This window comes from Pantoea dispersa, from assembly GCF_019890955.1.
Lineage (GTDB): Bacteria > Pseudomonadota > Gammaproteobacteria > Enterobacterales > Enterobacteriaceae > Pantoea > Pantoea dispersa.
Map to the genome: position 1 here is coordinate 627,560 of NZ_CP082347.1, position 53,886 is coordinate 681,445.

The 53,886-nt window shown below is 57.6% G+C and carries 65 protein-coding genes (1 of these 65 running past the window's edge); 20 read left to right on the forward strand and 45 right to left on the reverse strand.

Going from position 1 to position 53,886, the window contains the following annotated elements; translation table 11 throughout:
• On the forward strand, positions 1-305 hold the end of the coding sequence (locus K7H94_RS21655) for a molybdate ABC transporter permease subunit (RefSeq protein WP_222952212.1). The gene continues 478 nt to the left of window position 1, outside the view; only the last 305 of its 783 coding nucleotides appear in the window; the start codon falls outside the window, past its left edge; the stop codon is at positions 303-305.
• Here the strand turns inward: K7H94_RS21655 and K7H94_RS21660 are convergent.
• From K7H94_RS21660 to K7H94_RS21690, 7 genes are all read right to left on the reverse strand, one after another.
• Entirely contained in the window at positions 302-691 is a 390-nt protein-coding gene (locus K7H94_RS21660) for a response regulator transcription factor (protein ID WP_215801028.1), read from the reverse strand. The two genes, K7H94_RS21655 and K7H94_RS21660, sit on opposite strands and share 4 nt — an antisense overlap.
• Before the next feature lie 210 nt (positions 692-901).
• On the reverse strand, positions 902-1,678 hold the full coding sequence (locus K7H94_RS21665) for an ABC transporter ATP-binding protein (RefSeq protein ID WP_058758981.1): 777 nt from the start codon (positions 1,676-1,678) through the stop codon (positions 902-904).
• On the reverse strand, positions 1,678-2,361 hold the full coding sequence (locus K7H94_RS21670; protein ID WP_058758980.1) for an ABC transporter permease: 684 nt from the start codon (positions 2,359-2,361) through the stop codon (positions 1,678-1,680). Before K7H94_RS21670 ends, K7H94_RS21665 begins: the two co-directional genes overlap by 1 nt.
• Before the next feature lie 9 nt (positions 2,362-2,370).
• The gene (locus tag K7H94_RS21675) at positions 2,371-3,090 is read right to left on the reverse strand and encodes an ABC transporter permease (protein ID WP_058758979.1); all 720 of its coding nucleotides are present in this window, start codon (positions 3,088-3,090) and stop codon (positions 2,371-2,373) included.
• Positions 3,091-3,102: 12 nt separating this feature from the next.
• The gene (locus K7H94_RS21680) at positions 3,103-3,948 is read right to left on the reverse strand and encodes a transporter substrate-binding domain-containing protein (protein WP_238562173.1); all 846 of its coding nucleotides are present in this window, start codon (positions 3,946-3,948) and stop codon (positions 3,103-3,105) included.
• A gap of 15 nt (positions 3,949-3,963) precedes the next feature.
• The gene (locus tag K7H94_RS21685; protein WP_104093438.1) at positions 3,964-5,151 is read right to left on the reverse strand and encodes a M20 metallopeptidase family protein; all 1,188 of its coding nucleotides are present in this window, start codon (positions 5,149-5,151) and stop codon (positions 3,964-3,966) included.
• Positions 5,152-5,422: 271 nt separating this feature from the next.
• Entirely contained in the window at positions 5,423-6,322 is a 900-nt protein-coding gene (locus tag K7H94_RS21690; RefSeq protein WP_058781031.1) for a LysR substrate-binding domain-containing protein, read from the reverse strand.
• A gap of 104 nt (positions 6,323-6,426) precedes the next feature.
• On the opposite strand from K7H94_RS21690, the gene K7H94_RS21695 reads away from it, so the two are divergent.
• The 3 genes from K7H94_RS21695 (at position 6,427) to K7H94_RS23195 (ending at position 7,632) form a co-directional block, all read left to right on the forward strand.
• Positions 6,427-7,131 carry an SDR family oxidoreductase gene (locus K7H94_RS21695; protein ID WP_222952213.1) on the forward strand — a complete coding sequence of 235 codons (705 nt, stop codon included), beginning with the start codon at positions 6,427-6,429 and terminating at the stop codon, positions 7,129-7,131.
• A gap of 208 nt (positions 7,132-7,339) precedes the next feature.
• Entirely contained in the window at positions 7,340-7,471 is a 132-nt protein-coding gene (locus K7H94_RS23190) for a hypothetical protein (protein WP_254919537.1), read from the forward strand.
• 29 nt (positions 7,472-7,500) lie between these two features.
• Positions 7,501-7,632 carry a hypothetical protein gene (locus K7H94_RS23195; RefSeq protein ID WP_254919538.1) on the forward strand — a complete coding sequence of 44 codons (132 nt, stop codon included), beginning with the start codon at positions 7,501-7,503 and terminating at the stop codon, positions 7,630-7,632.
• Position 7,633: 1 nt separating this feature from the next.
• On the opposite strand, the gene K7H94_RS21700 is transcribed toward K7H94_RS23195, so the two are convergent.
• Positions 7,634-8,566 (reverse strand): AraC family transcriptional regulator, encoded by a 933-nt coding sequence (locus tag K7H94_RS21700; RefSeq protein WP_021508860.1) that lies wholly within the window; start codon positions 8,564-8,566, stop codon positions 7,634-7,636.
• Positions 8,567-8,726: 160 nt separating this feature from the next.
• On the opposite strand from K7H94_RS21700, the gene K7H94_RS21705 reads away from it, so the two are divergent.
• Complete coding sequence (locus K7H94_RS21705; protein ID WP_058758975.1) at positions 8,727-9,461, forward strand: SDR family oxidoreductase; 735 nt, start codon at positions 8,727-8,729, stop codon at positions 9,459-9,461.
• 79 nt (positions 9,462-9,540) lie between these two features.
• On the opposite strand, the gene corA is transcribed toward K7H94_RS21705, so the two are convergent.
• From corA to K7H94_RS21725, 4 genes are all read right to left on the reverse strand, one after another.
• Positions 9,541-10,509, reverse strand: coding sequence for a magnesium/cobalt transporter CorA (corA, locus tag K7H94_RS21710; protein ID WP_222952404.1), 969 nt, complete (start codon positions 10,507-10,509; stop codon positions 9,541-9,543).
• A gap of 31 nt (positions 10,510-10,540) precedes the next feature.
• Complete coding sequence (locus K7H94_RS21715; RefSeq protein WP_215801025.1) at positions 10,541-11,023, reverse strand: GNAT family N-acetyltransferase; 483 nt, start codon at positions 11,021-11,023, stop codon at positions 10,541-10,543.
• 73 nt (positions 11,024-11,096) lie between these two features.
• Positions 11,097-11,417, reverse strand: coding sequence for an AzlD domain-containing protein (locus K7H94_RS21720; protein ID WP_021508856.1), 321 nt, complete (start codon positions 11,415-11,417; stop codon positions 11,097-11,099).
• Positions 11,407-12,081, reverse strand: coding sequence for an AzlC family ABC transporter permease (locus tag K7H94_RS21725; RefSeq protein WP_058758973.1), 675 nt, complete (start codon positions 12,079-12,081; stop codon positions 11,407-11,409). Before K7H94_RS21725 ends, K7H94_RS21720 begins: the two co-directional genes overlap by 11 nt.
• Before the next feature lie 102 nt (positions 12,082-12,183).
• Here K7H94_RS21725 and K7H94_RS21730 point away from each other — a divergent pair, with 102 nt between their 5' ends.
• Positions 12,184-12,732, forward strand: a complete 549-nt coding sequence (locus tag K7H94_RS21730) for a helix-turn-helix domain-containing protein (RefSeq protein WP_058758972.1) — start codon at positions 12,184-12,186, stop codon at positions 12,730-12,732.
• 108 nt (positions 12,733-12,840) lie between these two features.
• A complete protein-coding gene (locus tag K7H94_RS21735; RefSeq protein ID WP_058776198.1) occupies positions 12,841-13,362 on the forward strand; it encodes a GNAT family N-acetyltransferase in 522 nt (173 codons plus the stop codon).
• Here the strand turns inward: K7H94_RS21735 and K7H94_RS21740 are convergent.
• Genes K7H94_RS21740 through K7H94_RS21755 form a run of 4 tightly spaced genes read right to left on the reverse strand, consistent with a single transcriptional unit; the run spans position 13,359 to position 17,998 of the window.
• Positions 13,359-14,759 (reverse strand): ABC transporter ATP-binding protein, encoded by a 1,401-nt coding sequence (locus tag K7H94_RS21740; RefSeq protein WP_222952405.1) that lies wholly within the window; start codon positions 14,757-14,759, stop codon positions 13,359-13,361. The genes K7H94_RS21735 and K7H94_RS21740 overlap by 4 nt on opposite strands.
• Entirely contained in the window at positions 14,759-15,535 is a 777-nt protein-coding gene (locus tag K7H94_RS21745; RefSeq protein ID WP_222952406.1) for an ABC transporter permease, read from the reverse strand. Before K7H94_RS21745 ends, K7H94_RS21740 begins: the two co-directional genes overlap by 1 nt.
• A 2-nt stretch (positions 15,536-15,537) precedes the next feature.
• Positions 15,538-16,473: an ABC transporter permease gene (locus K7H94_RS21750; RefSeq protein WP_058758969.1), complete on the reverse strand. Its 936-nt coding sequence runs from the start codon at positions 16,471-16,473 to the stop codon at positions 15,538-15,540.
• Complete coding sequence (locus K7H94_RS21755) at positions 16,466-17,998, reverse strand: ABC transporter substrate-binding protein (RefSeq protein ID WP_222952214.1); 1,533 nt, start codon at positions 17,996-17,998, stop codon at positions 16,466-16,468. The genes K7H94_RS21750 and K7H94_RS21755 overlap by 8 nt, the downstream gene beginning before the upstream one ends.
• A gap of 200 nt (positions 17,999-18,198) precedes the next feature.
• Here K7H94_RS21755 and K7H94_RS21760 point away from each other — a divergent pair, with 200 nt between their 5' ends.
• Complete coding sequence (locus K7H94_RS21760) at positions 18,199-18,384, forward strand: tautomerase family protein (protein WP_021508848.1); 186 nt, start codon at positions 18,199-18,201, stop codon at positions 18,382-18,384.
• Between the two features lie 12 nt (positions 18,385-18,396).
• Here K7H94_RS21760 and K7H94_RS21765 read toward each other — a convergent pair whose 3' ends face one another.
• The 4 genes from K7H94_RS21765 to K7H94_RS21780 all read right to left on the reverse strand — a co-directional run bounded on the left by K7H94_RS21765 (position 18,397) and on the right by K7H94_RS21780 (position 22,248).
• Complete coding sequence (locus K7H94_RS21765) at positions 18,397-19,155, reverse strand: ABC transporter ATP-binding protein (protein ID WP_150360109.1); 759 nt, start codon at positions 19,153-19,155, stop codon at positions 18,397-18,399.
• Positions 19,152-20,183, reverse strand: coding sequence for a FecCD family ABC transporter permease (locus tag K7H94_RS21770; protein ID WP_222952215.1), 1,032 nt, complete (start codon positions 20,181-20,183; stop codon positions 19,152-19,154). The genes K7H94_RS21765 and K7H94_RS21770 overlap by 4 nt, the downstream gene beginning before the upstream one ends.
• On the reverse strand, positions 20,180-21,199 hold the full coding sequence (locus K7H94_RS21775; protein WP_245001428.1) for an ABC transporter substrate-binding protein: 1,020 nt from the start codon (positions 21,197-21,199) through the stop codon (positions 20,180-20,182). Before K7H94_RS21775 ends, K7H94_RS21770 begins: the two co-directional genes overlap by 4 nt.
• Positions 21,200-21,438: 239 nt before the next feature.
• Positions 21,439-22,248, reverse strand: a complete 810-nt coding sequence (locus K7H94_RS21780; protein ID WP_058758964.1) for an SDR family NAD(P)-dependent oxidoreductase — start codon at positions 22,246-22,248, stop codon at positions 21,439-21,441.
• A gap of 45 nt (positions 22,249-22,293) precedes the next feature.
• Here K7H94_RS21780 and K7H94_RS21785 point away from each other — a divergent pair, with 45 nt between their 5' ends.
• Entirely contained in the window at positions 22,294-22,683 is a 390-nt protein-coding gene (locus K7H94_RS21785; RefSeq protein WP_222952408.1) for a winged helix-turn-helix transcriptional regulator, read from the forward strand.
• An 83-nt stretch (positions 22,684-22,766) separates the two neighbouring features.
• Here the strand turns inward: K7H94_RS21785 and K7H94_RS21790 are convergent, their stop codons facing one another.
• Positions 22,767-23,174, reverse strand: a complete 408-nt coding sequence (locus tag K7H94_RS21790; RefSeq protein WP_127835029.1) for a winged helix-turn-helix transcriptional regulator — start codon at positions 23,172-23,174, stop codon at positions 22,767-22,769.
• Positions 23,175-23,258: 84 nt separating this feature from the next.
• Here K7H94_RS21790 and K7H94_RS21795 point away from each other — a divergent pair, with 84 nt between their 5' ends.
• Together K7H94_RS21795 and K7H94_RS21800 are read left to right on the forward strand one after the other, a co-directional pair.
• Complete coding sequence (locus K7H94_RS21795) at positions 23,259-24,197, forward strand: aromatic alcohol reductase (RefSeq protein WP_222952216.1); 939 nt, start codon at positions 23,259-23,261, stop codon at positions 24,195-24,197.
• A gap of 338 nt (positions 24,198-24,535) precedes the next feature.
• On the forward strand, positions 24,536-26,359 hold the full coding sequence (locus tag K7H94_RS21800) for a methyl-accepting chemotaxis protein (RefSeq protein ID WP_141495814.1): 1,824 nt from the start codon (positions 24,536-24,538) through the stop codon (positions 26,357-26,359).
• 75 nt (positions 26,360-26,434) lie between these two features.
• On the opposite strand, the gene K7H94_RS21805 is transcribed toward K7H94_RS21800, so the two are convergent.
• Positions 26,435-27,325 carry an EamA family transporter gene (locus tag K7H94_RS21805; protein WP_222952217.1) on the reverse strand — a complete coding sequence of 297 codons (891 nt, stop codon included), beginning with the start codon at positions 27,323-27,325 and terminating at the stop codon, positions 26,435-26,437.
• Positions 27,322-28,533: an MFS transporter gene (locus K7H94_RS21810; protein WP_222952218.1), complete on the reverse strand. Its 1,212-nt coding sequence runs from the start codon at positions 28,531-28,533 to the stop codon at positions 27,322-27,324. Before K7H94_RS21810 ends, K7H94_RS21805 begins: the two co-directional genes overlap by 4 nt.
• Positions 28,534-28,659: 126 nt before the next feature.
• On the opposite strand from K7H94_RS21810, the gene K7H94_RS21815 reads away from it, so the two are divergent.
• Positions 28,660-29,145 carry a winged helix-turn-helix transcriptional regulator gene (locus tag K7H94_RS21815; RefSeq protein ID WP_222952219.1) on the forward strand — a complete coding sequence of 162 codons (486 nt, stop codon included), beginning with the start codon at positions 28,660-28,662 and terminating at the stop codon, positions 29,143-29,145.
• Positions 29,146-29,164: 19 nt separating this feature from the next.
• Here the strand turns inward: K7H94_RS21815 and K7H94_RS21820 are convergent, their stop codons facing one another.
• The 3 genes from K7H94_RS21820 to K7H94_RS21830 all read right to left on the reverse strand — a co-directional run bounded on the left by K7H94_RS21820 (position 29,165) and on the right by K7H94_RS21830 (position 30,752).
• Positions 29,165-29,476: a cupin domain-containing protein gene (locus K7H94_RS21820; protein WP_058781017.1), complete on the reverse strand. Its 312-nt coding sequence runs from the start codon at positions 29,474-29,476 to the stop codon at positions 29,165-29,167.
• A 214-nt stretch (positions 29,477-29,690) separates the two neighbouring features.
• Entirely contained in the window at positions 29,691-29,993 is a 303-nt protein-coding gene (locus tag K7H94_RS21825; RefSeq protein ID WP_222952220.1) for an EthD family reductase, read from the reverse strand.
• A gap of 12 nt (positions 29,994-30,005) precedes the next feature.
• On the reverse strand, positions 30,006-30,752 hold the full coding sequence (locus K7H94_RS21830; RefSeq protein WP_058770397.1) for an SDR family NAD(P)-dependent oxidoreductase: 747 nt from the start codon (positions 30,750-30,752) through the stop codon (positions 30,006-30,008).
• A gap of 119 nt (positions 30,753-30,871) precedes the next feature.
• Between K7H94_RS21830 and K7H94_RS21835 the strand changes: the two genes are divergently transcribed.
• A complete protein-coding gene (locus tag K7H94_RS21835) occupies positions 30,872-31,726 on the forward strand; it encodes a LysR family transcriptional regulator (protein WP_222952221.1) in 855 nt (284 codons plus the stop codon).
• Between the two features lie 25 nt (positions 31,727-31,751).
• On the opposite strand, the gene K7H94_RS21840 is transcribed toward K7H94_RS21835, so the two are convergent.
• On the reverse strand, positions 31,752-32,672 hold the full coding sequence (locus K7H94_RS21840) for a LysR substrate-binding domain-containing protein (protein WP_369974304.1): 921 nt from the start codon (positions 32,670-32,672) through the stop codon (positions 31,752-31,754).
• An 87-nt stretch (positions 32,673-32,759) separates the two neighbouring features.
• On the opposite strand from K7H94_RS21840, the gene K7H94_RS21845 reads away from it, so the two are divergent.
• Positions 32,760-33,062 (forward strand): carboxymuconolactone decarboxylase family protein, encoded by a 303-nt coding sequence (locus K7H94_RS21845; protein ID WP_021508832.1) that lies wholly within the window; start codon positions 32,760-32,762, stop codon positions 33,060-33,062.
• Positions 33,063-33,067: 5 nt separating this feature from the next.
• A complete protein-coding gene (locus K7H94_RS21850; protein WP_132463383.1) occupies positions 33,068-33,466 on the forward strand; it encodes a tautomerase family protein in 399 nt (132 codons plus the stop codon).
• A gap of 92 nt (positions 33,467-33,558) precedes the next feature.
• On the opposite strand, the gene K7H94_RS21855 is transcribed toward K7H94_RS21850, so the two are convergent.
• The 9 genes from K7H94_RS21855 to gcvA form a co-directional block, all read right to left on the reverse strand.
• On the reverse strand, positions 33,559-34,581 hold the full coding sequence (locus tag K7H94_RS21855) for a C45 family autoproteolytic acyltransferase/hydrolase (protein ID WP_222952222.1): 1,023 nt from the start codon (positions 34,579-34,581) through the stop codon (positions 33,559-33,561).
• Between the two features lie 19 nt (positions 34,582-34,600).
• Complete coding sequence (gene glnQ / locus K7H94_RS21860; protein ID WP_058759243.1) at positions 34,601-35,323, reverse strand: glutamine ABC transporter ATP-binding protein GlnQ; 723 nt, start codon at positions 35,321-35,323, stop codon at positions 34,601-34,603.
• A gap of 2 nt (positions 35,324-35,325) precedes the next feature.
• Positions 35,326-35,982, reverse strand: a complete 657-nt coding sequence (gene glnP / locus K7H94_RS21865; RefSeq protein ID WP_222952223.1) for a glutamine ABC transporter permease GlnP — start codon at positions 35,980-35,982, stop codon at positions 35,326-35,328.
• A gap of 51 nt (positions 35,983-36,033) precedes the next feature.
• Entirely contained in the window at positions 36,034-36,786 is a 753-nt protein-coding gene (gene glnH / locus K7H94_RS21870; protein ID WP_222952224.1) for a glutamine ABC transporter substrate-binding protein GlnH, read from the reverse strand.
• A 127-nt stretch (positions 36,787-36,913) separates the two neighbouring features.
• A complete protein-coding gene (locus tag K7H94_RS21875; protein ID WP_222952225.1) occupies positions 36,914-37,468 on the reverse strand; it encodes a carboxymuconolactone decarboxylase family protein in 555 nt (184 codons plus the stop codon).
• On the reverse strand, positions 37,465-38,793 hold the full coding sequence (locus K7H94_RS21880) for an aspartate aminotransferase family protein (protein ID WP_222952226.1): 1,329 nt from the start codon (positions 38,791-38,793) through the stop codon (positions 37,465-37,467). Before K7H94_RS21880 ends, K7H94_RS21875 begins: the two co-directional genes overlap by 4 nt.
• Positions 38,794-38,920: 127 nt before the next feature.
• On the reverse strand, positions 38,921-39,778 hold the full coding sequence (locus K7H94_RS21885; RefSeq protein ID WP_222952227.1) for a MurR/RpiR family transcriptional regulator: 858 nt from the start codon (positions 39,776-39,778) through the stop codon (positions 38,921-38,923).
• Between the two features lie 198 nt (positions 39,779-39,976).
• Positions 39,977-40,606: a LysE family translocator gene (locus tag K7H94_RS21890; protein WP_058776142.1), complete on the reverse strand. Its 630-nt coding sequence runs from the start codon at positions 40,604-40,606 to the stop codon at positions 39,977-39,979.
• Positions 40,607-40,702: 96 nt separating this feature from the next.
• The gene (gene gcvA, locus K7H94_RS21895; RefSeq protein ID WP_222952228.1) at positions 40,703-41,587 is read right to left on the reverse strand and encodes a transcriptional regulator GcvA; all 885 of its coding nucleotides are present in this window, start codon (positions 41,585-41,587) and stop codon (positions 40,703-40,705) included.
• A 269-nt stretch (positions 41,588-41,856) separates the two neighbouring features.
• On the opposite strand from gcvA, the gene K7H94_RS21900 reads away from it, so the two are divergent.
• From K7H94_RS21900 to K7H94_RS21915, 4 genes are read left to right on the forward strand one after another with little or no spacing between them, the layout of a single operon-like run.
• Positions 41,857-42,297 carry a VOC family protein gene (locus K7H94_RS21900; protein ID WP_031279954.1) on the forward strand — a complete coding sequence of 147 codons (441 nt, stop codon included), beginning with the start codon at positions 41,857-41,859 and terminating at the stop codon, positions 42,295-42,297.
• A 34-nt stretch (positions 42,298-42,331) separates the two neighbouring features.
• Positions 42,332-42,862, forward strand: coding sequence for a GNAT family N-acetyltransferase (locus K7H94_RS21905; protein ID WP_245001439.1), 531 nt, complete (start codon positions 42,332-42,334; stop codon positions 42,860-42,862).
• A 47-nt stretch (positions 42,863-42,909) separates the two neighbouring features.
• The gene (locus K7H94_RS21910) at positions 42,910-43,347 is read left to right on the forward strand and encodes an acetyltransferase (RefSeq protein WP_215481117.1); all 438 of its coding nucleotides are present in this window, start codon (positions 42,910-42,912) and stop codon (positions 43,345-43,347) included.
• Positions 43,348-43,372: 25 nt separating this feature from the next.
• A complete protein-coding gene (locus K7H94_RS21915; protein WP_215481116.1) occupies positions 43,373-43,768 on the forward strand; it encodes a GFA family protein in 396 nt (131 codons plus the stop codon).
• Here the strand turns inward: K7H94_RS21915 and K7H94_RS21920 are convergent.
• Positions 43,744-44,490 (reverse strand): metallophosphoesterase, encoded by a 747-nt coding sequence (locus K7H94_RS21920; protein WP_222952409.1) that lies wholly within the window; start codon positions 44,488-44,490, stop codon positions 43,744-43,746. The two genes, K7H94_RS21915 and K7H94_RS21920, sit on opposite strands and share 25 nt — an antisense overlap.
• A 145-nt stretch (positions 44,491-44,635) precedes the next feature.
• Between K7H94_RS21920 and K7H94_RS21925 the strand changes: the two genes are divergently transcribed.
• Positions 44,636-45,376 (forward strand): GntR family transcriptional regulator, encoded by a 741-nt coding sequence (locus tag K7H94_RS21925; protein ID WP_222952230.1) that lies wholly within the window; start codon positions 44,636-44,638, stop codon positions 45,374-45,376.
• Here K7H94_RS21925 and K7H94_RS21930 read toward each other — a convergent pair.
• From K7H94_RS21930 to K7H94_RS21965, 8 genes are all read right to left on the reverse strand, one after another.
• On the reverse strand, positions 45,363-46,343 hold the full coding sequence (locus tag K7H94_RS21930; RefSeq protein WP_222952231.1) for a PfkB family carbohydrate kinase: 981 nt from the start codon (positions 46,341-46,343) through the stop codon (positions 45,363-45,365). The genes K7H94_RS21925 and K7H94_RS21930 overlap by 14 nt on opposite strands.
• Positions 46,330-47,352: an ADP-ribosylglycohydrolase family protein gene (locus K7H94_RS21935; RefSeq protein WP_193752263.1), complete on the reverse strand. Its 1,023-nt coding sequence runs from the start codon at positions 47,350-47,352 to the stop codon at positions 46,330-46,332. The genes K7H94_RS21930 and K7H94_RS21935 overlap by 14 nt, the downstream gene beginning before the upstream one ends.
• Before the next feature lie 17 nt (positions 47,353-47,369).
• The gene (locus tag K7H94_RS21940; RefSeq protein ID WP_104093466.1) at positions 47,370-48,644 is read right to left on the reverse strand and encodes a nucleoside permease; all 1,275 of its coding nucleotides are present in this window, start codon (positions 48,642-48,644) and stop codon (positions 47,370-47,372) included.
• A gap of 389 nt (positions 48,645-49,033) precedes the next feature.
• The gene (locus K7H94_RS21945; RefSeq protein ID WP_021508813.1) at positions 49,034-50,344 is read right to left on the reverse strand and encodes an MFS transporter; all 1,311 of its coding nucleotides are present in this window, start codon (positions 50,342-50,344) and stop codon (positions 49,034-49,036) included.
• 108 nt (positions 50,345-50,452) lie between these two features.
• Positions 50,453-51,091, reverse strand: a complete 639-nt coding sequence (locus tag K7H94_RS21950; RefSeq protein ID WP_021508812.1) for an isochorismatase family protein — start codon at positions 51,089-51,091, stop codon at positions 50,453-50,455.
• A gap of 9 nt (positions 51,092-51,100) precedes the next feature.
• Entirely contained in the window at positions 51,101-51,853 is a 753-nt protein-coding gene (locus K7H94_RS21955) for a maleate cis-trans isomerase family protein (protein ID WP_058776149.1), read from the reverse strand.
• A complete protein-coding gene (locus K7H94_RS21960) occupies positions 51,850-52,671 on the reverse strand; it encodes an alpha/beta fold hydrolase (protein WP_021508810.1) in 822 nt (273 codons plus the stop codon). The genes K7H94_RS21955 and K7H94_RS21960 overlap by 4 nt, the downstream gene beginning before the upstream one ends.
• A complete protein-coding gene (locus tag K7H94_RS21965; protein WP_222952232.1) occupies positions 52,668-53,816 on the reverse strand; it encodes an FAD-dependent monooxygenase in 1,149 nt (382 codons plus the stop codon). The genes K7H94_RS21960 and K7H94_RS21965 overlap by 4 nt, the downstream gene beginning before the upstream one ends.
• Between the last annotated feature and the right edge of the window lie 70 nt (positions 53,817-53,886).

The window sequence follows — 53,886 nt, forward strand, 5'->3', positions numbered from 1 at the left end:
GGACGCTGGGTGCCGCGCCGTGGCCACGCTTCTGGCGGCTGGCGCTGCCCCTGGCCGCACCGGGCCTGGCGTCGGCTACGGCACTGGCGTGGGTGCGGGCGATGGGCGAATTCGGCATTGTGATGATTTTCGCCTGGTTTCCCCACGGAATGCCGGCGCAGTTGTACAACAATCTGCAAAACGACGGCGTGGATGCGGTGTATGTGCTGTTGTGGCTGTTACTGCTGTTTACCCTGCCGGTGCCGCTGCTGTGCGCGCTGGCTTTCCGGCGCGCGCTTTCCGGCAACACGGCGCGGCATCATTAGAGGCTGGCGCGCTGCTCGCTCTCACGCATCGCCAGCCGGACCGTCTCCAGCAGCGGTTCAATCTCCAGCGGTCGGGTGAAAAAGGCAAAGGCGCCCTGAGCAAACAAGCGCCGGCAGACTTCCAGCGTGTCGTGCCCGGTCATGATGATCACCGGCAGCAGCGGATGGCGTGCGCCCTGCCGGGCCAGCCAGCTCAGGCCGCTACTCTCTGGCTGTCGCACATCAAGCAGCAGACAGCCGCATACGGCTTGCTGACCGGCGGCGGCGGTTTCGAACGATGCCAGGTCGGCAAAGTCGGCGACTTCGTAGTCCACGGTTCGCAGCAGAAATCCCAGCGACTCGCGCACGGATACATCATCATCCACTAACCACACCTTCGCGCCCATTACGTACTCCGCCTGTAGAAAAATGAGGAAAATTTCGGCCCTCTCTGTCGCGCGGTAACGCAACAGCAGCCAGACCTGACGGTAGCTGGTTATCGATGGACGTGAAGTGCGCGACGACGTGCACCTTCCCTGCGCCGATAAAAAAGCCCTCCGTTGAGGGAGGGCGATTTTTCCATAATTTGGCTTAGAACACCATTGGCACAAATCTGGTTAGCTGTTGCGCTGCAGGTGGCTGCTGACAAAAGCGCGACAGCGCGCCGAGATCGGTTCGCTAAACACCTGCTGCGGCGATCCGGACTCTTCGATTTTGCCCTGATGCAGAAACACCGCTTTGTTTGATACATCGCGCGCGAACCCCATTTCATGGGTGACGATAATCATGGTGCGCCCCTCTTCCGCCAGGCTGCGGATGACGCGCAGCACTTCGCCCACCAGCTCCGGGTCGAGTGCGGAAGTGGGTTCATCAAACAGTATCGCTTTCGGCTGCTGCGCCAGCGCCCGGGCAATCGCCACGCGCTGCTGCTGGCCACCGGAAAGCTGCGACGGCCACGCGTTGCGCTTTTCGTATAACCCGACTTTTTGCAGCAGCGCTTCGGCCTCAGCAACGGCCTCCTGATGACTGCGCTTCTGCACATGGATCGGCGCCTCAATGATGTTCTGCAGCACGGTTTTGTGCGGCCACAGATTGAAGCCCTGAAACACAAAGCCGAGCTGCATGCGCATCAGCTTAATGCGGCGGCGCTGTTCACGGCTCAGCTTTTCGTCCGCGTTATCGAGGGTGACCACTTCATCGCCCACGGCAATCTCACCGGCCTGTGGCACTTCAAGAAACGGGATGCAGCGCAGCAGCGTACTTTTACCGGAGCCACTGGCACCGATCAGCGAAATGACGTCGCCATCCTGCGCCGTCAGGCTGATGTCATGCAGCACTTCATGCCCGCTATAACTTTTTCTGAGATGGCTCAGGGCAATAGTGGGTTTGTTCATTAACGTGCTCCAGCATGATAAGGGGACAAACGGCGCTCCAGCAGCGCCACCGCTTTGCTCACCAGCACGGTCAGCAGCAGATAGATAATCGCCGCGCTGATAAACACCTCCAGCGCGCGGAAGGTTTCTGACACGATGGAGTCGGCGATGCCGGTCATCTCCATCAGGCTGATAGTGCTCACCAGCGATGTGGATTTGATCATCGAGATGATCTCATTGCTGTAGGCCGGCAACGCCTGACGCACCGCCAGCGGCAGCGTGATGCGCCGCAGCGTGGTGAAGCGCGACATGCCGCACACTTTCGCCGCTTCCAGTGACTGCACGCTAACCGCATTCAGTCCGCCGCGCAGGATCTCGGCGGTGTAAGCCGCGTCGTTGAGAATCAGCGCAATTAACCCGCACCAGTAGGGCTCACGCAGCAGCGGCCACAGCACGCTTTCGCGCACCGCCGGCAGGCTGCCGAGGCCATAGTAAATCATGAAGATTTGAATCAGCAGCGGCGTACCGCGGAACAGCCAGACATAAAAACGCGTAACGTAGCTGCCAAGGCGATGCTGCCGCAGCAAATTCAGCAGCAGCGCCAGTATCCCGCCGCCCAGCAGGGACAATACCGCCAGGTTGAGCGTCAGCGGCAGTCCGCGCAGCAGCGCCGCCAGCGTGTGCTGTAAAAAGGTGAAATCCATCGTGGCTCCTTACAACCGCGCGCGTTGTTGCCCGCGCATGGCCACTTTTTCCACATAGCGGAAGAAGAAATCTGAACAGGTGGTGATAATCAGGTAAATCACCGCGCCTACGCTGTAGAAGAAAAACGGCATCTGGGTGGAATTCGACGCGGTGGAAATCTGGTTCATGGTTTCTACCAGCCCGGTCACCGATACCAGCGCCGACTCCTTAATCACCGATTGCCACTGATTACCCATACCCGGCAGCGCGGTGCGCAGCGCCTGCGGCACAATCATGCGGCGGAACAGCATAAAACGGCCCATACCGGTAACCGTAGCGGCTTCCAGCGTGCCGGCGGGGATCGCGTAAAACGCGCCGCGAAATACGCTGCTCTGATAAGCGCCGGAAATCAGCCCGATGGCGATCGCGCCCGCAACGAAGCCGTTAACGTCAAACGGTCCCTGCAGGCCGATAGCTTCACCGATAAACCCGACCACCTGTCGGCCGCCAAAGTAGAACAGGTAGATCACCAGCAGCTCCGGCACGCCGCGAAATAGCGTGATGTAGCCGCTGGCAACACGCTGCTGCCAGCGGCCGCCACCAATCTGCATCCAGCACAGCAGGCTGCCGAGCATCGCGCCCAGCAGCCACGCACACAGCGAGACCGTTACCGTGACGGTGGCGGCGTCCAGCAGCACGCCGCCCCAGCCCTCGTCACCAAAACCTAACAGTTGCCAGTCAATAGTCATAAGCGCTCAGCATTATTCCGCAGGCGCGACGTTCTCGCCGAACCATTTCTCTGACAGTTGCTTCAGCGTGCCGTCTTTGATCATCGACACCAGCGCCTGATCCAGCGCGGCTTTCAGCTCCGGATTGTTTTTACGAATGGCAATCGCCGAGCCCTGGCCCAGCACACCGCCAACAAAGCCGTAACCGGTGCTGTTTACCGTATCCGCGTGTTTTTTCACATAAGCATTGAGGTTGGTGCGCGATGCCATGACCGCATCAACCCGGCCATTGAGCAGATCGGCGAAGGTTTCCGGGCCGGCCTGATAGGTACGGATAGTCGCGACGTCACCGAGGTATTTGTTGAGGAAATCGGCCTGAATGGTAGCGACCTGCACCGCAATGGTTTTGCCTTTGAACTTCGCCTTCAGCGCGTCGATGGCTTTGTTCATACCGGCTTCATCGGTCGCCTGTACCACTTCACCGTTGCCCGGCAGGGTATCCACTGCGCTACCCTTCAGCGTGACGAAGCCCGATACGCTCACGGTGTACTGATGGGTAAAATCCACCACTTCTTGACGTTTTGGCGTCACGGTGACGGCATCGACCACTGCATCATATTTGCCATCAGCGAGGCCGGGGATCAGTCCGGACCACTTTTGCGCGACGATTTCATATTTGAATCCCGCGCGTTTCGCCAGTTCGGCCACCATATCGGGCTCGTAGCCGACAATTTTGCCGCTCGGCGTGGACTGGTTAAACGGCGGATAGGCCGCTTCGGTGGCAAATTTTAATGTGCCAAAATCTTTTGCCTGAACCACGGCAGAAGCCAGCAGCAACAGGCCCGCGGAGGCGGAGAACAGCCCTTTACGCATCATCATAAAACCTCATTATTATCAGGAGAGTAAGTCGATCGCTATACGGGCCAGAGCCTGTGTGCCAGCGTGAATGCTGCGTTCGTCCGGCTGATAGTCGGAGTTGTGCAGATGGTCGTCGCGCCCCGGCGCGCCAGAGCCGATATGGATCTGACAGCCCGGCACACGCTCGGTAAACAGCGAGAAATCTTCCGCGCCAAAACTGCTGCTGGGTTTTGCCACCACCGGCTTGCCGAACTGGTGCGAGAGGATCGGCTCCAGTGCATCAATCAGCGCATCATCATTCATCAGCGGCGGTACGCCTCGTTGATAATTGACCTCAATCCGCGTATTGAGTGACAGCGCCACACCGGCACAGATGCGGCGGAAAGCGTCTTCCATGTGAGCGCGCGCCTGCGGTGATTTAGCGCGGATAGTGCCCTGAATCAGGCAGCTGTCGGAGATGATGTTATGAGTGGTGCCACCGTGGATATGGCCAATCGTCAGCACAGCAGAGTTCGCCGGATCGAGCTCGCGCGACACAATGGTCTGCAACTGCGTTACCAGGCTGGCGGCGGCAATGATCGGATCGGTACCCATGTGCGGACGGGCGGCGTGGGTGGATTTGCCGTGAATCACTACGTCGAATTCATCGCTGGAGGCGGTGCTGGCACCGCGCGTCAGGGCGATTTCTCCTGCGGCCAGCTCTGGCTTATTGTGCAGCGTGATCGCCACATCAATGCCGTCCGCTGCGCCGGCAGCAATCATGGCTTGCGCGCCGCTCTCTGGCGTCTCTTCCGCCGGCTGAAAAATCAGCCGCACCGTGCCGTGCAGCTGGCTGCGCAGGTCCGCGAGGATCGCCGCGACGCCGAGCAGCGTAGCCGTGTGGATATCGTGGCCGCAGGCATGCATTTTACCCGGCCAGATGCTGCTAAACGGCAGCCCGGTCTGCTCATGAATCGGCAGCGCATCCATATCGGCGCGCAGCAGCACGGTTTTGCCCGGCTGCGCGCCGGTAATGTCCACCATCACGCCAGTGCGGCCCACGCCGGTTTGCGGCGTCAGCCCGAGGCGCAACAACTCCTGCTCCACGATGGCTGCGGTGCGGACGGTGTCGAAACCGAGTTCCGGATGTGCGTGAATATCGCGACGGATGGCGATGAGGTGCGCCTGCATGCTTTCACTTCTGGCGCTGATATCCCTGGCTAAAAGAATTTTATGATCGGTCATGGTGGTAATACGGTTATGCAGGCTGTCGCCTGGCCGTTATGGCATTTTTATGAAATTCAGCGTTTTATTTATTCACAGCCCTCAGCAGATTGCAACGCACAATTCCTTCCCTTAATTGCTGAATTTGCGTGATATTTTTCTAAAACCCTGCCTGGGCAGGATAAACCTTATAAAATGCATGCTCAGTCAGTTATAACATTCATAATTCGCAGGCGATCATCAGTTTTACTGATTTTGTTATTGAACATAAAAGCATCGCGTTGCTCAGCCATCAATCTTTGCTCTGCTCCGCCTGACTGAGTAGCCACGCACGAACCGCACTCACCGTTGCCTGCTCACGCGGACGTCGCGGAGCCACCAGATACCAGCCGGCATCAACGGGCATCTCACGATGCCAGGCGGGAACCAGCCGACCGCTGGCCAGATCGTTCTGCACAAAATGCGGGCTGGTCAGTGCGATACCCTGACCACTCAGCGCCGCTTCCAGCGCCAGCGCGGTCTGGTTGAAGCGCAGATGATGCTGATGCTGCAGCGACTGACCGGGGAACATAAACGCCAGGAACGCCGGCCACAGGTGATGGCCATCGTGCAGCAGCGGATAGCGCAGGCAATTTTCTGGCTGCGCCGCATCACCGTGTTGTGCCAGCAGCGCCGGGCTGACCACCGCCAGCACCGTCTGGCTAAACAGCAGCGTGGCCTCCAGCCCGCTACCAAACGGCGGCCGGCCATAGCGCACCGCCAGGTCGACGCCTTCATGGTGAAACTGCACCAGCCGTTCAGAGGCCAGCACGCGCAGGTCGATATCCGGCCAGGCCGCGGTAAATGCCGGTAAACGCGGCAGCATCCAGCGGCTGGCAAAGGTCGGTGTTACGCTCAGCGTCAGGCGATCCGGCTCCGGGCGCAGCGTGCGCGTCGCCTCATCAATCAGCTCAAATGCCTGTCGAATGTGCACCGCATAGCCTGCACCGGCAGCGGTCAGCGCCAGCGAACGCGGCAACCGATCGAACAGTTTCAGGCCCAGGCTGGCCTCGAGACCGCGAATATGCTGCGCAACCGCACCCTGCGTCACGCCGAGCTCTTCAGCGGCGAGGCGAAAATTAAGGTGCCGCGTCACGGCTTCAAATACCCGAAGTGCATTCAGCGACGGTAATGCCTGAAAGCCCTGATTCATCCTGTAGTTTTCCTATCGTCAATTGCCAGCTGAGCTGACTCTCTGCGGCATCTCCCGGCCATTATACTGGCATCACAGGATATTTAATTGATGAGGTTACTCACATGACAGTAGAAAAAGTTGCGGTGATTGTCGCAGGTGGCAGCGGTATGGGCGCAGCGGCAGCGGATAAGCTGGCCAGCGAGGGTTTCAGGGTTGCGATTCTTTCCTCCTCCGGCAAAGGCGAGGCGCTGGCGAATCGTCTGGGCGGGCTCGGTATTACCGGTTCGAATCAGTCAGTGGACGATTTGCAGCACCTGATTGATGCCACTCTGGCGCGCTGGGGACGTATTGACGTGCTGGTTAACAGTGCCGGTCACGGTCCGCGCGCGCCAATCCTCGAATTAAGCGATGATGCGTGGCAGCAGGGAATGGAAACCTACTTCCTCAACGTGGTGCGCGCTGTACGTCTGGTCACGCCGATCATGCAGCAGCAGGGTGGCGGCAGTATCATTAATATCTCGTCGGCATGGACGTTTGAACCCACCGACATGTTCCCGACCTCGGCCGTGTTTCGTGCCGGTCTGGCTTCTTTCAGTAAAATCTTTGCCGACACCTACGCAGCTGAGAATATTCGTATCAACAACGTCCTGCCTGGCTGGATTGATAGCCTGCCGAAAACGGATGAACGGCGCGACAGCGTGCCCATGCAGCGCTACGGCACGGCTGCAGAAGTGGCGGCTACCATTGCGTTTCTTGCTTCGCCCGGCGCGGCTTATATCACCGGGCAGAATCTTCGCGTGGACGGCGGCGTCACGCGCAGCGTGTAACCGGCTTTGCTGTGCCTGCTGGCCACAGCGGCATCTGATGTCCGCTGTGGCTGCCGCCTGCCTCATGATGAATTTCTCAGCCTGTTTTCAAGACTGGTCTTGTCGTTTCGCGGCCTTATAACACGTCAGAATGTTCTTATTCGCTGACAGAATTTTCTGTTCTCAGCTGCCAGATATTCCCGGTAAAACTTTCTGATTTGAGGTTGCTATGCCACTGCTTCTTCGTATGCGTCTGCACACGCTGCTGACTCCCGAACGCCATCTTGTCTGGCGTTTCCTGCTAACAGGTTGTGCATTTTTCTGGATTCTGCTGGTGGTTGCCGTGATGGGGCTGCGCTGATCAGTTGCTGGCTGTTGTGAGGGATAATTATGGTATTAATGTTATCGCCGCGCCTCAGTGCGCTGCTGAGTTTTTCCCGCCGGTTACTGTGCCAGCTGGCACTGGCTGCCAGCCTGCTGTTCTGGATTGGCGTGGTGGCGGCAATCGTCATCGCGTACTGACCTAATGTGCCTGTAGCCGCGCGGATAACTGTTCCGGCGGCAGAAGCGCAAAGGCGCGTTTCATCACCCGCGCCTCGTCAGCCGGGGTGCGACCAAACATCCGCTTAAACTCCCGATTGAACTGTGAATCACTTTCGTAACCAACGCGTGCGGCGGCACCGGCGGCGGTGAGATTATCGCGAATCATCATCAAACGCGCCTGATGCAGCCGCAAGGACTTGAGATACTGAATCGGCGAGGTCTGCGTGACGCTTTTGAAATGCAGATGGAAGCGCGGAACGCTCATGCCCGCTTCGCTGGCCAGATGCGGCACATCCAGCGGCTGCTGCCAGTCAGCATGAATGCGCTGCAGCGCCCGCGCGATACGGCCAAAGTGCCCCTGATAGGTCAGCGCTGCGCGCACCGCACCGCCCTGCTCACCCAGCAACACACGAAAGCAAATCTCTTCTACCCGTGCCGGGCCTAAAACCTGCGCTTCCAGCGGATCGCTCAGCGCCTGCAACAGGCGCAGCGTGCTGTCCGCCAGCGTCTCATTTACCGGCGTCGAAATAATGCTGGCTGGTGTCTCCGCCAGCGGAATGTCTGCCGCTGCGACCTGCGTCACCAGTCGCGCCAGCGTGGCCGCATCCAGACGGATAGCCAGCCCCAGCAACGGTTCAGCCGAGGTCGCTTCAGTCTCAGCGGAAAACGGCAGCGGCACCGACAACACCAGATAGTGCTGTGCATCGTAGCGATACATTTTGTCGGCAAGAAACGCCCGCTTCGAGCCCTGACAGATAATGATGATGCTCGGCTCATAAAGAACCGGCGTGCGCGCCCACTGCCGGTCGGCACGCATAAAGCGCACGCTGTCGAGCAGTGAAGCAGTATAACCTTCCTGCGGTGCCAGCTGGCGCAGCAGCGCGCAGGTCTGCTGTTGTACGGTTTGCGACATAACGGGTTTCCGGTGAGAGGTTCAGGCAAAGCATAGCCAGGTTTCTTCCCTGCTCACAACAGTGACGAGAGAATCAGGCAATGATACGCCACAATCCGGTCTGTTCGCTTTAGCCGGCGTTTTCCACAATAGCCTCGTCAACCAACACGAGGAAACCATCATGGCTCATTCTAATGCGAAAGTGATTATTCTGACCGGCGCCAGCAGCGGCATCGGCGAAGCGATAGCGCGTCTGCTGGCCAGTCAGGGGCATAAACTGGTGCTGGGCGCGCGCCGTACCGATCGACTGGCAATACTGTGTGATGAACTGCGTGCCAGCGGCGCGCAACTGGATTATCTGGCCACCGACGTAACGCAGCGAGCCGATACGCAGCAGCTGGCCGATTTTGCCCGCGATAAATATGGTCGGGTTGATGTAATGATCAACAATGCCGGCGTTATGCCGCTGTCGCCGCTCAGTTCGCTGAAGGTGGATGAATGGGATCGTATGCTCGACGTCAACGTGCGTGGCGTACTGTACGGCATCGCTGCCGTGCTGCCAGTCATGGAATCGCAGCAAAGCGGCCATATCATCAATATCGCCTCGATTGGTGCGCTGGCGGTATCGCCGACGGCAGCGGTGTATTGCGCCACAAAATTCGCCGTTCGCGCCATTTCGGATGGCCTGCGTCAGGAATCGCGCCAGCTGCGGGTGACGGTCATTAATCCCGGCGTGGTGGAATCGGAACTGGCGGACACCATCACTGACGAGACCGCACGCGTGGCCATGCAGAGCTATCGTCAGATTGCGTTAAAACCCGAAGCCATTGCGCAGGCGGTGAGCTGGGCCATTAATCAGCCTGGCGAAGTTGATGTCAATGAGATCACGGTGCGCCCTACTGCCAGCGCGCATTGAGGCTAATGGAGCGTGGCGATTTCAGGCTGAAATCGCCCTGGCCTGCGCGTCTGGTGACAGCGCGCGCAGGCCATCACGCTTACAGCCAGCCCGCTTTTTTCAGCCGCCACCACATAACGAAACAGATCACCAGCGTGACCGCCAGCGCCGCCGGATAGCCAAAGTGGCTGTGCAGCTCTGGCATGTCTGAGAAGTTCATGCCGTACATACTGAAGATGATGGTCGGCACAATCAGGATTGCCCCCCAGCCGGCCAGTTTTTTATTCACCTCACTCTGCTGTACCGAGACCAGTGCCAGATTCACCTGCATGGCGCTGGCCAGCGTTTCGCGCATGTCTTCGGCATCAATCATGACGTGGTGCGCGTGATCCTGCACGTCGCGCAGATAGGCGCGCAGATTTTTCGGGATGATATCTTCATGGAAGCGCACCAGCTGCGGGCAGATCTCTGTCACCGGCATCGCCGCATTGCGCAACGACAGCAGCTGACGCCGCAAATGGTAAACATTCTCCAGCGTTACGCTGTCAAAGCGGGTGGTGAACATGCCGTCTTCCAGGTCAGCAATACGTTCACTCAGCGATTCGGTGATTTTGCTGTAGTTATCGACGATAAAATCGAGGATGCAGTAGAGCGCATAGCCGGGTCCCTGGCACAGCATGGCATGATTTTTTTCGGCTTTAGCGCGGATCGCTTTATAGCCCTCAACCGAACCGTGACGCACGGTAATCAGAAAATTTTTGCCGAGGAAAAAGTGGGTTTCGCCAAAGCTGATGCGCTGGCGATCTTCCATGTGTGCGGTTTTCACCACGATAAATACCGATTCGCCGTACTGCTCAATCTTAGGCCGCTGATGCGCCACCAGCGCATCCTCAATCGCCAGCTCATGCAGGCTAAACTCTTCCTGCAGCGTTTGCATGAACGCCGGATCGGGTTGATACAGGCCAAGCCAGACGAACGATTTTTCCTCTTTCAGCACTTCGCTGATTTGATCGACTTCGATATGCTCTTCGCGTTTGCCGTGGCGATACACCACGCAGTTAATCACCATTTTCGCGTTGTCCTTGTTGTACTCACTATCCCTAATCATAGCTGCAAAGCCTGAGCTGCATTTCGATACACGCTAAATCCGCACCGGCCAGCGCAGAGGGATAAAGCGCCTCGCGCAGCGTGCTGAAACCGTGACGTAAATAAAAACCACTGGCATTCGGTGTCGCAGCCAATGTCAGGTGGCTAAACGCGCGACGGCGTGCTTCAGCAATAATGGCGTGCATAATCGCACTGGCATAGCCTTTACCGTGGCAGGCTGGCAAAGTAAAAATCGCTTCAACGCTGCCGCTTTGCAGATCGAGAAAGCCGGTCGCAGCCACACCGTACTTTGCATCATCAATTACATAAAAAGGATTATTTTTCACGGCATCGTAGTAAGCATGCGGTAATTCGTCCGGCGTCCATGCGGCAATGATCTCAGCGGAGTAAACCTCACGACAGCCATGCCGAATGGCAAGATTACGGATTCGCCATAGGGCCGGTGTTTCATCAATGTGGGCTAGTCGCGGCGTCATCTTTACTCCTGTTGAGCTAACTGCGGACTTGCCACAGTAGCAAAAAAACGTGATGAAAAGATAACGCCGCCGCTTACGGCACGCCAAAATAGCGCAGCAGCGCCGTCATCACCGCCGCACCGATGATTACCAGGATCAATGGCGCGCGACGCCAGGCGAGAAACACCGCGAACAACACGCCGGTCAGTCGCGCAACGCCGGCGAAATCGGTGCCCTCAAACAGCGCGGTGGTGACAGCGACAGCCAGCAGCAGCACCGTTGCCGCGTCGGACAGCATGTTGCGCACCCGTTCCGACATGTGCATCCGGCTGCCCAGCCGGTAACCGGCAAAGCGAATCGCATACGTGCCTGCAGCCAGCAGCGCGATGCCGGCAATCACTAAACTATTTTGCATCTTTGCGCTCCCGCCAGCTCAGCAAACCGAGTAAAGAAAACAGCACCGGCATACCGGCTGGCACAAAAGGCGTTGCCAGCACGGAAAGTAGCGCCCCGAGGGTGGCCGGAATGCGCGTGCGACGCTGGCGCAGCGCCGGGAAAATCAGCGCGATCAGGATGGCCGGAAACACCGCGTCCAGGCCAATCGCCGACACATCAGGAATAAAGCGTCCAATCACCGCACCGGCAATCACCGTGAGCGGCCAGATGGCAAAAATACCCAGTCCGCAAACCCAGTAAGCCGCCCGACGCTGCGCCAGCTTCGGCTGTGAAATACCGAACACCACGCTCTCGTCATTCATGATATGGCAGCCCAGCAGACTGCGTCCGCCCTGCCCGACCAGGTCTTTCACCGCAATGCCAAACGGCAAATGACGCGCGTTGACCAGTAAACCGGCTGCGGCAGCGGTTAGCGGACTGCCGCCGCCCGCCACGATGCCGATAAATAAAAACTCGGACGCCCCCGCCAGCACCAGCGTCGAGAGCGCAATCGGCACCCAGAGCGGAAAACCGTCGGCAGCGGCAAGAGAACCATAGGAGAGGCCAACGATGCCGTCGGCCAGACAAACAAGAAAGATCGCTTTCAATACGCCGCGATCAAGCGGTACGGCACCCAGACGCATCACAATTTGATCTCATAACGAACAAGAAAGACGTTATAATGAACGCACCGTACGTGTTTTACAAGATGAACAAATCGTTCGATATAAAGAACAGGAGTAATTGTGACCCCGCCCATTGCTATCATTGCCGCCGGACTGGTGCGCGAACGCCAGCGCGCCGGACTTTCGCTGACGGAAGTGGCGCGCCGCGCTGGCATCGCCAAGTCAACGCTGTCGCAGCTGGAGGCAGGCAACGGTAACCCCAGCATTGAGACGTTATGGTCACTGTGTGTGGCGCTGAATATTCCCTTTGCACGGCTGATGGAGCCGGAAGTGAAAAAGATGCAGGTGATTCGGCGTGGCGAAGGCATGGTGGTGTCAGCAGAGTTAGCAGACTTTCAGGCCGCGCTACTGGCCAGCTGTCCGCCGGGCGGCCGCCGCGATCTGTACTTGATTACCAGCCAGCCCGGCGCACCACGCGCCTCAAAACCGCATCCACCGGGTTCCGTCGAACACATCATCCTGGCTCGCGGCCGCGCACGGGTTGGCCTGATGGAAGCGCCGGTCGAACTGTTCCCGGGCGATTATATTTGTTATCCCGCCGATGAACCGCACATCTTCGAGGCGCTCGAAGCAGACACCATGGCGGTACAGTTGTCAGAGCAGAATTAAAGAAGTTTCGCTGCGCCTGACTATCACAATTTCCTATGACTAATGCGGATGATTGCGCTGCGGCGCGGTGGCATGCTGTCAGCATCATTGGCAGAACAGCAGGAACATATGGACATTATTCCCGCGCAGCCGCATCACGCGGCGGCGATTCAGAAGATCTACGCCTGGCACGTGCTGCACGGCACCGCAACCTTCGAAACGGAACCGCCGGCGGAGAGTGAAATGCTGCGGCGTATCAATGACGTGCATGAGCGTGGCGGTTACTGGCTGGTGGCCGAAGAGCAGGATCAGGTGCTGGGTTACTGCTATCTCGCGCCGTATCGTCCGCGTTATGCCTACCGCTTCACGCTGGAAGACTCTATCTATCTCGACCCGCAGCAAACCGGACGCGGCATCGGTAAGGCGCTGCTGCAAAAAGCGGTGGCGCTGGCCGAAGCCGCTGGCTTTCGCCAGATCATCGCGATTATCGGTGACAGCGCCAACCAGGGCTCGCTGGGAGTACACCGGGCGCTCGGTTTTGAGCACACCGGCGTGATGAAATCGGTGGGTTACAAACATGGCCGCTGGCTGGACACCGTGGTAATGCAGCGGAGTCTCGGGCCCGGTGACAGCCAGCCGCCCGATCGCTAAGCCGCTTCCATGGCGATCACCCGATGGGTGCCTTTCTCCAGCAGATCGCGGTCATGACTCACCAGCAGCACCGCGCACTGCTGCTCGCGCGCCAGTTCCGCGATCAACTGCCATGTTTGCTGCTGCACCAGCGGATCGAGGCGTGACGTCGGCTCATCGGCAAACAGAAATACCGGCCGCAGCAGCATCACCCGCAGTAGCGCGAAGCGCTGCAGTTCGCCGCCGGAGAGCGCCTCTGGTCGCCGCGTCAGCAACGCGGGATGCAAGGCCAGCCGCGCCATGAGCGCATCGCGCTGTGCCGGCGGGAGAGCGTGACGCCGCAGCACATCGTTGATGCTTTGCCCCAGCGTGCGCTGGGGCGGAAACAGCGCGGAAGGATCCTGATAGATTTTCTGATATTTCAGCGCATCCGCATCAGCGTGGTGCGTTACGCGGCCCTGCTGCGGCGCGAGCAACCCCAACAGCACGTCGCCGAAGCTGCTTTTGCCGCTGCCGCTGGCACCGTGCAGGCCAACGATTTCACCGGCGTGCAGCGTGAAATCGCGTGGCACACCCAGCCTTTTGCCCCCGCGCGCCAGCACAATGTCCTGGGTGCTGATCACCGGCCTGGCACCGATCACCGTTTGCTGTCGGGCGGGCCAGACGGCCGGATCGGCAGCCAGCAGCGCGCGCGTGTAAGGCTGCTGCGGTGACTGCAACACCTGCTGCGCCGGGCCCTGTTCAATCACGCTGCCTTTATGTATCACCAGCACGTCGCCGCCCAGCTGGCGTGCCAGGGCGATGTCGTGGGTGATGGTCAACAGCATGCCGCCATCGGCCACTTCGCGCTGTAACAGCTGGCTGACTTCGTCGCGGCGCGCCACATCCAGCCCTTTGGTCGGCTCATCGGCAATCAGAACCTGCGCGCCACCGGCACGGGCTGCCGCAAACGCGGCGCGCTGTGCCATGCCGCCGGAAAGCTGCCACGGATAACGCCGTGCCGCCGCGGCCAGACCAAGCTGCTGCAGATCCTGCTGCGCCGCTGCAGCGCTGGCGGCGGGCGGCAAACCGCGCACGAAGCGATGCCCTTCCGCCACCTGCTGCTGAATCGCCATGGTCGGATCGAGCGACAACCACGGCTCCTGCGGTAGCGAAGCCAGCGTATTGCCCCACAGCCGACGCAGCTGCGCCGTATCCTGCGGCAGCTGAAAGCGTCTGCCGTTGATCATCACCTCACCGCTGGCCTGCAGCGACGGCGGCAATATCCCCATAATCGCCTGCGCCAGCAGACTTTTCCCCGATCCGGTTTCGCCGAGCAGCGTCAGCGGCCGACCGGGTTGTAGCCGCACATCCACCGGTTCAACCAGTGTTTCAGTCGCTGTGGCAACGCTCAGCCCGGTGATCTGTAATTCCTTCATCATCGCTCCTTTTTCATCAGCAGATTGAGGCTGATCAACAGTAAAAACAGTGCGGCTACCGGCTGCATCAGCAGCCACGGCGCTTCCCACGCAAACGGCAGCAGTTCGGTCATCATCAGGCCCAGCTCCGGCGTGGGCGGACGCACGCCAACGCTGATAAAACCGAGCGCCGACACCGCCATGATGGCGCTGCTGAAAGAGAACAAGGTTAGCGTCAGCAGCACCGGTGCCAGCGCAGGCCACAGATGATGACGAAAACGATACCAGGCAGAGAACCCGAGCAGTTTGCTGGCCTTCATACCGGGCGCCTGCACAATTGGCCGCAGCGTGGCACGCGTGACGCGGAAAAATTCCACCCACAGCACCAGCGAAATACCCAGCCAGAGCATCTGCGGCGCGTCTGGCGCAATGGCGGCCAGCAGCAGTACCAACAGTAATCCCGGCAGCGCGAGGCACATATCGCCAACGATGCTCAGCAATCGCTCAGGCCAGCCACCGTACAGCGCACTGAGCACACCGGTGAACACGCCCGCTATCAGCGCACTGATCACGCACAGAGCTGCCAGCCCGAGTGACAGGCGCAGCGCGGCGCTGAGGCGCGTTAACATATCGCGACCGAGATGGTCGAAACCGAGCAAATGGCTGCGGTTCGGCGTCTGCAACATTTGTAGCAAATCCTGCTGTAGCGGATCGCCGTGCTGAATCAGCGGCAGCACAAACGCGTAAGCCAGCAGCGCCGCCAGCAGTACCAGACCCACCCAGCGTGAAAGCGTCATCTTCATGCGCGCGCCCCCCGGGGATCGAGCAGATGACAACCGGCATCCACCAGCATGTTCAGCAGGACAAACAGCAGACCGAGCGTCATGGCGCTGGCCTGAATTACCGGCACGTCACGCGCAAAAATGGCGTGCACCAGAGCGTGACCGATTCCCGGCCATGCAAACAGGGTTTCCACCACCACCACGCCTTCCACCAGCCAGACAAACTGCATGCCAAACCACGTCAGCACCGGCGCGCTCAGATTACGCAGGCCGTGACGCAGCAGCAGGCGCGCGGGTGCCAGTCCTTTTTGCGCTCCCCAGCGATAGTAGCCGGACGACACCACCTGCCAGGTGGCTTCGCGCACCACGCGCACGCCGACGGCCGTCAGCGACAGTGCCAGCGTCAGTGCTGGCAACAGGAAATGGCGCAGCTCGCCGTGACCGGCGCTCGGCAGCCAGTCGAGTTGCAGCGCGAACAGCAGGATCAGCAGCATGCCGAGTGCAAAATGCGGCACCGATTTCAGCAAGGCGGTCAGCCAGAACAGCGCACGGTCGAGCCGGCCGTTGGCGTGGCAACCGGCCCAGATGCCGAGCGGCAGCGTCAGCAGTAACGCCAGCAGCAGCGAAACGCCCGCCAGCGCCAGCGTCTGGCCCAGCTGCCAGCGCAGCTCATCCATCACCGGCTCACCGGAAACCAGCGAGCGGCCAAAGTTAAACTGCAGCAGATCGAAGAGCCAGTGCAGCAGCGCACTGCCGCCGCTAAGCGCTCCATCCAGCTCCTGCTGGACCCGCGCCACCGCGTCGGCATCGACGCGATCGTAACCATAGCGCCCCGAGGCGATACGCCACGCCATGTCGCCCGGCAGCGCCTGCACCAGCAGCCAGGTCAGTAATCCTACCGCCAGCACCACGAACAGCGCCTGCGCCATGCGCCAGCTGAGTTGTTTAATCATGGCTCCCCCAGTGCATCTGGCGCAGGCCGAAGTGGCGTTCAAACGGATCGAGTTTGACGCCCTGCAGCTGGCTATTAACCGCCGCCGACTGCTGATACCAGGCCAGCGGAATCACCGGCAGATCCTGTTGCAGCGCACGGGTGATGACGCTGCGCGCCCCGGCGCGGGCTGCGCCATCGGTGGATTGCGTCAGCGTGTGGAGCGCCGCGTCGAAGCCTGCCGCATGCCAGTTCATCGCCCCCCAGTCACCGCCGTGGGTGCCATAATCCTGCAGCAGCGTTCCGGTCGGATCGGGCGTCAGGGCAAAATTGCGCGCAAACAGCGCCAGCTGCAGACGGTTGTTGTGGTGCTGCGCCGGGATCTCGCTGGCATTGGTCGCATTGATTCGCACGTCTATGCCGACCTGACGCAGCTGCTGCTGAATCACCATCGCCATCAGCGGCAGCTCAGGGCGATCGGGATAGGTCAGCAGCGTCAGGCTGAAGCGCTGGCCGTTGCGTGTCAGTACGCCATCCGCGCCGCGTTGCCAGCCGGCCGACTGTAATAACTCAGCAGCCTGCTGCGGCTGATAGTGCAGCGGCGTGAGTGCCGGGTTGTGCCACTCTGCCATGTTAGGGGGAAACAGCTGGCTGGCTGCGCCCGGATAACGCAGCACCGCCTGCGCCAGCGCGTTGCGATCGATCGCCATGCTGATCGCCTCACGCACCGGCAGTTCCGCCAGCAGCGGATCGGCCAGATTAAGCTTCAGCATCAACGTGCGCGGCACCGGAATCGCCGGGATGTGCAGCGACGCTTTGCGTGCCAGGCGCTGCCGGCTGGCGGCATCAAGGTTAAACACGTAATCTGCATCACCGCTTTCTGCCAGCAGCGCACGGGTTTCCGCGCGGCCGGTCGCCAGATAGCTGGCGGCGGCAATCGCCGGTTTCTCGCCCCAGTAATCCGCGAAGCGCGCCACCGTCAGCGACTGCGGCGGCTGGAAGGAAGTGAGCGTAAACGGCCCGCTGCCAATAATGCGCGTGATGTTGCCCTGCGCATCCCAGCTGGCCAGTGCGAGGATTTGCGAGCGGCTTTCCGCCAGGACCGACAGCAGCGGCGTGAAGGGTTCACGCAGCGTGATGGTGACAAGCTGCCCTGCCCCGCTGATGTCGGCGATTGGCGTTTTGTCCAGTAAGCCCGCTTTGCCGCGTGCGGTGTTGAGTGATTTCACCACGGCAACCGCATCCAGCAGCGAGCCATCGTGAAAATGCACGCCGTCGCGCAGCTGAAACTGCCAGCGTAGCCCATCGTCAGAGACCTGCCAGCGCTGTGCCAGCGCCGCCACCGGCTCACCGCGTTCGTTCACTTCTACCAGCGTTTCAACCACATCCATGCGCAACAGAATGTCGCCGGAGAGCGCCGGATCGCTGCCTTTAATTTCAAACGGTGCGGCAATCCGCACCGGTTTTTCGGGTGCGCTCGCCGCCACAACGGCGCAGGAAGCCAGGCCGAGCGCCGCAGCGATCAGCAAATTTTGCATTGATTTCATTAAATTTTCCGAATAAACCGTTACACTACCATCGAATCAATTACGTTATAACATAACAATTCACACTTTAACACACGGCGTTTGCAGGGAATTCGTCAGCCGCTTGTTGCCTTTTAACCGTCGCGACCGGTTAACGCTGCGCGCGGCAGCGTGGCTGAGGTATGCTTGAGAAGAACTCTAATCCGTGAGGAAACGCCGTTATGCCAGAGATTGTCGTTTATGCTGCGGAAGGCCGTAGCGTTGAGCAGAAGAAAAAGTTACTCAAAGCCATCACCCAGGCGGTGGTGGATTCGTTTGAGATCGATGCTGATGTGGTCACCGTGTCGATTATCGAAACGCCGAAGCATCATAAATCTAAAGGCGGCGTGCCGTTCGACGAGCGTTAAGATCAGCCCGGTTCAGGCGTACTGAATATTCATGGAGCCGCGCTCGCTGCGGTTGACGATGGCCTCGACCTGCCACGTCCGCTGAATCAGGGCAGGCGTCAGCACGGCGGCGGGCTCACCGCTCGCCACCACTTGCCCGTGCTGCAGCACCACCAGATGCTGGCAAAATTTTGCCGCCAGATTCAGATCGTGCAGGGCCACAATCACCGTGACCGGCAGTGCGGCAATCAGCCGCATCAGCTCAAGCTGAAACTGAATATCCAGATGGTTAATCGGCTCATCCAGCAACAGGATATCCGGCTGCTGCGCGAGCGCACGCGCGATCTGGCAGCGCTGGCGTTCGCCACCGGACAGCCGCTGCCACGACCGCCCGGCCAGCGCATCCAGTTTCATCAGCGACAGCGCGTGCTGCACTGCCGTTTCATCTGCCGTCCGCCACGGGCTGAACGCGTTGCGATGCGGCGCCCGCCCCAGACGCACGATGTCGCTAACGCACATCTCAGCTTCCATTTCGGCATGCTGCGGCACGAAGGCCAGCGTACGGGCACGCTGCCGCCGGCTGAGTTGGTTCAGCCGCGTGCCGCCCATCTCCAGCCCGTTATAAGCACAGGGCTGAACGCCCGCCAGCGCACGGATGAGCGTCGATTTTCCCGAGCCATTAGGGCCGAGCAACCCGACCGTTTGTCCCCGCTGCGCCGCAAAACTGATGTCAGATAACACCCTGCGCGCCTGTAGCGTCACGCTCAGTTTATCCACCGCGACATACTTCATGATTTCTCCCGGTTGCGATACAGAATCAGGGCGAACACCGGGGCGCCCACTAACGCCGTCACCACGCCTATCGGCAGCACCTGATGGGTGATTAACGTGCGTGATACCAGGTCGGCAATCACCATGAAATGGCAGCCGCCCAGGAATGCGAGCGGAATCGTCACCAGATGACGCGGCCCGGCAATCATGCGGGTGATATGCGGGATCACCAGCCCGACAAAACCGACCGCACCAATCGCGCTGACGATCACCGCCGTCACTAACGCAGTGGTCAGCAGTAATACGATGCGCACCGCTGAAACCTGCGTGCCCAGCGTCGCGGAGACCTCGGTGCCAAACGAGAAGGTATCCAGCGCGCGCGCATGGTAGAGCACAGTCAGCAGACCGGCGAGGGTTACGGCAAAACACAGTAATGCATCTGCCCAGCGCACGCCGCTCAGGCTGCCGAGCAGCCAGAACATCACGCCGCGCGACTGCTCAGCATTGGCCGCCGTGCTGACAATGTAAGCGGTCAGCGCATTAAATAATTGCGTCCCGGCAATACCGGCCAGAATGATGCGCGCGGTGTTTTCCCGCATGCCGCCGGAGAGCAGAACAATCAGCATAAATGCAAGACAGGCACCGCCAAACGCGCCGGCACCGGTGGTGATGGCCCCGCCGCCGATGCCAAGCAGCATCACGCACACCGCGCCGGTTGATGCACCGGCGGAAATCCCCAGCAGATAAGGGTCGGCCAGCGAATTGCGCAGCAACGACTGCAACACCATCCCACACAGTGCCAGGCCGCCGCCGCTGCTCGCCGCCATCAGCGCGCGGCTCATGCGGTATTGCCAGACGATGCCGGCTTCCAGCGCCGGCAGGTCGTAATGGGTGATGCCAAGACCATTGGTGATGGCCTGCGCGGTCAGGGTAAAGCTGATCGCGACATCGCCGGTTGCCGCGGCCAGCGTCATCATCACCGGCAGGCTGAGCGCGCCCGCAGCAATCAGCAGGCCGGTGCGCCAGTAACAGACAGCGTGAGCGCTCATCGGGCAGGTGCGAAAGCAGCGATCTGCTGACCGATCAGCTCCACGGCCTCTACGTTGCGCAACGAGGGATTCAGTGACATGGCCGGTACCACCACGATGTGGCCGTTTTTCACCGCTGGCATTTCACGCGTCACCGGATCGCTTTGCAGAAAGTGTTTTTTAACCGCGACGTCATCGGCGGGATAGAGCCGCCGCGCCATGCTGGCAATAACGATGATGTCCGGCTGCGCGGAGACAATGTGCTCCCACGTGACCGCCGGCCACTCTTCGTCTGAATCGATAATGTTGGTCAGACCGAGCGTCTGGCTGATCCAGCCCGGCGCCCCTTTATTGCCGGCGACCCAGGGATCGCCTTTCAGGCGCGGGCTGGAAAACCAGTAAACCACCTTCAGAGGCGCTGACGGCGATTTGTGCAGCTGTTGCTGAACCTGTGCTATACGAGCGGCCAGTTGCTGTTTGAGCGCTTCGCCACGCGCCGGCACATCAAAAATGCGCGCCAGCGCGCTGATTTCCGCAAAGATCACCTTGATCCCATACGGTGTTGTGCGTGCACCGTCGCTATTGGACGTGGTGGTGACGGCTTTGCCGATGCAGTCGGCAGGCGAAATCCAGGTTCGGATGCCGAGCTGATCAAACTGTTCACGCGTGGCGACTTCACCCTGCGGCCCGACGTGCCAGCTGTACTGCGCCAGCACCAGCTCCGGGCGCTGCGCCACCACCGCTTCAAAGCCTGGGGCGTTATCGGCCAGCCGTTTAAGCTGGCTGCCCTGCCCTTGCAAATCGGCGGGCAGCGCGCCAAACCACACCGAGGTTGCGGCAATTTTATCTGCCAGACCGAGCGCCAGCAGCAGTTCCGTTTCATGCTGGCCAACGGTGACGACGCGCGCAGGCGGATGAGCGAAGATTTCCTGGACACCGCAGTTATCAACGGTGAGCGGATAGTTACTGGCATTAGCATTGAATACAGGAAGCGACAGCAGCGCCGCAATAATCAGGGAGAGCGAGTTTTTCATCATGGTACTTTCATTGTTACGTTATAACATAACAATATGCATGACCAGGTGTGGACTGTCAATAAACAGGATTGGGCATACCGACCGGGACTGCGCGCATCATGAAGAGGATGACGTTAGGGTATGAGCAGGGCTGCAACAGCAGCCCGCCCAGTTCTGATAATTAAATCGGCTCTGATGATGTCATCGAATGAAGTAGTAGCTGAAACAGAGATTTTATTCAGGATGTTGTGCGGCTGGCTTTAAAGTCCGGGCCACATACCGCCATCAAGCCTTAAATTTGAACCCGTTATGTAACCCGACAACGGGCTGGCCAGAAAGGTGATGGCGTCCGCTATTTCTTTGAGCGTCCCTACGCGCGCCATGGGCACATTGGCATACAGGGGCAATACGGCCTGTTCAATATCTTCCCATGGCGCGTCAGCTGAAAGCCCTGCATCTTTGGCCGTTTGACGAAATGCTTTTTCGAGGCTTGCACTATGAATAGTACCCGGTGAGAGAGTATTTACGGTTACGCCATCGTGTGCGACCGCTTTTGCCAGCGATGAGGTCATGGCAATAATCCCTGCTTTAGCAGCAGCATAATCCGGACGCCTGGCGGGAGGCATCAACGCTGCCAGGCTCGAAATATTAATGATTCTGCCCCATTTTTGTTCACGCATCCCAGGAAGAAAAAGATTAATGACACGTAAGGCTGAAAGGACGTTTTTATCATACCCAGCCGCCCAGGTTTCTGGCAAAGAAGACGTCCAGTCCTCTGTGGGGCCGGAGCCACCCGCATTATTAACAACAATATCAACGGATTGTACAAGCGAACAGACTTGCTGATAAAGCAGTTGAATATCTGCCTCACGGGTTAAATCTCCCGTTACTGCGTATGCTTGTCCACCTTGCTTTATGATATCGCTGGCGATATTTTCAGCTTTAGCTGGATCCCGGCCATGTATAATAACGCGGGTGCCTTCAGCGGCAAGCCCTCTGGCTACCGCTTCTCCAATACCTTTGGTGCTACCCGTTATCAGAGCAATTTTGCCGTCGAGTTTCAGATCCATTACTGTTCTCCAGAATACGTGAAAAATCTATTGGAAAATAAACTGATGAATGAATCAATTACGCACCTGAAAGTGCCTGTAGGCGATGAGGAGAAAACACGTTGTCTCGGACCAGAAGGTTCGGTCGCTTATGTCACACAATGTTTAACTATTATTTCCGGCAGATGGACACTGCAGATTTTATTCAGATTATTTGCGGAGCCTGTGATGCGTCACTCGCAATTCATGAAGAGTATGCCGGAGATATCGCATAAAGTCCTGACTCAACATCTGCGCAAGCTTGAACGTGATGGGCTGATAATCCGCACTGATTTTGGTGAACAGCCCCCACGTGTTGAATACGCACTCACGCATGCAGGCCATAATCTGATGCCCGTGCTGCTCTCAATGCGTGAATTCTCACGAGACAACCTGTCAAAACCGGGACAGGATTAATAGTGCAAAAAAATTTGCACTATTGGCAGCAGGGAAATAATCACGCATCCTCAGCAAGGTCGTCATCGCGCAATTTAATGCCATTACTGATCAGGAGTATCAAACGTAATCCTGCTTTGCTTAAAATAGTCGGCCGACGAAATAATCCACGCCCAGAGCGGCATCATTTTCATCATCATTTCTTCGCCCGCGTCCGTGGCCGTATAGACGACACGCGGTACTTTTTCCTGATAATCACAACGGGATATAAGGCCGTCACGCTCAAGCGTACGCAGTGTGCGCGTCAGCATTCGTTGTGTGACACCCTGTAGTAAACGACCCATTTCTGCATGGCGCAACGGTCCATGGGTGACCAGAATATGCAATATACCCAGCGACCAGCGATTGCCGGCGTGTGAAAGAATTTCACGCTTTAATGTTTCATCATCGTGACTCAACGCCTCACAAAATTGTCTGGAAAACTGCAGCAGGGCTTCGCGATTAGGTTCCATCTCTCCTCCGGTATCACGGGTGTACCTGATTGAATCAGGGTTTGTCCGCTGTCAGGATGACGGATATAACCTAAGGAGACAAGCATGCTACCCGTTGATCAACATGTCGAAAATATTCTTATCCTCGGCGCAGGAGAATTAGGCATGGCGGTGTTAAACGCCATGGCTAAAAAAGCGCAGCAGCATCCTCTGATTAAAATAAGTGTATTACTCCGAAGCGAGGCTGCACATGCCACGTCCGGCCCACTTAAAACCCGGCTGGATGCGCTACAAAAGCTAAATATCACTGTGGTGGAAGGCGACCTGCAGAAAAATAGCCTGAGCGAACTCTCAGCATTATTTCGCACCTATGATGCCATCATTAATTGCAGTGGTTTTGTCGGCGGGCCGGGAACGCAGCTCAGAATCACTCAGGCCGTGCTGAAGGCGGGTGTCGCCCGCTATTTCCCCTGGCAGTTTGGCGTGGATTATGACGTTATCGGCAAAGAGAGTGGGCAACCGGTATGGGATGAGCAGCTTGAAGTGCGCCACCTGCTGCGCGCCCAAAGCAACACTGACTGGGTAATTGTTTCGACCGGTATTTTTACCAGCTATCTGTTTGAACCCGATTTTGGCGTGATCGATGCCGGGAATAAAACGGTTTATGCCCTCGGCGACTGGAACTATGCCCTGACACTCACCACGCCAGACGACATCGGGCAGCTGACAGCCGATATCTTCTTTCATCAGCCCGCTTTTCAGAACGACATTGTTTATATCGCTGGCGATACGCTGACTTACGCAGAGCTGGCTGACCTGATGCAATCTCACTGGCAAAGCGCGGTCAGGCGAGTATTACTTAGCCGGGAGAGGCTACAGGAAGATGCAGAGCGTCATCCCCATGACACTGGCGCGGCCTACCGGCTGGCCTTTGCCCGTCCGGACGGTGTGGCATGGCCTAAACAGGAGACATTTAATTACCGCGAGCACATTGCCACCACCAGCGCCGCTCAGTGGCTGACGAACCAGCCAGCAGCGTTCTGAGGAATTCAGGCGTAGCAGAATGTCCTCAGGCGCAACGCCTGGCCTGAGGGCTATCGGGCCCTTCGCCTAAAATCCCGGCGCTTTGACAAACCGGCAGGTTGCGTCAATACTTTCCCCCGCACCGCTATCCGCCAAAATCAGTACCAGTCTTAAACAGAAAACCCGAGCTCCACGCCTGCCCTACCGTTGCAGCCCTTCCCCAAGCATAGCTCATCTAATAAATTTAGGTGATTATATGTTTTTTAATTATTTTAATTGAAATTAATCATCTCCCTGCCGATAACGCCATTGCCATCAGGCAAAAGCGTGGACAACAACAACCAGGGAGATTCACCTTAATGAAAAAAATACGTGTTTTTTTGGAAGATATCAGAGTCAGCAGAAAACTCATGCTCGGGTTTGGTGTGCTGCTTATCCTCAGCATTGCTGTAGCTTCCTGTGGCATCAAAAATCTGCACGACATCGCGGAACGTGCGGAAAAACTCAGCCAGTTGAAAGGCATTAACGATCAGTTCGCGCAGGCTAAAGATGCCCGCCTGCAATACGTTAAAACCCACGATGAAAAATTCATTGCCGACAACGAATCGCGACTGCAGGCGATTGAGGGCAGTATCAACCAGCTGAAAACCTGGCGATGGGATAGCGCGCAGACCGCGCTGATTGCCTCTCTGCCGGCTGCGATGAACCTTTATCGTCAGCATCGTGCAGAAACGGTGAACGAAGTGCATAAGCGCCAGAGCATTCTGCAGGCGCTGCGCTTCAGTGACGAAACCACGGCGGTTGCCGCGCTGGCCAGAAACTACGTCAGCACACAGCAGGATACGGCAACCGCGCTCAATGAAATCGCTAAATATCTGAATGGTATCAGTATTCGTGTAAAGCTGATGGCACTGGACAACAGTGAAGAAAACCGTCTGGCTTTGTCAGGCTTTATAGCTGAAACGATTCAACTCATTGACCAGGCTCGACCACGCCTGAGCGCTGATGACAGCAACGCGCTGGATAAAATTGCCGTAACGCTGGCGGCCAGACGCGACAGCGTGCAGGACTACAACGCCTCCGCGGAAGAAGAAGTGGAAGCGACCCGCCAGCTTGCCATCGCGGGCCTGCATCTGACCAATACCAGTAATCAATTATTTACCCAGCAGCTGGCCGCCACGCACCAGGATATCGCCCGGGCAATCCTGTGGATGTCGCTGATCCTGGCGGCGGCTGTGGTAATCAGCATTCTGATTGCGGTGTTTATCACCCGGCAGATTACCCGTCCTTTAGCGGTAACACTGAACGTCGCGCGGCAGATTGCGCAGGGAGATTTGAGCGTACAGCTGCAAACTTCGCGTAAGGACGAACTGGGCGAGCTGATGCAGGCGGTCGGTGAGATGAGCAACGATCTGCGCGGCATCATTGGTAACATTCGCAGCGGCGTGATGCAGGTCAGCCACGCTTCCGCAGAAATTGCTGCAGGCAATAACGATCTTTCCGCCCGCACCGAGGAGCAGGCGGCCGCGCTGGAGCAGACGGCAGCCAGCATGGAGCAGTTAACCGCTACCGTGAAGCAGAACGTGGAAAACATTCATCACTCCAGCGAACTGGCGCGTGCCACTTCGGAGAAGGCTAATCAGGGCGGCTCGCTGGTCAAAGGCGTGGTTGAAACCATGGACCAGATCAGTGCCAGCTCCGGCAAAATCGCCGAAATCACCACCGTCATTAACAGCATTGCTTTCCAGACCAATATCCTGGCGTTAAACGCAGCAGTAGAAGCAGCGCGCGCCGGTGAGCAGGGACGCGGCTTTGCCGTGGTCGCCAGTGAGGTGCGCAGTCTGGCGCAGCGCAGCGCTCAGGCGGCCAAAGAGATCGAAACCCTGATTGGCGAATCGGTCGCGCGTATCAGCAGTGGTTCACAGCTGGTGGGTCAGGCCGGTAAAACCATGGATGAAATTGTACATTCCGTTGGCAACGTAACCAGCATCCTCGCCGAAATCGCGCAGGCATCCGATGAGCAGAATCGCGGCATTTCGCAGGTCGGCGTCGCTATCGTTCAGATGGACAGCGTGACGCAGCAGAACGCCGCGCTGGTGCAGGAATCATCGGCCGCCGCCAGCGCACTGCGCGATCAGGCGTCGACACTGGAAGGCTCAGTCGCGCGTTTCGTGGTGCAGTAAGCGGTTTTTCACTGACAGAGAGAGCGGGCGGGATGCCTGCTCTTGTCGGATCACGGCTCGTCAGCGGGCTGCTGATCACAGCGAATCCGACTGCGGAATGAAATAACGTTTGATGCGTTGTCCATACAACCCAACCGCCAGCCCGGTAATAATCAATACCAGCGCCACGATTTTCATCGGAGAAATAACTTCACCAAATATCATCATCGAACCGAGAATGCCGAATACCGGCACCAGCAGCGATAATGGCGCGACGGTGGAGACAGGATACTGCTTAAGCAATGAATTCCAGATCCAGTAGCCTAATAACGTATTGGGGTAGACCTGAAACAGAATGGATAATATCGCACGGGTATCCATATGGCTGATTAATGCGCTATAGCCCACGCTGCCATTAATTAATCCGTCCAGCAGAAAAAGCGGAAGCGGCGAAAAAGCGCTCGACCAAGCCAGAAACGCGAATACCTGCTTCGTGCCGGCTTTTTTCATGATGATATTGGCAATGCTCCAGGCTATGGCGCCTGCCAGCACCAGCAGCAACCCGGCAAACGTCACCGAGCCGTCGGTAATAAACACAATGCTCATCAATCCGCTGCATGCCAGCACAAAGCCAGCGATCTGATAGCGGCTGAGCTGTTCTTTAAACACATAACTGCCGAGCAGCAGAGTGAAAAAGGCACTGAACTGCAGCACCAGCGAGGCGATCCCCGCCGACAGCCCGGTTTTTATCCCCAGATTCACCAGGCCCCACAAGCCAATGCCGAATACCAGTCCGTAGCCAATCAGGTAGCGCCACGGGACGTCAGGTTTTTTAATAAAGAAGAGCGCCGGGATGGCACACAGCGTAAAGCGCAACCCTGCCAGAATAAACGGATCGATGGCGTGCAGCCCTAATTTAATCACCGAAAAATTAATGCCCCAGATGGCGGTAATACCGATGGCCAGCAGCAGGTGTGATAATTTCATGATTGACGTGTTCCATACCAGAGAATAAGTGCGCAGGCACTGACCAGTGCCCCGCCGCTGCACACGGCATACCATCCCCAGTGCGCATAGAGTTGGGTGGCAGTAATAGCGCCCAGCGCGCTGCCTGCCGCATAAAAACACATATAGGCACCGATAAGCCGGCTGGTGATAGCGGGTTTGCCGGCAATCAGCATGCTCTGGTTGATGACATGCACCGTCTGCACGGCGAAATCCAGCATGATCATGCCAATAACAAGCAATAATAAAGAAGTCTGCGCGAAGGCGATCGGGAGCCACGAGAGCGTTAATAAAGCCAGTGCGCATCCGCTGGCGCGCTGCCCGGTTCCCCTGTCAGCCCAGGCGCCACTTCTGGAAGCCGCCAGCGCTCCGGCTATCCCAGCCAGACTAAACAGCCCTGTTTGCGTATGGGAAAGCGACATGGCCGTGAGCGGCAAAACCATGGAACTCCACAACATGCTGAATGCGGCAAAAATCAGCAGAGCCAGCGCGCCACGCTGACGCAACAAAGGCTCGGTGACAAAAAGACGCGGGACAGACCCCAGCAGCCCGGCCACGGAAGTGGCTGTGTTCTGCGGACCGGCAGCAGGTATCACTTTCATCAGCAGCACGGTAATCAGCAGCATCAGCGCGGCTGAGGTCATATACACCGCCCGCCAGCCGGCGATATCGGCGATGATGCCAGAGACCAGCCGCGCCAGCAGTATGCCCATCACGATGCCACTGGTGACGCTGCCTACCACCTTGCCACGCTGAGCCGGTGCCGAAAGGATAGCGGCCCACGCCACCACGGTTTGCGTCACCACCGCCATCAGCCCCACCAGCAGCATCGCCACCAGCAGCGCCAGCAAACTCTCTGCTAACGCCGCCGCGATCAGGGCCAGCACCGACAGCAGCAGGTGCGTGACCACCAGCTTTTTGCGATCAAAGCGATCGCCGAGCGGCACCAGCAAGAACAATCCCATGGCATAACCCGCCTGCGTTGCCGTGATGACCAGGCCGATGGTGCCGGGCGAAACCTGCAGCGTTGCGGAGATGGATTCCAGCAATGGCTGGGCAGAATAGACATTGCCGACAGCCAGCGCGCAGGTCAGTGAGAACAGAAAAATGATGTGAGGCGACAGCACTGAGGTCGTCACCGGCGAAAGAGGCGCCTCAGAGGTTGCAGGGGTATCACTGGTGCAGGTCATATTGCATCCTATGTGGTTTTTTTTTGAAACCGATTTATTCTATAAGTAGCAGCGGTGGTTTTTTTTTGCAACTTGTTTTGCTGAAGGCTAAGCTGCCGTCAGTAAATCAGCAGAGTGAGAGAGAAGATGGCCAAACAGGAAGCGCTCAGAACCAGCGAATGCCCGGTCGCCCGGACCGTTGAGGTGATTGGCGAACGCTGGTGTCTGATGATCATCCGTGAAGCGTTTGATGATGTGCGCCGCTTCAGTGATTTCCAGAAAAACCTTGGGCTGGCAAAAAATATCCTGGCGTCACGGCTGAAACTGCTGGTTGAGATCGGTGTGCTTGAGAGTTGTCCGGCGTCAGATGGCAGCGCCTACAAGGAATATGTGCTGACCGAACGGGGACGAGCCGTCTTCCCAATCGTCGTGGCGATGCGCCAGTGGGGAGAGCGTTATCTGTTTGAAAAAGGCGAGACACACTCGGTATTGCTGGATAACGCCAACGGCGAACCGTTACCTGAACTGGCCGTGTATTCTGCCCGGGGAGAACGGCTCGATCCCGCCGACTGTCATCGCCGGCGCGTCATAGCCGGTAATCGCGCTGATCAGGCTTCGTCGATCGTGAAATAACCGGGGTTGAGGCGTCGCATCAAACCGATCCCGCTTGTTCAATCACCAGCACCCGGGCTACGCCCTGCGGATGTGCAACGTGTTCAGTGCCTTCGCTGGCATAAAAAATATCACCGGCGGTTAATCGTTGAGTTCTCACTTCGCCCGCTTGTTTGTAGAACATGTCAACGCAACCATCCATAACGGCAAACACCTCTTGTCCATCATTGATATGCCATTTGTAAGGTTGATCGGTCCAGTGCAGTTTAACGCTGGTGTTATCAAAGCTGGCAATATGCTGAGACTCCCAGGCTTTGGAACCCGTAAATTCTCTGCTGCTGTAAAAATTCATGTTTGCATCCTGTGTGCTGCTGCGGTGATAGCTCACACATGAAATAGCAAAAGGCAGCGCCACGTACCAGATTCAGGGAATGGTTTGTCCTGATTTGGCACCAGCGCGTCCCGTTTTTGCTGCCGGGATGCCTGCTTAATGCACAATGCGTTCATTAAGCAGGTTATCAAACCGGTGACCGGAGGGCATAACCGCGCGGCGGCGTCGCTGCCGTTCAGAAGGGAATGAAATGGCTGCGAATCACCGTGGTGGCGTCGGTAAAATGCACCACATCGGCCATCACCCTTTTGGTTTGTTCGGACTCCAGCGCCCGGTTGACATCCTGCTGACAGGCAAACGTGTAAACACCGATGGAGAGCCAGCCGCTGCGGTCTGAAGCGGGATAGAACGCTTCCGCCGAAATGAGCCCATAATCCTGCCAGCACGCCAGCGCCAGCGGCAGGTGCGTGAGGGTATAATAGTCGCGGTCAAAGCGATGGGTTTCATCGCCGACGCACACCACCATCATCTGATGCATCCTTTTCTCCCGTTAACGCATGCCGCCTGACGCCATCATCACCTCGCCCGTCACCCATCCGGCATCGTCGGAAGCGAGATAAGCCACAATCGGCGCAATATCCTGCACCTGGCCAATACGGCCAAGCGGCGTCTGGCTTTCGTTCCAGCGCTGAAACTCCGATCCCATCGCGCCGGTGCTGTGCGTGCCTTCGGTTTCGATTAACCCCGGATTGACCGCGTTGACGCGGATGCCGCGCGGGCCGAGTTCGCGCGCCAGCACGCCGGTAATGGCATCAATCGCGCCTTTGCTGCCGCTGTAGATAGCGCTCTCCGCCAGAAATACCCGCGTTACAAATGAGCTGATATTAATAATGCTGCTGCCCTTGACCAGATGTGGCACGGCGGCGCCCGTCACCAGCAGCGGCCCGAGCACATTGATGTCAAATTGCTTGCGATAGAGCGCTTCGCTGCTCTCTTCGATCTTCGCAAACTGATACACGCCGGCATTGTTCACCACGATGTCCAGCCGGCCAAACTGCGCGAGGGTAGATTGAATGAGTGCCTCAACCTGCGGCTGATCGGTGACATCCGCTGCCAGCGCCACCGCCGTGCCACCGGCGGCCTCAATAGCGGCGACCACCTTATCCGCCCCGTTTTTATCCGCGGCATAGTTGACGACGATCTTTGCGCCGTCGGCGGCCAGCTGGCGGGCAATCGCCGCACCAATGCCTTTAGATGCGCCGGTCACGAGGGCGACTTTGTCCTGAAGCTTCTTCATGTTCTGCAATCCTCAATCAGTTCAGTCTGGATGATGCCGTTATGGTGATATCTGCAAAGTTGTTTGAGAACTGCCATTTTTGTATATTCGACGTTCATTTTTGAACGGGGGCGAGCGCAATGGAATGGAGCGATGTACGGATCTTTCTGGCGGTGATGCGCAGCGGATCCTATGGCGAGGCCGCGCGCCGGCTCGGCGTCAGCCATCCGACCGTGGGTCGTCGCATTAAGGTGCTGGAAGCGCAGGCCCATCAGGCGCTGTTTCGCCGCACGCCGGATGGCCTGGTGTTAACCGATGCCGGTGACGCCGTGCTGGGCCTGGCGGAAAGTATGGAAAATGCTGCGCTGGCGATGGAGAGACGGCTTGCGGGCAATCACCCGCGGCTGGAAGGTATTTTACGCATCTCCTGTGCCGAGTGGTTTGCCACCGCCGTGCTGGCGCCGGTACTGAGCGAGCTGACACAGCGCCATCCCGCTATCGTGCCGGAAATCATCGCCAGCTATCGTTTGCTCAATCTGTCGCGGCGCGACGCCGACGTGGCTTTTCGCATTGTGCCTTTTACCGAGCCGGATATTGTCCAGCGGCGCCTGATGAGCATGCCCTATGCGTTATACGGCACGCCTGAAAATGCCCGCGCATTGCAACACGACCCCGCCTCAGTGGGGCTGATCCTGATGAATACCGCGCAAGCGCATTTTCCGGACGTCGTCTGGCTGCTCGATCAATTTCCACAGTCACGGCGGGCTTTTACCAGCACCAGCCGGGCGGTGCAGGCGCAGATGTGCCGGCGCGGCATCGGCGTGGCGGTGTTACCCCAGCCGCTGGGCGATGCCACCGATGGACTGCAGCGGATTCCCACCCCGCAGCCGCCGCCTTCGCGCGATATCTGGGTAGGCTATCATCAGGATCTGCGGCACATGGATCGCCTGCGCGCCATGCTGGAAATCGCCGATGCGCTGCTGATTGCGAAGTAACTGTCGCAGGGATTAGCGCAGCAATTCAGGCGGGCCTCAGACCCGGTAACGGCTCTATGCTGCGCAGCGCATTTTCCATCAGTCTGGCCAGCAGGTTTTGCGCATTCGGTTCAGTCTGGCTGCCACTTTTTTGTTCCAGCGTAACGCCCAGCGCGCCCAGTGGCGGCAAAACATTGCCGGCGCTCACCAGGTTAGCGGGCATGCCGACCCGCGTGCGCACGGTGATCCCCAGACCGGCCCGCACCGCCGCCCAGATGCCGCTCAGGCTATGGCTGACAAACACGATTCGCCATGCAATGCCCGCCCGGTCCAGACTGTCGATGGCGCGCGAGCGCATCAGGCATGGATTATCAAACATCACCAGCGGCAGCGGTTCGCCCTGGCTTATCATCGCGCTGACGTCGCAGTCGGGGTGGGCGATCCACTCCAGCGGGAACTGGCCGATCAACACGCCTTTACGCTGCAGCGGTTGTGCCTGCCACAGCAGCGCCATATCAAGAGCATCGCTGTCCAGCGCTGCAAGCAGCTCCTGATTACGCGCCACGCGGGCGACGATCTGCAGCCCGGGATGGTGACGTGTAAATTCGCCCAGAATACCGGGCATCAGGGTGTCACCAAAATCTTCCTGCATGCCCAGGCGCACTTCCCCCTGCAGCCCTGCACCGCTGAAGGTGCACAGTGCTTCGTCGTTCAATGCCAGCAGACGGCGGGCATAACCCATCATCACTTCCCCCTCACGGGTTAACGCCAGATGACGCCCGCTTTTCACCACCAGCTTGCTGCCACATTGCTGCTCCAGCTTTTTCAGCTGGGCGCTGACCGCCGAAGTGGATCGACAGAGCCGCACGGCGGCCTGCGCAAAACTGCCACACTCCATGCCGGTGACAAAACTGCGCAGCGCATCCAGATCCAGCGTCTGAGCTAACTTTTGCATAATCGTCCTGATTTATGGGATGAATGACGGTGTTTTATTTGATTTTCAGGATGGTTATGTTTCGCCACAATCGCGGCTGAGTCAATACGGAGAAACATCATGGCAAAAACACTCGATAGTAAAACGCTGGCGCGCATCGCGCCAAAGCTGGCGGAACTCAGTCAGCAGGTTCTTTTCGATGACATCTGGCAACGAGACGCGCTTACGCCGCGCGAACGCAGCCTGATTACGCTGGCCGCACTGACGGCGCTGGGGCGAGTGCAACAGCTGCCGTGGCATATCGAATTCGCGCAACAAAATGGCCTGGCACGAGAAGAGATCGTCGAAGTGTTCACCCATCTGGCCTTTTATGCCGGCTGGCCGGCGGCAGTGTCAGCGCTAAGCTGTCTGGAAGAGGCGTAACCCTCATGCCTTTTACCCGCATCATACTGCGTCAGGGTTACAGCGACGCGCAATTAACGCAGATTTCCGACATCCTGCAACAGAGTCTGGAGGTCGAATTTGCCGTTCCACCCGGCGACCGCTTTCAGGTATTTGAAGAACTGCCGGCGCGGCTAAGGGTGTTTGATCGCCACTATAAAAGCCGCGGGCGTTCAGAGAATTTTGTTCAGTTCATGATTACTGCGGGCAAGCCGCGCAGCCGCGAACAGAAGCACAAGCTGTGTCGCAGATTGTGTCAGCAACTCTCGCAATCGCTGGATATCGATCCGCAGGATGTGATGGTGATTATTCAGTTTAACACCGTCGATGACTGGAGTTTCAGCGACGGATGTCTGATGTCCGAAGAAGCGCGTTTCCACGAGTAACATAGTCAGTATTGCTGGCAGCGCAGGTTAGCGCGCTGCCAGCAATCACTGTACGGCTTCAGTGATGGGCTGTGGAGATTAAAAATAACACCTCATGGACGACCAGCAGATTGCAAAGCGGCGCGCTGGCGGTCGCGCGTGAAGATCTGCCACGTCACCGCGTCATCACTCAGGGTAAAAATAGCCGTGGCGAGGGTATTTTCCTCATCCGGATCCTGCGGCGACAGCCGGTAAATCGGCAACGCTGCATCCTGCTGATCCGATAAAATCGCCCTGGCCGCCGCGCCATCTACCGCCGTTTGCGTCGTCAGCCATGTCTCCAGACGCTGCTGGCGCGAGCCGGAACTGGCGGTGACCACCTGTTCAACGGCGGCAAGCTGCGGGTGAATAAGATGGTTAGCGTGCCCGAAAGGTGCGTTCAGTGGGATCACTGAACAGCCTGAGCCTGTCGCTTCAATACTGATCAGTCGGCTATCGCCCTGCTGCCCCAGCGTATGGTGAAACGCACCGGCGCGCGGCGTGGCGCTAAGTATGGCGATCGCTTCATCCAGCGTGGTCGCGTTCAGCGACGCGCGGGCAATGATCTGGCGCGGCATGCCATCCGGACGATGCTGTGCGCGAATGTTATTGACGGTGTTAACGATGCCCTTCTCATTAACGGCAAAAGTATGACCGCAAAGTGATGCCGGATAGGCGAAGCTGGTGAACGCGAGGCCGTCATCGGGGGTCACGGTGACCAGCGCACAGTCATCGCGCAGCTGGGGAAAACCATCTTCGTTGTGCGCAATGATCAACTCCCCGCTGGCACTTTTCCCCGCCACCGTGGTGCAACCATCCGAAGTTGAACGCACCAGATCGCCCCGGCAGTTCCACGCAAACACCTCGTCAATCGGCGCCTGTAATCCTTCAGCCAGCCCTTCCAGCTCCTGCCAGATCAGCGGAAACTGGTGCTGGACCCGCGCGCGCATACTGCGGATTTGCTGCGTATCTTTCATGGCGGTGACCGTTTGCCAGAGACGGGTATGCCTGAGTTTGTTATGCCAGGCATCACGGCCAAAGTCACCGAGTTGCTGACCAATAACAAAAGCCGAACCACGGAAGTCATGTTTTTTCATAGCGTTATTTCACTTCATTTCAGGATACATGTTGCAGAAATTCTTTCAGACGCGGATTACGGCTGGCAGTCAGCAGCATATCAGGTGGCCCATCTTCGGCAATGGTACCGCCATCAATAAAGATCAGCCGCGAAGCCACATCGCGGGCAAAGCCAATCTCATGCGTCACAATCACCATGGTCATGCCCTCTTCAGCCAGCGAGCGCATCACTTTCAGCACTTCATGACGTAACTCCGGATCCAGCGCGGAGGTTGGCTCATCGAACAGCATCATTTTCGGCCTGACGGCCAGTGCCCGGGCAATCGCCACGCGCTGCTGCTGGCCCCCTGAAAGTTCAGACGGATAGTGGCTGGCGCGATCGCGCAAGCCAACGCGCTCCAGCAGCGCCAGCGCCTGCTCGCGCGCCGCGGCTTTCGTTTGATGACGCACGCGAATCGGGCCGAACATCACGTTCTCCAGTGCAGTCAGATGCGGGAACAGGTGAAACTGCTGAAACACCATGCCGGCTTCGCGGCGGATATCACATTCATTCGCATGCGGGTCGGTGATGTGCATTCCGGCGACCAGCAGCGTTCCGGATGAAATCTCTTCCAGTTTGTTGATGCAGCGTAACAGCGTTGATTTACCCGAGCCTGAAGGGCCAATAATCACCACCACCTCGCCGGACTCAATTTTTAAATTGATATTATGCAGGACCTGCGTGGCACCGAAATTTTTCGACACTGCGTTAAATTCAACCATGCTCATAAAATATGGATCCTTTTTTCCAGCTGCTTCAGTAAAAAGCTCAGGCATAACGTCACCAGCAGATAAATCATGGCTACCGCCGTCCACACTTCCAGCGCACGGAAATTACCCGCAATGATCTCCTGCCCCTGACGCGTCAGTTCTGCCACGCCAATCACAATAAACAGTGAAGTATCTTTAATACTGATAATCCACTGGTTACCCAAAGCCGGAATCATGCGGCGTAACGCTAAAGGCATAATGACATACCACAGCGTACTGCGCTGCGATAAGCCCATCGCCAGACTCGCTTCTTTAAAGCCTTTATTGATTGAGAGGATAGCGCCCCGGGTAATTTCAGCAATGTAGGCACCGGAGTTAATCACAATGGTTACGATCGCGGCGGTAACGGGATCAATTCTTATCGGCAACACCATCGGCAGTGCAAAATAGATAAACATTACCTGCACCATAATGGGCGTACCGCGAATAAGCTCGACAAAAATAAGTGACAGCGTTTTGGCGATTTTTCCGCCCAGAGCACGGCAGGTTCCCGCCAGTAAGCCAATAATAAAACCGCCCAGCAGACCTGACAGCGAAATAGTCAAGGTCAGCTGCAGACCCTGCAGCAATAGCGGCAGGGATTCCCAAATATATTTACTGTCAAAATTCATAATTTAACCTGTAAACGCTAAACAAAGCCGGAGAGCTCCGGCCTGGCAGGATTATTTCGGCTGCTTAGCAAACCATTTCACGTAGATTTTGCTGTAAGTCCCATCCGCGCGCAGGGCCTGCAGCGCGGCGTTGATCTTAGGCGTCAGGCTGCTGTTTTTCTGCATGGCAAAGCCATACTGCTGCGGCAGAATCGTGTCGTTTTCACCGCTGGCTTTGACTTTGCCATCGCCCGCCGTTTTCACGTAGTACAGCACATTGGGCGAGTCATGGACCACCGCATCAAGGTTGCCGGCCTGCAAATCCAGATAGGCGTTGTCGATATTAGGAAACTCAACATAATTTGCCTTGTATTTACTTTTCATAAAGCTGGCTGCGGCCGTGCCCTGTTTCAGGCCCACTTTCTTGCCGATTAAATCGCTGAATTTCTTAATGCTGTTATCATCGCTTTTGACAGCCATTAATAAGTCGGCGTCATAATAACCGTTGCTGAAATCCACCACCTGCTTACGCGCATCGGTAATGGTAATGCCTGCCATCGCGACATCCAGATTCCGCGATTGCAGCCCCGGAATCAGGCCACCAAAGTCCATTGGGTGTAATTCATAGCTGATATGCATTTTCTTCGCGATGGCATCCCATAAATCAATGTCAAAGCCGACGTATTTATCACCTTGCTTAAATTCAAAAGGAACAAAAGCCGTATCAACCCCGACGGTTAATTTCTCCTGCGCCGCAGCGATAAAACTGGCGGAACAGGCAACCAATGCCAGTGTAACCTTTAATTTATTTAAAAATGCAGACATAATAACCCTCAGCGTCAGTAATGTAGCGTGCAATGATCGTCATCCAGCGAAATAACCCGGCGGACATGGTCAAAGAAGGTGGTTAATATAATGGGCGTATCAGGTACGCCCGGAGTAATGCGACAACTTATGCAGGAAGCAAGTAATCCTGCGTAAAGGGTACCGGCGTCTGCGCGCCGTTCATGATCATCGAGAGAAAACTGTAATAGCCGTTAATGCCTATCAAATCCACCACGCCCTTCTCGCCCCATAATTCGATGGCTTGCTGCCAGGTGGCATCACTGATTTTCTGTTGCTGATGTAACTGCTGGCAAAACTGATAAATCACCCACTCATCAGGCTGCAAATCCGCGGGCTGACGTTTTTCATTGATGGCCTGCACCGCTGCAGCAGAAATCCCCTTTTCGCGCGCTATCGGCGCATGGATTGCCCACTCTACCGGCTGTGACCAGTGCCTTGCCGTCATTAAAATCGCCAGTTCCGATAACCGCTGGCCCAGCGCACTGCGATAGCGCAGATATTCCCCCATACGCTGTGCATGTGCCATTAACTCGGGGCTGCGCAGCAGCGGCTCAAACGGAGGCAGCAGCGCGCCGCGCGGCCCGTTGATTATCTCTTCAGCGAGCGGACGTTGCTGCTCATCCCAGTCCTGCTCCGCCAGCGGCGGTAATCGGTTAATCATAATTTGCCGGTCTCTTCACGTATCACGGTGTTCAGCGTATCCACGACAAAATCCAGTTGTTGCGGGGTGACGATAAACGGTGGGGCAATTAAAATATGGTCGCCATATTGCCCGTCCAGCGTGCCGCCCATCGGATAGACCAGCAAACCGCGCGCCATACAGTTGGCCTTGATGGCTGCGTGAAGTTTCACCGCCGGATCGAACGGGGTTTTTGTGGCTTTATCACGCACCAGCTCCACACCGGCAAACAGGCCGCGGCCGCGAGTATCACCCACGTGCGGTAACTCCCCCAGCACGTCGCGTAGCGCCTTGTGCAGATAAGCGCCCTGCTGCTTAACCGCCTCCAGCAAATGGTCGCGCTCAATCACCTGCTGTACTGCTAATGCCGCCGCAGCGGCTGTCGCGTGACAGATATAAGTGTGTCCATGCTGGAACAGACCGCTGCCGGCCTGCAGCGCAGACACGATCTTCTCACTGGCCAGCACCGCGCCGATGGGTTGATAACCGCCACCCAGTCCTTTGGCGATGGTAACCAAATCAGGTACCACGCCATCCTGTTCGAACGCGTGCAGTGTGCCGGTACGCCCCATTCCGCACATCACTTCATCGGCGATAAACAAAATGCCGTACTGGTCGCACAGGCGACGTACACCCTGCAGATAGCCCGGCGTCGGCGGCGTGGCACCGCTGGTAGCACCGACTACCGTCTCCGCGCAAAAACCAATAATCGTTTCCGGGCCCGCATCAACAATCGCCTGCTCCAGCTCGCTCAACAGCCGCTGGGTATATTGCTGCTGGGTTTCATCGGCACGGCGATCGCGATACTCATTGCAGGCGGAAACACGAATCACGTCGATTAACAGGGGCGCGAACTGACGCCGGCGCCATTCGTTGCCACCCACCGCCAGCGCGCCCAGCGTATTGCCGTGGTAGCTCTGTTTGCGGGCGATGAAACGGGTGCGCGCAGGCTGTCCGATCTCAACAAAGTATTGCCGGGCCAGTTTCAGCGCGGTTTCTACCGCCTCAGAACCGCCCGACACGAAATAGGCATAGTTAAGATCGCCCGGTGCGGTGCGCGTTAACTGTTCGGCGAGCTGTTCAACGGTATCGCTGGTGAAGAAACTGGTATGCGCATAAGCCAGTTGATCGATTTGACGATGCATGGCTGCGAGGACGTCAGGATGGGCGTGGCCCAGGCAGGAAACGGCGGCACCACCGCAGGCATCAAGATACTGTTTTCCCTGTGCATCAAAAATGTAGGCCCCGTGTGCGCGCGTAGCCACGGCGGGCACGCTGCGCAGGCTGCGGTGAATGATACGGCTCATGCTGGTCCTGCTCCTGAATACGCTTCGTTGTTGAAACGTATCTTGCAGGATCCATTTGAATCACGTCAACGCAATAATGATTCAATCGCATTCAATATTCTTATGACAGATACAAATGAATCATCTGTCAGGATTTGCCGGCATGCACGTAAGCGCCTGAATCGATTAAATAGCGTTCGGCATTTTCAATTTTACTGACCGCATCACGTCCATGACGGGCCACCAGCATCGCCAGCAGGCACTCTGCCAGGCCCATGCCAGAGACGACTGACGGAAAAAACGATGGGCTGTTCAGTGAAAACCGGAGCGAGCAATCAGCGGCCTGCGCCAGCGGCGAGACCGGTGAGTCGGTGATGGTGATGATCTTTGCGCCCGCCTGCTGCGCTGCGCGCAGTACATCCAGTGATTCGCGTGAATAAGGGGCAAAGCTGGTAAGTAACAGGCAATCTGAGGCGGTCAGTTCACGCGTGAAAACTTCGATGTTGCTCGCCAGACCATCCACCAGTGATACCTGACGATTGAACAGCCGATACACATAAAATAATGACCAGGCGATCGGAAAGCTGGCGCGGAAACCGCAGATGTAAACATTGTCAGCCGCATCGAGTAAGGTCACCGCCTGTTCCATTGCCTGGCGGTTTTCGTCCTGCGTAAAGGCCAGGTTGGTCTGGTGGGCCTGAAACATCGCATCATACAGATGCGGCTGCGTGCCGGCAGCCACCAGCTTTTCCGCTTTCGAGACATAGGTATCATTGCGCAGGCCGATGTCATCGATGAATGCGTCTTTGAGTTCACTCCAGCCGTTATAGCCCAGCCGTTTCGCCAGACGCAGCAGGGTTGCCGGTTTCACCCCGGCCTGCTGCGCAAAGGTGCGCATGGATTGCACCACCAGTTGATTGGCATTCTGCAGTGAGAATTCGGCAGCCCGCTGTAGTTCTGGCGATAATTCACTGAACTCGCGGACGATAGTTTCCTTTAGATTCATAGCAACGATTCACTGGCTTTAACGTTCAGGTATCTAAACACATTTGAGATCAAGACTCTAGGCGCGGATATCACACCGGAGTGACGGCCTGAAGCAGGGCGCGATGCGTCGCGCCGCAACAATCAGGCTGCTCATGGTGGTTTACTTAACTGAGCGGCCTGTTGCTATGGAGGGCGAACCTGAGGTTAAAAATTTACTTTATTGACGACTCAACACCAGTTTCAGTCCGGCAATGGCAAAACAGCAGGCTAATAGCGCATCTAATCCCCGGCGGATACGACGGTAAAACGCGTTCATTGCTGCGGTGGAAAATATCAGCGCATAGCCGCAAAATACTGCGACGCAAATCGCCGCACAGCCGAGAATAATCAGCGGTAAGGTCGAGGCTGCAGCGTCCGGTTTGAGCGCGACGGACATGATCGCGACCCAGGTTAAAATGGCTTTCGGATTACCGACGTGCATCAAAATTCCCTGACGAAATAACGCGCCATACGCAACACGGTGATCGCTGATAACGGTTTTATCGGCAGCAGTGCGGGTTAACGCAGATTTACCGGCTTTGTATGACAGCCACAACAGATATAACCCGCCGCCGATTTTCAACACCAGCAGCAATTGGGCAAACGTCGCCAGCACGGTTAATACCCCGCAGGCCGCCAGCAGCGCCCACAGCATTGAGCCGCCAATTACCCCGCCCGCAAGCGCTAAGGCGGCACCGCGCCCTTTATTCATCGCCGTTCCCATAATCGCCATATTACTCGGACCAGGGCTGGCCGTTGCCACAAAATAAGTGGTGTAAATCAGCATTAATTCGTGTGAAAGCGCCATGATATCCTCTGCAGGTGAAATGTCCTGAACCTGTTATATCGGCTTGCTCAGAAATTTACTATGTCTTGTTGATATGAAGAAATGCCGGACGCTGTTCTATTCTGTGGACTGCTGCATGAGCCAGGCTCTTACTTTTACCACGGCAGAACGCAGCAGCGCTTCGTGGGGCGTAATAAGCCAGTACGCGTGTCCGGTATTCAGCGTATCTGGAAACGGTGCCACCACTTCACCGGATGTCAGGTTTGCCTGAACAAATCGCCTGCGCATCAGCGCTACGCCCATGCCGGCTAGCATCGCCAGCCACGCCCCGCTGCCATCGCTATACAAGGGCCCTTTACCGGAATCAATATGCCCGACACCGGCTTCAGCGAGCCAGCGCTGCCAGTCTTCCCGGTGCATATCATGCAGTAACGTGACGCGACCGAGTGCGGCAAGTGCCGGCGGTTCTCCCAGCTGCTGCGCCACAGCAGGAATGCAGACTGCAAGGTAGTCGTCGTCGATCAACTTCTCACTCACGCAACCCTCACAGAAACCGTTGCCATGCCGTACGGCCAGGTCGATACCATCCGTGGCGAAAGACTGGATGCGGGAAGTGGCACTGATGCGCAGGTCAATATCCGGACAGGCACGTTCAAAATCAGCCAGTCGCGGCAGTAACCAGTGGGTCGCAAATCCGGTGGTGCAGGCCAGCGTGATGGTATTTTTTTGTGTCTCCTGCACCAGCGTTTCAGTGGCTTCACGTATCAGGCTGAAAGCCGAAGCAATCGAGTAGTAATAGCCCTGACCGGATGCCGTCAGCGCCAGCTTGCGTCCATTTCGCTGAAACAGGGGCAGGCCCAGCTGCCGTTCCAGTTCCCTGATGTGCAGGCTGATCGCGCCGGGCGTGACGTGCAACTCCTGGCCTGCAAGGGTCATGCTGAGGTGTCGGGCAACGGATTCGAACGCCTTCAGGGCGTTAAGAGAAGGCAGGCTGTTTCGCATCGTTTAGTTTTCCTAAAGAACAGGCAGAAATTAAATCGTTTTTATTTCCTCTCCGTCAACGTTATTAATAGGCATATAGCACGCGTTGCCGTGTCGTTTTTATCTTAAAACTATTTAGTTATATTGAAATTTTAAGAGAGAGTACCGTTTCACGCACCACGCCTCCACACGGAAAAATGATCAGCTACCACGCCCTTTATGGCGATTAACCTTTATCAGGCTTGAGTTTTTGTCGTGTCAGGGAGGCAATAAATGGAGACAGGATGCAGATGAAGGATATCGATGTTGGATTTACCCACGTCGCGTTTATGGTGAGGGATCTGGAGAAGAGCATGGATTTCTACCGCCGCTATGCAGGAATGAAGGTGATACACACCCGTGAACCTGACGTCCCGGCTGCCCGCAAGGTGGCATGGCTGAGCGATCATACCCGCCCTTTCGCACTGGTTCTGGTGCAGGCGGATGACGTGTCAGATACGCCACTGGGTAAATTTGGACACCTAGGCATTGCCTGTGCGTCACGCGAAGAGATCGATCGTAAAACAGCGATGGCCGTCGCCGAAGGCGTGTTACGCAAAGCCCCTGAAGAGGCTGGCGAACCGGTGGGATATTACGTATTTTTTGCCGATCCTGATGGCAATACGCTTGAGCTGTCTTTCGGGCAGCGCGTCGGGCTTGAAGCGATACGCACCGCTCCCGGTTTACTTTAACCGCCTGCACGCAGGCAGCGGAGAACATATGGCACTGACGTTGCCGATTTATACTCAACGCCTGGTGTTGCGCAAGCTGACAGTGGCTGATTTGCCGCATCTGTCGCGCTATCGCAATCTGCCAGACGTTGCTCGTTATCAGAGCTGGGAAGAATTTACCCGGCAGGACGCTGAGAAATTATATGCGCAGCAGGATGCGCTGCCGTTCAACAGCGATAACACCTGGTTTCAGCTTGCCGTAGCACACCGGGAAGACAACCGGCTGATAGGGGACATCGGAATTCATTTTTTTGATGAAGGAAGACAAGCTGAACTCGGCATGACATTTGATGCCGGATATCAGAAACAGGGTTTTGCGCTTGAAGCAACGAGTGCCATCGTTACCCTGCTTTTTACGCAGTTTGCAAAACACCGGCTCATTGCCGTGGTAGACACACGTAATACTCGCGCTATAAACCTGCTGGAAAAGCTGAATTTTCGCCGTGAAGCGCACTACCGGCAGAATATTTTTTTCAAAGGGATGTGGGGCGATGAATATCTTTATGCGCGGCTGGCCAGCGATTAGCGCAGGCATTGCGTTAAGCCATCGCGTTGGCATGTTAAGGAGGCATAGTGACAATTAGCGAAGTAAGCAAGGAAGAGTATCACTTTCTGATTCAGGTCTGGGAGGCTGCCGTCCGGGCAACGCATCATTTCCTGAATGAACAGGATATCCTGCGGCTCAGACAGCTTATTCTGGAAAATTATTTTGATGCCGTTGATTTGAGAAAGGTGACCGATGAAAACCATGACATTGTCGGATTCATCGGCGTGCAGGATGAGAATATCGAGATGCTTTTCGTCTCGCCCGCTCATCACAAAAAAGGGGTCGGTGCACGGTTAGTCCACTACGCAATCCGTTATCTTTCAGCGAAAAAAGTGGACGTTAACGAACAAAATACCGCTGCGCTCGGGTTTTATCAGCATCTGGGCTTTCAGGTGACTGGACGGTCTTCCGTTGATGGTGAGGGGAAACCGTTTCCCCTCCTCCATCTTAAGCTGATGCAATAATCCGGCACAGGAATCAGGAGAAAAAATGAACGGAAGTTGTCTCTGTAAACGTGTGCGCTACGAATGCGATCGCCTGGCGGGCAGCATTACGCATTGCTGCTGTCATACCTGCAGGAAAGCGCACGCCGCCGCTTATACCTCCACAGCGCGCGTGCGGCGTGAGGATTTCAGGTGGACCCAGGGAGAAAAATTTCTGACGGCATTTAATTCTTCCCCGGATAAGTTGCGTTATTTCTGTTCAGTCTGCGGATCTCATCTGATGGCTGAAAGACCTCATCAGAGCCACGTGATTCTGCGTGTGGCCACGCTGGACGACGATCCCGCTCAGACGCCGGTTTCCTATATCTGGTGCTCGCACACCGTGCCGTGGCTAACAGAGCGCGACCATGTGCCTCATTATGAGCAGGATAAAGAGACATGATGACTGGTCAAAACGCCGCTGGCGAAACGGTGCACCATCAGTGCCGGTGGATCATTCACCGGAGGAACCCGCTGGCTGCCAAACCACAGCGGGTTCGCCGGGCAAATTGAGCCACAAATATAAGCCGGAACCCCTGCAAACATGCCTGCTGCGGGCCGGTGCACATGCCCGGCTGCAATAGCCAGTATTCTGACCCGGCTGCGTCTGAGGGTCGACTCAAGCTTATCAAGCCCGCGACACATTGATTCATCCAGCGTCGGTATGCCCGATGCGATAACCGGATGATGCAGAAAAAGCAGCGCTGGCAGCGCAGGCGTATTGCTGAGTTGTCTTTCCAGCCATTCCAGATGCTCCCCGACGCTGCCAAAATTCTGTTTATTCACCGTGGAGTCCAGCCCCAGCATACGCAAACCGCCCATATCCTGAACAAAATGCAGCGCGTCTGCCGGGGTGTTTTTCGCCCAGTGATTTTCATGCCATGTCGTTTGCATGAGTCGTCGATCATCGGCGTTGCCCGGCAATATAAATGCAGGGTAATGCTGCTGGCGCAGTTGCTCAGCTATCTGCCAGTAACCCTGCCGCCACTCGCCATCAACAAGATCGCCTGTTAATACCAGCGCATCCGGTTGCACATGAGTGAGCCACGCCAGCGCGCGCGCCAGGCGCAGCAGGTGATCATTGTCCGGTGCGGCATGAATGTCTGAAATCTGAGCGATTAACATAATGTCTCCGGAAATAAACAAGCGAACCACCAAGCCTTCAGGCAGCATAGCACCCGCACCGTCACACGACGCTGGCTGCGCGCCGCATTAAAATTCAGTATTATAGCGGTTCCTGCCGCTGACCCGAGTGAGTGCCCTGCCCGCTATGACTGACCACAATGCGCTGTTGGCGCGGTTGACCACCACGCTGGCGATAGAGAGCCGCACGCCGCTGTATAAACGCTTTGCCAGTGCGATTAAAGATGCGGTGCGCGATGGCACGCTGGTGCACGAGGAGATCCTGCCGGGCGAGCGCGAGTTTAGCCAGTCGCTGAACATCTCACGCATCACCGTGCGTAAAGCCATGGACGAGCTGGAAAAAGAGGGCGTCGTGTTTCGTTCCCGCGGCTACGGCACGCAGATCTGCAGCCAGTTTGAATATTCACTCAAAGAACCAAAAGGATTGTCGCAGCAGGCGGTGCTGCGCGGTAAAACGCCGGACACCGTGTGGATCAATAAAAGCAAAATTGCCTGCAGCGCAGAGATCGCCGAGAAGCTGGGGCTGAGCACGGGCAGCGATGTCTATCTGCTGAAACGTATTCGCTATGTTGACCGCCAGGCGGTCTCGGTTGAAGAGTCATGGGTGCCGGCGCGCTACATTGCCGATGCCGATGAGATTGGTATTTCGCTGTATGACTATTTTCATCGCCAGCAGATCCTGCCGGTGAAATCCCAGAGCCGGGTCAGCGCGCGTATGCCGGACGAAGCCCTGCAGCAGCAAATTGCCCTGCCCGCCAATGTGCCGGTGCTGGTGATTAAGCAGCTGGCACTCGACGCACAGGGCAATCCGCTGGAGTACAGCATCAGCTACTGCCGCAGCGATATGTACGTGTTTATTGCTGAGTAAGGCGTTGATGCCAGTAAGCGCGCAGTGTGGCGCGATCAGGCGCACAGTCGCCACCGCGCCGGGAAACCACATACGACGCCACTGCGTTGCCCAGCGCAACGCTCTCCGCCAGTGACCAGCCGGACGCTAATCCTGCCAGTAATCCGCCAGCATGGCTGTCGCCCGCGCCGATAGTATCGACCACCGTTGTCGCCAGTGCGGGCACCCAGCCCTGCGCCTCAGCGTCGATGTATCCGGCACCTTCGCTGTCCAGCCTTAACACCATTGCGCCGCCAAACTGCTGCTGCCAGCGCGCCATCAGCTGATGGGCGTCGAAAGGTTCAGACTCGCGCAGACGCTCATGCCACAGCAGCTCCGCTTCCTGCCTGTTCACTGTAATCAGTGGCTGCAACGCCATGATACGCGCAAACTGCGCCTCGCCGATGTCCGCCAGCCGCGGGCCAAAATCCACCAGCAGCTGATACGGCTGTGCCTGCTGCTCCAGCCAGTCGATCAGCACTTCGCCGCTTTTGCTGGTGAGCTGATAACCGGAGAGATAGATCCAGCGCTGCGCCGGCTGCGGCAATGTGCGCAACAGCGCGGCGTCCCACTGGTTTTCCACGCCACTGACGGAAAGAAAGGTGCGCTCGCCATCCGGCTCGACCAGCGCCAGACACCAGCCATTATCACCGTGCGCATTTTCCAGTACGCTCTGCACACCGTATTCCGCCAGCTTCTGTCGCACGATACTGGCCCAGATACCGTTCCCCAGCGGCAGCGCGTTGATAGAAGGAATGCCGAGACGATGCAGCGCAATGGCGACGTTGAGCGCACAGCCGCCAACGTTCACGCCCTGCTGATGCAGTTCGATGTCGCTGCCGCGATACGGCAACGTCCAGGCATCGGCAATCACATCCACTACCGCCGCCCCCACCACGCACACCGGCAACCGGCCCGCCAGTCGGGACAGATCGTCAGGCGTCAGCATAGGCGGCCTCGCGCTGCTGGCGGAAACGGACAAACGCACGGCTGTAATGGGTGAAATCCAGCGCGTTAGCGGCATCCAGCTCCGCTTTTAGCTGCGCATCGATCGCGTCGATACCGTGCAGCGCGCCGCAAATGGCAACCGCCATCGCGCCGATGGTGTCCGTATCGCCGCCGAGATTGGCGCACAGAATAGCGCAGCGGTTGGGATCGGTGGCTGCCAGTTCAACCATAGCGATCGCTGCTGGTACCGATTCAATGGTGCTGGTGCCGGTACCGACCAGATCGTAGATCTGCTGCATGGTCGACTCGGTGCCCCTGCCCTGCGCCACCACCTGCAACGCCAGTTCGATGCGGGCCGCCATCGCCGCACTGAAAGTGGTGACGCGCCGCTCCTGTGCCGCGCGGGCAATCGCCGGCAGTTCGTCACGAATCGTTGCCCAGTCGCTACCGTCAATCGCGCGGGAGATTGCCCAGGCGATCGCGGTGGCACCGGCAATCGCCACGTCGGATTTGTGCGTCGGACTGGAGGCCAGCGCGACAGCATCAATAAAAGCCGGCAGGTCACGCGCCGGCAGCAGACAGCCCAGCGGCGAGACGCGCATCGCCGCGCCGTTGGTCAGGCCGTTATTTTCCAGCTGCGCCACCGGCGTACCGTTTTTCAGCGCGTTAAGCGCGATTTTGGAGGTCGGCCCAAGCACATTTTTGTTAAAGGCATCAAACGCTTCCGCCCAGCGCAGAATATTGGCGCCGATGGTTTCCGCATTAATTTCGCCGTCGTGGCTGATAATGGCATCGGCCAGCGCCAGCGCCATTGAGGTGTCGTCAGTGAAAGCCGCCCGGCCAAAGTAGCAGGCGGCATTGTTTTCTGCCGGGCCGGGCAGGAAGCGATCGATCCAGCCGAAGTGCTGTTTCACGCGGCTGCGCGGCCACAGTTCCGATGGCATGCCCATCGCATCGCCCAATGCCTGGCCGTAAAATGCGCCCAAAATCCGTTTTTCCTGGTGTGTCATCGTCATGGTTACATCTCTTATTTATGGCTGTCAGCGGTTGCTGAGTGTTCAAAAGCGGTTAATTCATCACTGCGTTTTTTGCCGTCGCGGAACAGGACGATAAAGGCGATGGTGATGATGACAATCATCACGCTGCCAAACATCCACATCCCCGCCCAGTTGAATGTCTGGCCGTTGCGCGGCTGGTCATACGCGAACATCTCCTGCATCAGATAGCCGCCGAGGCGGTAACCCAGCAGGCTGCCGATGCCCTGACAGGCCAGGGTGATCAGGCCCTGCGCAGCGTTACGCATCGCCACCGGCGCTTTCTTATCCACATAAATGTAGGCGGTGATGAAGTAGAAGTCGTAGCTGACGCCGTGCAGCAGAATGCCCATAAACAGCAGGCCGAAGGTCAGCAGGTTTTGATCGCCGCCGAACACAAAGAACACGTAGCGCAGCGCGGCGGTCACCAGGCCGAGCAGCAGCACTTTGCCGATGCCAAAGCGTTTGATGAAGAACGGCAGCGCCAGCAGGAAGAAGATTTCTGATACCTGGCCGAGTGTCATCCAGCCGGTGGCGTGTGGCAGACCGACTTCGGTCAGATATCCCTCAGCGAAGATGTAGTAGAACGCCAGCGGCATACTGAACAGGAATGAACAGACGAAAAATACGAGGAAGCTGCGATCTTTCAGCAGATGCAGTGCGTCGAGGCCGAGCGCCACGCGCAGGCTGAACTTGCCGGTGCTTTTGGGTTCGGTGGCTGGCAGGGTCAGGGCGAACAGGCCAAGCAGCAGCGAACTGGCCGCGGTGATCAGCAACGGTACATTGCTGGCGGAGATATCGCCAAAGCCGAGCAGCGGCGGCAGAAAACCGCAGGCGATGCCGGAGGCAATCCAGCCGATAGTGCCCATCACGCGGATGCGCGGATAGTCGCGCTCCACGTCACCGACGTGGGAAAACGCAATACTGTTGGTCAGCGCAATGGTCGGCATATAGGTGAGCGCATACAGCAGCAGCAGCGGAAAGAAGCTGCTGAAGTGCGTCTGCTGTGCGGCAAAGAACATCAGAATCGCGCCGGCGATGGTCAGCAGCGATAACACTTTCTGTGCCTGGAAGAAACGGTCAGCCAGCGAGCCGACCAGAATCGGTGACAGGATGGCAGCGATGGAGGTACAGGCGTAGCACCAGGCGATCTCAACCGGCGAAAAGCCGTTTTTGCTGAGAAACGCCCACAGCGGCACGAACCATGCCCCCCAGATAAACCACTCTAAGAACATCATGAACGACAGCTTTGGAATTGTAGTTTTCATCGAAATAGACTCCCCGGTGTTGGTAGAACCAATCTAGCACCAGAATAGATACCTTTATAATACCTTTAGCTGATAGTTTGAGCTATCCCACAAGATTTTTACCTTATGGATAACCGATTAGCGAGAAGGATTGGGTGCGGATGGACGTGACGGTCTGGCGGGGTGTGGAGCTGCATTCTGCGGCTGTGAGGCGGTCGCCATGAATGGCGTAATCCTTGTCAGTTATCTTTGAATTTGTACATAAATGATTGCACTTATCGTAGCGGCGCAATTTATTGCGCGATGAATCGCGCCGCTACGAATTTGTGCGCATTGCAGTTTCGGAACTATTCGGCATTACGCCATCAATGGCAATCCATCAGCGATCGTTCAAATAGGTAAGGTATTCGCTACCGGTTCACCAGCTTCGCTGGCAGCGCGACCACTAACAGCGAGCTGAGCAGCAGACACACGGCGAAGAACCACAGCGCGCCGTTGCTGCTGCCGGTGAGGTCCAGCGCCACGCCCATCACGGAATTACTCACCAGTCCGGCGATATTGGCGATCGAACAGGCCAGAGCAAAACCCGCTGCCGCTGCCGTGCCTTTCAGGAACGTAGCGGGCAGACTGAAAAACACCGGCACCGCCCCGATAATCATCGCCTGTGCAATGGAGAACAGCAGCACGGTCATCGCCACGTTGTGAGCAAAGAAGGTGCTGGTGCCCATCGCCGCCGCGCCAATAATAAACGGAACAATGATGTGCCAGCGGCGTTCACGCAGGCGGTCTGAGCTGGCACCGATCGCCAGCATGCCAATCAACGCCGCCAGGCTGGGGATCGCCGTCAGATAGCCAATGGTGGTGATATCGGTGGTGCCGGCATTCTTGATAAAGGTCGGCATCCAGAAACCCATGGCGTAAGCGCTGAGCAGAATCGAGAAATCGATGCCGCCGAGCATCACCACGCGAATATTCAGCAGACCATCGCGCAGGCTGTGTTTCAGCCCTTTGGCGTCACCTTCGTCGCGCGCCAGTTCGCGCAGCACCGCCTGCTTCTCACTGCTGCTGAGCCAGCTGGCGCTCTCGACGCTGTTCGGCAGCAGCCAGAACGTCAGCACACCCAGTAACACGCTGGGCAGGCCTTCCAGCAGAAACAGCCACTGCCAGCCGCGCATGCCGTAAACCTCATGAAAATGCCCCATGATCCAGCCGGAAAGCGGTCCGCCAATCAGGCTGGAGAGCGGCAGGCCAATCATAAACAGCGCAATGATGCGGCTGCGGCGCCACGAGGGAAACCATTTGGTGAGATAGAACAGCACGCCAGGCAGAAAACCGGCTTCGGCCGCGCCGAGGAAAAAGCGGATGATGTAGAACTGGGTCGGCGTTTGCACCAGCAGCGTGGCGGTCGAGAGCAGGCCCCAGGTAATCATAATGCGCGCGATCCAGATCTTTGCGCCGACCCGCTGCAGGATCAGGTTGCTCGGCACTTCAAACAGGATATAGCCGACAAAAAACAGCCCGGCACCCAGACCAAACGCGGTCTCGCTTAGCGCCAGATCGCTCGCCATCTGTAGCTTAGCCAGGCCGATATTGATGCGATCAAGATAGGCCGCGAGATAACACAGGCAGAGAAACGGAATCAGCTTCCAGGTGATTTTGCGATAAATCGAAGCGGTGTCTTCGGCTGCCAGCGCAGCAGGACGGGTTGAAACGTCAGTCATGGTGTTCTCCGGGCGCAATAACCCCGTCGTCGGGGAGATGTTGTTATGCGTCTCAGCCGCAGCCGAAACGGACTGTTTGTGCGCACTCCGTGCAGGTGAATCGCGCCCTTAACGGGCGCTGAACTTCCCGAGATACTCCAGCGCCGCGGCTTTACTTACCACGTCGCCATATTTACTGTCGATATCAAATAAATTGGCCTGATGCGGCGCATCATGGCGATCGCCCACGCATTCGCGGACCACCATGGCGCGAAAACCGTATTGCAACGCATCCACTGCGCTGGCGCGGATGCAGCCGCTGGTAGAGCAGCCGGCGATCAGCAGCGTATCAATGCCCTGCGCCACCAGCATCGATGCCAGAGACGTGCCAAAAAACGCGCTGGCATACTGTTTGGTGATCACCACTTCTGCGGCAAGCGGCTGCACCGCCGGACAAAACGCGGCGAGCGGATTGCCCTCCACCATGTCACGCATCACCGGGGCTTTCTGCACCCAGATCCCGCCGTCCTGCTGATGCTGCGGGTGATAGCGAATCTGCGTATGGATCACCGGAATCGCGCACTGGCGCGCCGCCGCCAGCAGGCCCTGTGCAGCGGCCACCGCCTCTACCACGCCAGGGGCAAATAGCGCGGCGCCCGGCGTGGTGTAGCCCTGCAGAAAGTCGATCATCAGCAGCGCCGGACGCTGACCAAAACCGATGCGGTTGCCCCAGACACCGGCGTAGTTATCACTGACACTCTGGCTCATGCTTTCTCCTTACCACGCACCGGACAGCAGTGCGCCCGCACCCGGCACCACCGGCTCCAGCTCCAGCGCCTTCAGCAGTGCGTACGTGGTGGCAATGGCGGCCGTAATTACCGGCTTGCCGGTCTGCGCCTCCACTTTTGCCACCGCCGGCAGCGATGGCATCTGCACACAGGCCGACAGCACCACCACATCAATATCCGTCAGCGTCATGTCCGCCACGATGCCAGGTAAATTGGCCGGGTCGTGGCGGGCGACGGCGAGGTTATCGGCAATTTCCAGCGCGCGCCACTGCTTTACCTCAATCCCTTCGCGCTGGATGTAATCCACCACCAGCTCGGTCAGCGGCTTCATGTAGGGCGCCACCAGCGCGATCTTCTTCGCGCCCATAATATGCAGCGCATCGACCAGCGCGCCGGCACTGGTGATCACCGGTGCCAGCGCCTCGTTGTCGCGCGTGACCTGCGTCAGGCGCTGCTGCGACTGGCGATGATAGCCCGGGCCCATCGCCATGATCGCTACCAGACAGGCATAGCCGAGCACGTCAACGCGCGCGTCGGACAGCTCCAGCGCACAGCGGTCGGACTCTTTATCCATCGCCGCCAGTTCATCTTTATTGACATGCTTCATGCGCATACGGCTGGAGTGGAAGGTAAACCGCTCCGGGCGAATCAGCTGGCGCGCCTGCAGCATGGCGGGAATTTCGGTTTCCATGGTGATGTTGGAACTCGGCACAATCTGGCCGATACGATACGAACGCGTCATGGCTGCGTCTCCGGAGTCAGTGAGGGGCCAAGGAAGGTACCAAAGGCGTTGAAGAAACCGTGAAAATCATCCCACGGGATCATGTGACCAGCGCCGGCTACCCGGCTGATCTCGATGGTCGGCAGCAGCTCGCGGATTTCGGCTTCATCTTCCGCCTGAATGACGCCGCCCTTGCCTGCCACCATCAGCAGGGTTTTTGCCGGCAGCTGAGGGAAATATTGATGGATATCGAGCTGGTGAAAATCGTCGTAGGCGCGACGGATGGCCGGCGTATAGCAGGTATGCAGCCACTCGGCGCGCAGCTGACGCTGGTCATCGCTCCAGGCCGGGCAGTATTGCTTCATGGCTTCAGCATCCATGCCGCGCTGCGCGTCGCGAATGGAATCCTCATACCATGGCCACTGTCCCGGATAGAGACGCCGGCCCGGACCGGAAACCGGCGGATCGATCAGCGACAGCGACAGCACGCCGGCTGGCTGTTTCACCGCCGCACGCATGATGAAGCGCGCGCCCATCGAATGGCCAACCAGGTGATAGCGCGTCAGCCCCAGCGCATCCGCGAAGGCGTTGATGTCATCGGCGCAGCTCTCCATGCCGTAATCCAGCCCTTCACCACTGCTGGAGAGCCCGCGACCGCGCACATCCAGTACCCAGGTATCAAAATGCTGCGCAAAAACTTCCGCCACAAAACCCCAGGTGATCGCCGGGCTGGTGATGCCCGGTACGAGGATCAGCGCGGGCCCGCTGCCGCCGTAGCGCAGATAGTGCTGGCGAATGCCGTTGGCCTGTACCTGCCCGCCGTGCATAAAACGGCTCATGAGGTCACCTCGCTTTTCAGCGGCGCGGCAAACACGTCGTAGCCGTACACCCAGGCCGGATCTTCCTGGGTGCGCAGGAAAGTATTGGCGTTAGAGACGGCCTGCACGCGCGACGCGCGTTCTTTGCGGTTGGCTTCATACAGGCGGAATGCGGTGCGATAATCATCAAGACCGGTTTCCGTCAGGCAGCGCGACAGCATGGCGGCATCTTCGATGGCCATCGCAGCGCCCTGCGCCATGTGCGGTTTCATCGGATGGCAGGCATCACCCAGCAGCACAATGCGCCCTTCGCTCCATACCGGCAGCGGCTGGCGGTTGAGCAGCGGCCATTTGGTGACCGATTCGCTGCACTCGATCAGCGCCTGTACCACCGGATGGTAGTGACCAAAGGTTTCCAGCATCTCCTGCTGACTGCTTTCAACGAAGCTGCCTTTGATATCCCACGCCGGGTGCGGCACACCGGAGACGTAATAATATTCGTCGCGCGCTTTGGTGGTGTAATAGACCATCAGATGACGATCTTCAGACCACCACTTCACGCAATCTTCAAAGCTGAGGTTGTATTTGCGCAGTTGTTCGCCACGGATTAGCGCACGGTGCGCCACCCAGCCGCTGTAAGTGGGCGCTTCCACCCCCAGCAGATGTTCACGCAGCTTTGAGTTGATGCCATCCGCGCCAATCACGATATCCGCGCGCGCTTCGCTGCCGTCCTGAAAACGCAGCACCACATCGCTGCCGCTGTCTTCGACGCTGCCCAGGCACTTGCCGAACTGGACGCTGCCCGGCTGCAGACTGGTCATCTGCATGGCCTGCAAATCGCCCCGGTGCACCGTGACATAAGCCGCACCGTACTCTTTGCGCGCATAAGCGCCCAGCGGAATGCGTGACAAATACTCCCCGGTCTCGCCGTCGCGGCTGAACCAGAAATCGGGATGCGAAGCCAGATCCTCCAGCTGCTGTTCGATACCCATGCGGCGAAACACCTTGAGCACGTTCGGCCCCATGTGGATGCCGGCACCCAGACGGGAGAAAGCCGGGCTTTGTTCATAGACCGTGACATGAAATCCCGCTTTCTGTAACAGCGAGCCGGCGGCAAGCCCGCCCAGCCCGGCGCCGATTACCGCGATGCGTTTCATATTGCTCATATTTTCCTCTCACACTGACGCTGATTTGAAGGTATGCACACGGATAAACGATCAAACCCGACGCTGAATT

Excerpts from the sequence above, each read along its gene's own strand:
- K7H94_RS21955 (WP_058776149.1), bottom strand. The coding sequence starts at position 51,853 with ATGACGCGTTCGTATCGTATCGGCCAGATTGTGCCGAGTTCCAACATC.
- K7H94_RS21820 (WP_058781017.1), bottom strand. The coding sequence starts at position 29,476 with ATGAATTTTTACAGCAGCAGAGAATTTACGGGTTCCAAAGCCTGGGAG.
- K7H94_RS21695 (WP_222952213.1), top strand. The coding sequence starts at position 6,427 with ATGACAGTAGAAAAAGTTGCGGTGATTGTCGCAGGTGGCAGCGGTATG.
- K7H94_RS21850 (WP_132463383.1), top strand. The coding sequence starts at position 33,068 with ATGCCTTTTACCCGCATCATACTGCGTCAGGGTTACAGCGACGCGCAA.
- K7H94_RS21940 (WP_104093466.1), bottom strand. The coding sequence starts at position 48,644 with ATGAAAACTACAATTCCAAAGCTGTCGTTCATGATGTTCTTAGAGTGG.
- K7H94_RS21950 (WP_021508812.1), bottom strand. The coding sequence starts at position 51,091 with ATGAGCCAGAGTGTCAGTGATAACTACGCCGGTGTCTGGGGCAACCGC.
- K7H94_RS21755 (WP_222952214.1), bottom strand. The coding sequence starts at position 17,998 with ATGAAATCAATGCAAAATTTGCTGATCGCTGCGGCGCTCGGCCTGGCT.
- K7H94_RS21855 (WP_222952222.1), bottom strand. The coding sequence starts at position 34,581 with ATGAAAAAACATGACTTCCGTGGTTCGGCTTTTGTTATTGGTCAGCAA.
- K7H94_RS21900 (WP_031279954.1), top strand. The coding sequence starts at position 41,857 with ATGAAGGATATCGATGTTGGATTTACCCACGTCGCGTTTATGGTGAGG.
- K7H94_RS21805 (WP_222952217.1), bottom strand. The coding sequence starts at position 27,325 with ATGAAATTATCACACCTGCTGCTGGCCATCGGTATTACCGCCATCTGG.
- K7H94_RS21715 (WP_215801025.1), bottom strand. The coding sequence starts at position 11,023 with ATGACGCCGCGACTAGCCCACATTGATGAAACACCGGCCCTATGGCGA.
- K7H94_RS21885 (WP_222952227.1), bottom strand. The coding sequence starts at position 39,778 with ATGAATCTAAAGGAAACTATCGTCCGCGAGTTCAGTGAATTATCGCCA.
- K7H94_RS21750 (WP_058758969.1), bottom strand. The coding sequence starts at position 16,473 with ATGATTAAACAACTCAGCTGGCGCATGGCGCAGGCGCTGTTCGTGGTG.
- corA (WP_222952404.1), bottom strand. The coding sequence starts at position 10,509 with ATGGTGATTAACTGCGTGGTGTATCGCCACGGCAAACGCGAAGAGCAT.
- K7H94_RS21675 (WP_058758979.1), bottom strand. The coding sequence starts at position 3,090 with ATGACTATTGACTGGCAACTGTTAGGTTTTGGTGACGAGGGCTGGGGC.
- K7H94_RS21810 (WP_222952218.1), bottom strand. The coding sequence starts at position 28,533 with ATGACCTGCACCAGTGATACCCCTGCAACCTCTGAGGCGCCTCTTTCG.
- K7H94_RS21735 (WP_058776198.1), top strand. The coding sequence starts at position 12,841 with ATGGACATTATTCCCGCGCAGCCGCATCACGCGGCGGCGATTCAGAAG.
- glnQ (WP_058759243.1), bottom strand. The coding sequence starts at position 35,323 with ATGGTTGAATTTAACGCAGTGTCGAAAAATTTCGGTGCCACGCAGGTC.
- K7H94_RS21790 (WP_127835029.1), bottom strand. The coding sequence starts at position 23,174 with ATGGAACCTAATCGCGAAGCCCTGCTGCAGTTTTCCAGACAATTTTGT.
- K7H94_RS21725 (WP_058758973.1), bottom strand. The coding sequence starts at position 12,081 with ATGCGTCTGGGTGCCGTACCGCTTGATCGCGGCGTATTGAAAGCGATC.
- K7H94_RS21965 (WP_222952232.1), bottom strand. The coding sequence starts at position 53,816 with ATGAGCAATATGAAACGCATCGCGGTAATCGGCGCCGGGCTGGGCGGG.
- K7H94_RS21825 (WP_222952220.1), bottom strand. The coding sequence starts at position 29,993 with ATGCATCAGATGATGGTGGTGTGCGTCGGCGATGAAACCCATCGCTTT.
- K7H94_RS21815 (WP_222952219.1), top strand. The coding sequence starts at position 28,660 with ATGGCCAAACAGGAAGCGCTCAGAACCAGCGAATGCCCGGTCGCCCGG.
- K7H94_RS21785 (WP_222952408.1), top strand. The coding sequence starts at position 22,294 with ATGAATGAATCAATTACGCACCTGAAAGTGCCTGTAGGCGATGAGGAG.
- K7H94_RS21795 (WP_222952216.1), top strand. The coding sequence starts at position 23,259 with ATGCTACCCGTTGATCAACATGTCGAAAATATTCTTATCCTCGGCGCA.
- glnP (WP_222952223.1), bottom strand. The coding sequence starts at position 35,982 with ATGAATTTTGACAGTAAATATATTTGGGAATCCCTGCCGCTATTGCTG.
- K7H94_RS23195 (WP_254919538.1), top strand. The coding sequence starts at position 7,501 with ATGGTATTAATGTTATCGCCGCGCCTCAGTGCGCTGCTGAGTTTTTCC.
- K7H94_RS21760 (WP_021508848.1), top strand. The coding sequence starts at position 18,199 with ATGCCAGAGATTGTCGTTTATGCTGCGGAAGGCCGTAGCGTTGAGCAG.
- K7H94_RS21960 (WP_021508810.1), bottom strand. The coding sequence starts at position 52,671 with ATGAGCCGTTTTATGCACGGCGGGCAGGTACAGGCCAACGGCATTCGC.
- K7H94_RS21720 (WP_021508856.1), bottom strand. The coding sequence starts at position 11,417 with ATGCAAAATAGTTTAGTGATTGCCGGCATCGCGCTGCTGGCTGCAGGC.
- K7H94_RS21770 (WP_222952215.1), bottom strand. The coding sequence starts at position 20,183 with ATGAGCGCTCACGCTGTCTGTTACTGGCGCACCGGCCTGCTGATTGCT.
- K7H94_RS21680 (WP_238562173.1), bottom strand. The coding sequence starts at position 3,948 with ATGATGATGCGTAAAGGGCTGTTCTCCGCCTCCGCGGGCCTGTTGCTG.
- K7H94_RS21880 (WP_222952226.1), bottom strand. The coding sequence starts at position 38,793 with ATGAGCCGTATCATTCACCGCAGCCTGCGCAGCGTGCCCGCCGTGGCT.
- K7H94_RS21875 (WP_222952225.1), bottom strand. The coding sequence starts at position 37,468 with ATGATTAACCGATTACCGCCGCTGGCGGAGCAGGACTGGGATGAGCAG.
- K7H94_RS21830 (WP_058770397.1), bottom strand. The coding sequence starts at position 30,752 with ATGAAGAAGCTTCAGGACAAAGTCGCCCTCGTGACCGGCGCATCTAAA.
- K7H94_RS21845 (WP_021508832.1), top strand. The coding sequence starts at position 32,760 with ATGGCAAAAACACTCGATAGTAAAACGCTGGCGCGCATCGCGCCAAAG.
- K7H94_RS21660 (WP_215801028.1), bottom strand. The coding sequence starts at position 691 with ATGGGCGCGAAGGTGTGGTTAGTGGATGATGATGTATCCGTGCGCGAG.
- K7H94_RS21915 (WP_215481116.1), top strand. The coding sequence starts at position 43,373 with ATGAACGGAAGTTGTCTCTGTAAACGTGTGCGCTACGAATGCGATCGC.
- gcvA (WP_222952228.1), bottom strand. The coding sequence starts at position 41,587 with ATGCGAAACAGCCTGCCTTCTCTTAACGCCCTGAAGGCGTTCGAATCC.
- K7H94_RS21780 (WP_058758964.1), bottom strand. The coding sequence starts at position 22,248 with ATGGATCTGAAACTCGACGGCAAAATTGCTCTGATAACGGGTAGCACC.
- K7H94_RS21930 (WP_222952231.1), bottom strand. The coding sequence starts at position 46,343 with ATGCTGACGCCTGACGATCTGTCCCGACTGGCGGGCCGGTTGCCGGTG.
- K7H94_RS21700 (WP_021508860.1), bottom strand. The coding sequence starts at position 8,566 with ATGTCGCAAACCGTACAACAGCAGACCTGCGCGCTGCTGCGCCAGCTG.
- K7H94_RS21925 (WP_222952230.1), top strand. The coding sequence starts at position 44,636 with ATGACTGACCACAATGCGCTGTTGGCGCGGTTGACCACCACGCTGGCG.
- K7H94_RS21835 (WP_222952221.1), top strand. The coding sequence starts at position 30,872 with ATGGAATGGAGCGATGTACGGATCTTTCTGGCGGTGATGCGCAGCGGA.
- K7H94_RS21690 (WP_058781031.1), bottom strand. The coding sequence starts at position 6,322 with ATGAATCAGGGCTTTCAGGCATTACCGTCGCTGAATGCACTTCGGGTA.
- K7H94_RS23190 (WP_254919537.1), top strand. The coding sequence starts at position 7,340 with ATGCCACTGCTTCTTCGTATGCGTCTGCACACGCTGCTGACTCCCGAA.
- K7H94_RS21685 (WP_104093438.1), bottom strand. The coding sequence starts at position 5,151 with ATGACCGATCATAAAATTCTTTTAGCCAGGGATATCAGCGCCAGAAGT.
- K7H94_RS21920 (WP_222952409.1), bottom strand. The coding sequence starts at position 44,490 with ATGTTAATCGCTCAGATTTCAGACATTCATGCCGCACCGGACAATGAT.
- K7H94_RS21670 (WP_058758980.1), bottom strand. The coding sequence starts at position 2,361 with ATGGATTTCACCTTTTTACAGCACACGCTGGCGGCGCTGCTGCGCGGA.
- K7H94_RS21705 (WP_058758975.1), top strand. The coding sequence starts at position 8,727 with ATGGCTCATTCTAATGCGAAAGTGATTATTCTGACCGGCGCCAGCAGC.
- K7H94_RS21800 (WP_141495814.1), top strand. The coding sequence starts at position 24,536 with ATGAAAAAAATACGTGTTTTTTTGGAAGATATCAGAGTCAGCAGAAAA.
- K7H94_RS21665 (WP_058758981.1), bottom strand. The coding sequence starts at position 1,678 with ATGAACAAACCCACTATTGCCCTGAGCCATCTCAGAAAAAGTTATAGC.
- K7H94_RS21935 (WP_193752263.1), bottom strand. The coding sequence starts at position 47,352 with ATGACACACCAGGAAAAACGGATTTTGGGCGCATTTTACGGCCAGGCA.
- K7H94_RS21890 (WP_058776142.1), bottom strand. The coding sequence starts at position 40,606 with ATGGCGCTTTCACACGAATTAATGCTGATTTACACCACTTATTTTGTG.
- K7H94_RS21740 (WP_222952405.1), bottom strand. The coding sequence starts at position 14,759 with ATGAAGGAATTACAGATCACCGGGCTGAGCGTTGCCACAGCGACTGAA.
- K7H94_RS21945 (WP_021508813.1), bottom strand. The coding sequence starts at position 50,344 with ATGACTGACGTTTCAACCCGTCCTGCTGCGCTGGCAGCCGAAGACACC.
- K7H94_RS21745 (WP_222952406.1), bottom strand. The coding sequence starts at position 15,535 with ATGACGCTTTCACGCTGGGTGGGTCTGGTACTGCTGGCGGCGCTGCTG.
- glnH (WP_222952224.1), bottom strand. The coding sequence starts at position 36,786 with ATGTCTGCATTTTTAAATAAATTAAAGGTTACACTGGCATTGGTTGCC.
- K7H94_RS21765 (WP_150360109.1), bottom strand. The coding sequence starts at position 19,155 with ATGAAGTATGTCGCGGTGGATAAACTGAGCGTGACGCTACAGGCGCGC.
- K7H94_RS21775 (WP_245001428.1), bottom strand. The coding sequence starts at position 21,199 with ATGATGAAAAACTCGCTCTCCCTGATTATTGCGGCGCTGCTGTCGCTT.